The organism is Nitrococcus mobilis Nb-231 (genome assembly GCF_000153205.1).
GTDB classification, from domain to species: Bacteria; Pseudomonadota; Gammaproteobacteria; order Nitrococcales; family Nitrococcaceae; genus Nitrococcus; species Nitrococcus mobilis.
On the sequence record NZ_CH672427.1, the window covers coordinates 1,434,600 to 1,477,361 of the forward strand.

40 protein-coding genes, 1 tRNA gene and 2 pseudogenes are annotated in these 42,762 nt (G+C 60.1%); 20 read left to right on the plus strand and 23 right to left on the minus strand.

Going from position 1 to position 42,762, the window contains the following annotated elements; genetic code table 11:
* Positions 1-25 precede the first annotated feature (25 nt).
* The 7 genes from NB231_RS06610 to NB231_RS06640 all read right to left on the minus strand — a co-directional run bounded on the left by NB231_RS06610 (position 26) and on the right by NB231_RS06640 (position 7,921).
* Positions 26-250, minus strand: a complete 225-nt coding sequence (locus NB231_RS06610) for a CsbD family protein (RefSeq protein WP_005000796.1) — start codon at positions 248-250, stop codon at positions 26-28.
* 658 nt (positions 251-908) lie between these two features.
* On the minus strand, positions 909-1,586 hold the full coding sequence (locus tag NB231_RS06615) for an alpha/beta fold hydrolase (RefSeq protein ID WP_005000797.1): 678 nt from the start codon (positions 1,584-1,586) through the stop codon (positions 909-911).
* Positions 1,570-2,739, minus strand: coding sequence for an aminotransferase class I/II-fold pyridoxal phosphate-dependent enzyme (locus NB231_RS06620; RefSeq protein ID WP_198007252.1), 1,170 nt, complete (start codon positions 2,737-2,739; stop codon positions 1,570-1,572). Before NB231_RS06620 ends, NB231_RS06615 begins: the two co-directional genes overlap by 17 nt.
* Before the next feature lie 172 nt (positions 2,740-2,911).
* Positions 2,912-4,231, minus strand: a complete 1,320-nt coding sequence (locus NB231_RS06625) for an IS4 family transposase (RefSeq protein WP_005000804.1) — start codon at positions 4,229-4,231, stop codon at positions 2,912-2,914.
* Positions 4,232-4,274: 43 nt separating this feature from the next.
* The gene (gene pabC / locus NB231_RS06630; protein ID WP_005000807.1) at positions 4,275-5,117 is read right to left on the minus strand and encodes an aminodeoxychorismate lyase; all 843 of its coding nucleotides are present in this window, start codon (positions 5,115-5,117) and stop codon (positions 4,275-4,277) included.
* Complete coding sequence (locus NB231_RS06635; protein ID WP_084766259.1) at positions 5,110-6,516, minus strand: aminodeoxychorismate synthase component I; 1,407 nt, start codon at positions 6,514-6,516, stop codon at positions 5,110-5,112. Before NB231_RS06635 ends, pabC begins: the two co-directional genes overlap by 8 nt.
* A 124-nt stretch (positions 6,517-6,640) precedes the next feature.
* Positions 6,641-7,921, minus strand: a complete 1,281-nt coding sequence (locus NB231_RS06640; RefSeq protein ID WP_005000809.1) for a cation:proton antiporter — start codon at positions 7,919-7,921, stop codon at positions 6,641-6,643.
* Positions 7,922-8,116: 195 nt separating this feature from the next.
* Between NB231_RS06640 and NB231_RS06645 the strand changes: the two genes are divergently transcribed.
* Positions 8,117-8,734 (plus strand): DsbA family oxidoreductase, encoded by a 618-nt coding sequence (locus NB231_RS06645; RefSeq protein ID WP_005000811.1) that lies wholly within the window; start codon positions 8,117-8,119, stop codon positions 8,732-8,734.
* Positions 8,735-8,813: 79 nt separating this feature from the next.
* Here the strand turns inward: NB231_RS06645 and NB231_RS06650 are convergent, their stop codons facing one another.
* On the minus strand, positions 8,814-9,107 hold the full coding sequence (locus tag NB231_RS06650) for a type II toxin-antitoxin system RelE/ParE family toxin (protein WP_005000813.1): 294 nt from the start codon (positions 9,105-9,107) through the stop codon (positions 8,814-8,816).
* On the minus strand, positions 9,095-9,367 hold the full coding sequence (locus NB231_RS06655; protein WP_005000814.1) for a CopG family ribbon-helix-helix protein: 273 nt from the start codon (positions 9,365-9,367) through the stop codon (positions 9,095-9,097). The genes NB231_RS06650 and NB231_RS06655 overlap by 13 nt, the downstream gene beginning before the upstream one ends.
* 263 nt (positions 9,368-9,630) lie before the next feature.
* On the opposite strand from NB231_RS06655, the gene NB231_RS06660 reads away from it, so the two are divergent.
* The gene (locus tag NB231_RS06660; RefSeq protein ID WP_005000819.1) at positions 9,631-9,924 is read left to right on the plus strand and encodes a DUF4338 domain-containing protein; all 294 of its coding nucleotides are present in this window, start codon (positions 9,631-9,633) and stop codon (positions 9,922-9,924) included.
* 417 nt (positions 9,925-10,341) lie between these two features.
* On the opposite strand, the gene NB231_RS06665 is transcribed toward NB231_RS06660, so the two are convergent.
* From NB231_RS06665 to NB231_RS06675, 3 genes are all read right to left on the minus strand, one after another.
* On the minus strand, positions 10,342-11,001 hold the full coding sequence (locus NB231_RS06665) for a peroxiredoxin (RefSeq protein WP_005000822.1): 660 nt from the start codon (positions 10,999-11,001) through the stop codon (positions 10,342-10,344).
* 267 nt (positions 11,002-11,268) lie between these two features.
* Complete coding sequence (locus NB231_RS06670) at positions 11,269-12,033, minus strand: secretin N-terminal domain-containing protein (protein WP_040661989.1); 765 nt, start codon at positions 12,031-12,033, stop codon at positions 11,269-11,271.
* A gap of 8 nt (positions 12,034-12,041) precedes the next feature.
* On the minus strand, positions 12,042-12,524 hold the full coding sequence (locus tag NB231_RS06675; RefSeq protein WP_050756062.1) for a DUF7931 domain-containing protein: 483 nt from the start codon (positions 12,522-12,524) through the stop codon (positions 12,042-12,044).
* A gap of 393 nt (positions 12,525-12,917) precedes the next feature.
* Here NB231_RS06675 and NB231_RS06680 point away from each other — a divergent pair, with 393 nt between their 5' ends.
* Positions 12,918-14,360, plus strand: coding sequence for an APC family permease (locus tag NB231_RS06680; RefSeq protein WP_005000827.1), 1,443 nt, complete (start codon positions 12,918-12,920; stop codon positions 14,358-14,360).
* Here the strand turns inward: NB231_RS06680 and NB231_RS20250 are convergent.
* Entirely contained in the window at positions 14,320-14,643 is a 324-nt protein-coding gene (locus tag NB231_RS20250; protein WP_005000829.1) for an IS4/Tn5 family transposase DNA-binding protein, read from the minus strand. The two genes, NB231_RS06680 and NB231_RS20250, sit on opposite strands and share 41 nt — an antisense overlap.
* Before the next feature lie 166 nt (positions 14,644-14,809).
* On the opposite strand from NB231_RS20250, the gene NB231_RS06690 reads away from it, so the two are divergent.
* Positions 14,810-15,136, plus strand: a complete 327-nt coding sequence (locus NB231_RS06690) for an exosortase system-associated protein, TIGR04073 family (RefSeq protein WP_005000832.1) — start codon at positions 14,810-14,812, stop codon at positions 15,134-15,136.
* Between the two features lie 91 nt (positions 15,137-15,227).
* Here NB231_RS06690 and NB231_RS19015 read toward each other — a convergent pair whose 3' ends face one another.
* The 8 genes from NB231_RS19015 to ppsR all read right to left on the minus strand — a co-directional run bounded on the left by NB231_RS19015 (position 15,228) and on the right by ppsR (position 25,164).
* Positions 15,228-15,350, minus strand: coding sequence for a redoxin domain-containing protein (locus NB231_RS19015; RefSeq protein ID WP_005000834.1), 123 nt, complete (start codon positions 15,348-15,350; stop codon positions 15,228-15,230).
* Between the two features lie 337 nt (positions 15,351-15,687).
* Complete coding sequence (locus NB231_RS06695) at positions 15,688-16,887, minus strand: acetyl-CoA C-acyltransferase (protein WP_005000836.1); 1,200 nt, start codon at positions 16,885-16,887, stop codon at positions 15,688-15,690.
* 14 nt (positions 16,888-16,901) lie between these two features.
* On the minus strand, positions 16,902-19,268 hold the full coding sequence (locus tag NB231_RS06700) for a 3-hydroxyacyl-CoA dehydrogenase/enoyl-CoA hydratase family protein (protein WP_005000838.1): 2,367 nt from the start codon (positions 19,266-19,268) through the stop codon (positions 16,902-16,904).
* A 37-nt stretch (positions 19,269-19,305) separates the two neighbouring features.
* Entirely contained in the window at positions 19,306-21,798 is a 2,493-nt protein-coding gene (locus NB231_RS06705) for an acyl-CoA dehydrogenase (protein ID WP_005000840.1), read from the minus strand.
* Positions 21,799-21,974: 176 nt separating this feature from the next.
* Complete coding sequence (locus NB231_RS06710) at positions 21,975-22,586, minus strand: TetR/AcrR family transcriptional regulator (RefSeq protein ID WP_005000842.1); 612 nt, start codon at positions 22,584-22,586, stop codon at positions 21,975-21,977.
* 703 nt (positions 22,587-23,289) lie between these two features.
* Positions 23,290-23,757: an Rrf2 family transcriptional regulator gene (locus NB231_RS06715; protein WP_005000846.1), complete on the minus strand. Its 468-nt coding sequence runs from the start codon at positions 23,755-23,757 to the stop codon at positions 23,290-23,292.
* A gap of 40 nt (positions 23,758-23,797) precedes the next feature.
* Positions 23,798-24,301 (minus strand): DUF1249 domain-containing protein, encoded by a 504-nt coding sequence (locus NB231_RS06720; RefSeq protein WP_040661992.1) that lies wholly within the window; start codon positions 24,299-24,301, stop codon positions 23,798-23,800.
* 41 nt (positions 24,302-24,342) lie between these two features.
* The gene (gene ppsR, locus NB231_RS06725) at positions 24,343-25,164 is read right to left on the minus strand and encodes a posphoenolpyruvate synthetase regulatory kinase/phosphorylase PpsR (RefSeq protein WP_005000852.1); all 822 of its coding nucleotides are present in this window, start codon (positions 25,162-25,164) and stop codon (positions 24,343-24,345) included.
* A 164-nt stretch (positions 25,165-25,328) separates the two neighbouring features.
* Here ppsR and ppsA point away from each other — a divergent pair, with 164 nt between their 5' ends.
* The 13 genes and pseudogenes from ppsA to NB231_RS16750 all read left to right on the plus strand — a co-directional run bounded on the left by ppsA (position 25,329) and on the right by NB231_RS16750 (position 39,329).
* The gene (gene ppsA / locus NB231_RS06730; RefSeq protein WP_005000854.1) at positions 25,329-27,707 is read left to right on the plus strand and encodes a phosphoenolpyruvate synthase; all 2,379 of its coding nucleotides are present in this window, start codon (positions 25,329-25,331) and stop codon (positions 27,705-27,707) included.
* A 146-nt stretch (positions 27,708-27,853) separates the two neighbouring features.
* Complete coding sequence (locus NB231_RS06735; protein ID WP_005000859.1) at positions 27,854-28,963, plus strand: AI-2E family transporter; 1,110 nt, start codon at positions 27,854-27,856, stop codon at positions 28,961-28,963.
* A 101-nt stretch (positions 28,964-29,064) separates the two neighbouring features.
* Positions 29,065-29,232: a DUF1328 domain-containing protein gene (locus tag NB231_RS17550; protein ID WP_005000860.1), complete on the plus strand. Its 168-nt coding sequence runs from the start codon at positions 29,065-29,067 to the stop codon at positions 29,230-29,232.
* 170 nt (positions 29,233-29,402) lie between these two features.
* Positions 29,403-29,558: a hypothetical protein gene (locus tag NB231_RS19505; RefSeq protein ID WP_232210404.1), complete on the plus strand. Its 156-nt coding sequence runs from the start codon at positions 29,403-29,405 to the stop codon at positions 29,556-29,558.
* A 118-nt stretch (positions 29,559-29,676) separates the two neighbouring features.
* Positions 29,677-31,061: pseudogene (locus NB231_RS17555) on the plus strand (IS4-like element ISNmo2 family transposase).
* 224 nt (positions 31,062-31,285) lie between these two features.
* Positions 31,286-31,864, plus strand: a complete 579-nt coding sequence (locus NB231_RS06750; protein ID WP_005000865.1) for a PRC-barrel domain-containing protein — start codon at positions 31,286-31,288, stop codon at positions 31,862-31,864.
* Positions 31,865-32,342: 478 nt separating this feature from the next.
* Complete coding sequence (locus tag NB231_RS06755) at positions 32,343-33,578, plus strand: cation:proton antiporter (protein ID WP_005000869.1); 1,236 nt, start codon at positions 32,343-32,345, stop codon at positions 33,576-33,578.
* A gap of 593 nt (positions 33,579-34,171) precedes the next feature.
* Positions 34,172-34,354: a hypothetical protein gene (locus NB231_RS18435; RefSeq protein ID WP_156776929.1), complete on the plus strand. Its 183-nt coding sequence runs from the start codon at positions 34,172-34,174 to the stop codon at positions 34,352-34,354.
* Between the two features lie 278 nt (positions 34,355-34,632).
* A complete protein-coding gene (locus NB231_RS06760) occupies positions 34,633-34,830 on the plus strand; it encodes an integrase core domain-containing protein (protein ID WP_005000872.1) in 198 nt (65 codons plus the stop codon).
* 39 nt (positions 34,831-34,869) lie between these two features.
* Complete coding sequence (locus tag NB231_RS06765; protein WP_005000875.1) at positions 34,870-35,055, plus strand: hypothetical protein; 186 nt, start codon at positions 34,870-34,872, stop codon at positions 35,053-35,055.
* Positions 35,056-35,153: 98 nt separating this feature from the next.
* A pseudogene (gene tnpA / locus NB231_RS06770) lies at positions 35,154-35,536 on the plus strand (IS200/IS605 family transposase).
* A gap of 114 nt (positions 35,537-35,650) precedes the next feature.
* Complete coding sequence (locus tag NB231_RS06775) at positions 35,651-36,817, plus strand: FIST signal transduction protein (RefSeq protein WP_040661996.1); 1,167 nt, start codon at positions 35,651-35,653, stop codon at positions 36,815-36,817.
* Positions 36,818-36,833: 16 nt separating this feature from the next.
* Complete coding sequence (locus tag NB231_RS16750) at positions 36,834-39,329, plus strand: PAS domain-containing hybrid sensor histidine kinase/response regulator (protein ID WP_005000887.1); 2,496 nt, start codon at positions 36,834-36,836, stop codon at positions 39,327-39,329.
* A 68-nt stretch (positions 39,330-39,397) separates the two neighbouring features.
* On the opposite strand, the gene NB231_RS06785 is transcribed toward NB231_RS16750, so the two are convergent.
* Positions 39,398-39,485, minus strand: a tRNA-Ser gene (locus NB231_RS06785).
* A gap of 199 nt (positions 39,486-39,684) precedes the next feature.
* On the opposite strand from NB231_RS06785, the gene NB231_RS06790 reads away from it, so the two are divergent.
* Positions 39,685-39,879, plus strand: a complete 195-nt coding sequence (locus NB231_RS06790; RefSeq protein WP_005000890.1) for a hypothetical protein — start codon at positions 39,685-39,687, stop codon at positions 39,877-39,879.
* Positions 39,880-39,981: 102 nt separating this feature from the next.
* Here the strand turns inward: NB231_RS06790 and NB231_RS06795 are convergent, their stop codons facing one another.
* Positions 39,982-41,034, minus strand: a complete 1,053-nt coding sequence (locus NB231_RS06795) for a quinone-dependent dihydroorotate dehydrogenase (protein ID WP_040661999.1) — start codon at positions 41,032-41,034, stop codon at positions 39,982-39,984.
* A 141-nt stretch (positions 41,035-41,175) separates the two neighbouring features.
* On the opposite strand from NB231_RS06795, the gene NB231_RS18440 reads away from it, so the two are divergent.
* On the plus strand, positions 41,176-41,583 hold the full coding sequence (locus NB231_RS18440) for a hypothetical protein (protein WP_156776931.1): 408 nt from the start codon (positions 41,176-41,178) through the stop codon (positions 41,581-41,583).
* A gap of 304 nt (positions 41,584-41,887) precedes the next feature.
* Positions 41,888-42,762, plus strand: an 875-nt coding sequence (locus tag NB231_RS06800) for a pyridoxal-phosphate-dependent aminotransferase family protein (RefSeq protein ID WP_050756064.1), incomplete at its 3' end; no start/stop codon positions are given.

The following is a 42,762-nucleotide window of genomic DNA, read 5'->3' on the forward strand; positions in this document are numbered from 1 at the left end:
ACAGCCAAAAGCCCGTTGAGCTAATTTACTGTATCCAGTTTTTGATCTCCTGATCAGCCTCCTCCTTGCTGAAGCCGTGAAACCTTTGGAGTCTCCCGGCCAACTCTTGCTCGTATCCCTCAACGAGATCGTCGTTGTCGCTGATGAGTACACCCCATCCCTGCCGGAGTTTGCCCAACATGATATGCCAGTTGCCCGAGGTTAGGTTCCCATACGGTCTCGTCTCGTCCACGTTCATATTTAAGCGCATTTTGGCCTCCTTCAGATTCGCTCGATTTGAGCCACTAACCAACCTAAATATAATATAGCACTAAATAAGTACTATTTCAACTTTTTTGCTATTTTTTATACCCTTACATAGTTTTTCTGTAATTTATAATTAACCTATGGCAAGGAAGCACAGAATGGGGCAATGGTAACGGCCAGCGCTATCGTCGCCGTGGCTCGCAGCCCGCGTCTGAACCACTCCCGTTCCTTTCGGCGCATCCCGTGTGCGGTGGAACTCAGCGACTAAGCGTCGCTGCACCCTAGGTTAATGAGAAGTTACCTGACCCACCGAACACCGACTGGGCAGATTTAATCAGTTTTTTCAATCACCTGGATAACACCAGCGCGGCCTGAATCGACTCGAACAGACTTGTGTGTAATGGAATGGGTTAGAACCCAACATGGTTGATAGTGGCAGACGGGCGGTTTCTACTTCGTTGGGGGCAAGTACATGAGTTAATATTTTCCGCTCGTGCTTCGACCATTCGTCGAGCTCACGGCTCGGCACGAGCGGACATAAAAGTACCGTACATTAATGGATTAGCCGTTCGCCCTGAACCTGTCGAAGGGTGTTATTTAACCTGTTGCAATTGAGGTGAAAATGCCGTTCTGCTTCGACAAGCTCGGCACGAACGGTTTTTTTAAAGGTTCCTTAGCGCAGGCTCTAAAATGGCCCAGCATTGCTGTGCATGCGAGAATGGCAGCGCATGCCCAGCTCCTTCGATTTCGTGGTACAGAGCTTGCGGGCCTAGCGTGTCGAACAGTGCCCAGCCTTGTGAACTGGGCACGATCCGGTCCTCGCTGCCGTGCAATATAATCACGCGTCGTGCTCTCTCGAGCGTGGTCACCGCCATCTTGCTGTGGTCCAACAAACGCAAATCCTCGGCCAATCGGCTCCGGTCGAATTCCCTGTTTAGATGATCTTGGTAGGGGGCAGGCGCATAGCAGCGCCGCATGAAACGGCGCATAACAGCCCCTGGCTCGAGCGCAAATTGCTCCTGCATGCGTTGCAGGATGAGGCGCGATTTCCCTTGTAGCCGCGGCGCTTGCGGATGAAAGTGCAGAAAGCCGCTGAATATGACCAGCAGATCACAAAAATCCAACTGCCGCGGTGGACAAAGATGCAGTCCGTAGGAATGGGTGAAAATAATTTTTCGAGCGTTTGGATCGCTGAATACCGGATCGTAGGAATTGCCGTAATAACCTCGGTCGAACGCCTGCAGCTGCCAGAAAGATGCCAGATAAAGCGGCCATGCACTCCAAGCACTGCAGTCGAACCCCCAGCCGTGAAAGGCCAGTATTTCAGCCTTTAGCCCCATTCCAACCCTGCAAAATCCGCAAGAAATAGTCGATGTAGTCCGGCGTGTGGCCGCTGGATAGCGTAATACGGATCCGCGACCGGCCCGGTTCCACCGTGGGCGGGCGAATCGCCGCCGCCAATATCCCGTGTTGCTCGAGCCACCGGGACAAGCTCAAGGTCAGCCCTTCATCACCGAGCAAAATAGGGATGATCTGTGTGGTCGAACTCTGCGTGTCGAACCCCATCCCGCCTAGCCTGCTCCGCACCCGCTCGGAGAGCCGGTGCAGATAAGCTCTCTCTTGCTCTAATCCGGGCACGAGCTCGAGGGCGGCTTCGATCGATCCGATGACCGGTGGCGGCAAGGCGGTGGTGTAGATAAATCCGGGACAGAAGTTGATCAGATAGTCCTTGATAGGCTCGGCGCAGAGCACGAAGGCGCCGAAGCTGCCGTAAGCCTTGCCGAAGGTCCCGATCACCAGATCGATGCCCTCTTGCCGCGCCGTCAAGCCCAGGCCTTGCTCACCCCAGACCCCGACCGCATGGGCGTCGTCGATGATCAAAAACGCATTGTACTCGCCCGCCAGCTCCACGAGCCGGTCCATATCGCTGCGGTCGCCATCCATGCTGAAAATGGATTCCGTAACGATTAGAATCCGCTCGTAGCACCCGACCGTGGCTCGCAGCCGCCGCTCGAGATCCGTTAGGTCTCGGTGCCGGTAGCGCCTGAAGGTCGCCCGGCTGAGCAACGCGCCCTGGAGCAAGCTATTGTGGCTGAGCTTATCGGCCAGCAGGAGTGCGCCACGTCCGGCGAGCGCGGCAAGCAGCGTGCTGTTGGCCTGGAAACCCGAATTGAAGAGCACAGCGGCTTCACGTCCATACAGGCGCGCCAGCTTTTCCTCCACCCGGGCATGAATATCGAACGTTCCGCACACGAGCCGGGAGCCGGTCGCACCGGCGCCGTGACTGCGCGTATAGGCGGCCGCGCGCTCCCTCAACTTAGGATGGCGCGACAAACCGAGGTAATCGTTGGAGCAGAAGCTCAACATACGCCGGCCATTGCGGTAGACAATTACAGGATCGCTCGGATCGGGCACCAGGGTCTGTAGGGAACGGAATTGGTCGCTGCCTTTACGTTCCGCCAGCGCCCGCTCGATGAACGCGTACTTATCCACGCTGCGCCGCAACCTCTAGTTCAACGCGTGTTAGAACTCGCCACGCTCCAAGATATCACCATCACCCTGGACGACGATTAGGGTTGATTGATTCGCTTTGGCCGACATGCTGATAAGGTCCTTTGGGTCATTTCCCGCCCTTAAGCGCATCCCATTACACACATCGTCATACCTAGTTGAGCTGTCGGGCATAGCGGGCACCCTCGACGAAGACGGCGATCTCCTGCAGGCCGAGCCAGATGGTTTTGGCTCCCGGTTCGCCATCGTGCTTGCGGGCGAGAAAGCCCCCGCGCTGAGCAATCAGGCGTAACACAGTATTGAGAGGCGGCACTTGCCTGGGTATAGGCTTTTTGTTGAGGATGAACGCCGCTCGCCACTCGTCGGGCTCGAATACGAGATCGGCCGGCAAGTCGGGGAGAGTGCGCCCGAGTCGCATCAACCGATTGATCCGCCAGGCGATCACCATATACAGCGCCAGGGCGGTTTGCAGGCGCTCGGTGTCGGCCAGCTGTAGCTGCTCGACCCGACAGCCTTCCTTGAGCACGAGGAAAAACAGCTCGATTTCCCAACGCGCGCGGTACCAATCGATCAGCTCGACGGCCGCCTCCAGCGTGGGAGCCGCCCGGTTGGTCAAAAGCCGCCACACTACCGGTTTGGCACCGGCAGGTGGGTTGACCTCCGAGGCAATCAGGCAGGTCACTTCGAACGGATTGCCCTGCTTGTTTGGTACGGCCACGCGCTGCACGCGCACGGCTTGTTCGACTGAACGGGCCTTGCGCCCGCGCCCGGCGGGCAGCTCAAAGCGCACGTGCCCCAATGGCGCGCTCGCCATGACCCGATCCCAGAGCTTGCCGCCTTCGGGCAGTACCCGGTTGTGCTGGCAGCGCACCAGGTAGTCCGCCGGATAGCCTAGCTCATGCGCCCTGACCAGCAGCGCCAGAATGTCCGACTCGCGGTCGCCGACACAGACCTGCCGCGTCTTGGCCAACTCGTCGGCCTGTTCAGCGATCCGCTCATAGCTCTCTACCCAACGCACACTCTCTAGCAGCCCGCCGCGCGGTTCATCGCCCGCTTTGAAGGCACGCGCCCAGCTCCACGCGTTGATCACCCCCAGTGGTTCGCGCTGCGGTGTCACTACGTACGTCGGATGCAGATACATTCCGCGCTGGGCCTCGTAGCTCAGCGGCCCCAGCCCCTGCATCGTCCGGCCGTTGTAGTCCAGCTCTGTCGTGTCCTGCAGGCATAGCACCACCGCGTGCTCACGCATACGCGCCTGGCTCGCCCTGGCGTGCGCCGTCAGCACCTCCTCCCAGCCCACCTGCGCATTGTGCAAAAACCGATAGGCCGCCGCCGTCTCCGCCCAGCTCTCGCACGCTCCGGGAATGCTCGCCCCCGGCTTTTGCCCTAGCCGTTCAGCCAATAGCACGGCCCGTTGGTTCAACCGCTGATCACCCAGGTCAATCGTCTCGAACTCTGCGTTCGCCCAGCCCATCTTTCCGCACCTCCAGTGCTTCGCACACTCATATGGTACGGATTTATGTGTAATGGGATGCCTTAAGCGTACCCGCAGCACAGGCCTCGATTGCGGCGGCCAACTGCCTAGTTACCGGCCCGAGCGGGTATCGCCGCCGCTGCAAGGCGATAACCGGCCAAATCCCGACCACGGAATTGCAGACAAAGATCTCCTCGGCCTGCGCCAGATTCGGCAAGGAAAGCGTTGTCATTTGGCAGGAGAGCGACTTCCGCGCCGCCGTTTCCAGGATGATCTCTCGCATTACACCGGCTACACCGCTTGCGCTCAAATCCGGCGTCAGCAGGCATCCGGAGCGCACGATGAAGAGATTGGTCATCGTGCCTTCGATCACGCGGCCCTGGTAATCGAGCATCAAACCTTCTTGATAGCGGCTGTCGTCATCCCATTCCAGACGCGCCAACACCTGCTCGAGGCGGTTAAGGTGTTTGAGCCCGGCCAACGCCGGATTGCTCGCCAACCGCGTCCGACAAACCCGCAGCCGAATGCCCTCCTGAGCGTACCGCTGCGCATATGCCGGCCACGGGTGGCGCATGAGGATGCGGTGGCTAGGCACGTCCGGGTCGGGCCGATAACCGCGCCCCCCTACGCCGCGCGTCACGATCAGCTTGATGATTGCCCGCGACTGCCCGGCCGCCAGAGCCGCGATCTCCCGACGCAACTCCGCGACCTCGGGAGGTGTGATTTGCAGCCGAGCACAGCCGGCTTCCAGGCGGCGTAGATGATAGGCCAGCCAGGGAATGCGGCCGTCGCGCACCGCCATGGTCTCGAACAGACCGTCGCCGTATTGCAGCCCACGGTCGCGCGGATCGAGCAGACCCGAGCCATAGTATCCAGCCTCACTCATCGCTACCCAGGTCAGCGGCCGGTTCAAGCGCGAGAATGAGGCCGCGGGCCTTGGCCCGAGTCTCCGCCAACTCCCTATGCGGCACGGAATCGACGACGATCCCGCCGCCGGCCCGGAAACTCAGCGTTTCACCACACCGCTGCATCGTACGGATCAAAATATTGAGGTCCATGCTGCCATCACGGTTGAGATAGCCCATCGAACCGGTGTACGCACCGCGCGCGGCCTGCTCCAGCTCGGCAAGGATTTCCATGCAACGCACTTTCGGGCAACCCGTGATGGTTCCGCCGGGGAAAACGGCGCGAATGACCTCGCCAGGTGATACGGTTTCCACGAGACGTCCCCGCACATTGGAGACAATATGATGAACGTGCGCGTAGGACTCCAAGCTCATCAGCTCATCGACCACGATCGAGCCGGGTTCGCAGATACGGCCTAGGTCGTTGCGTTCGAGATCGATCAGCATGATATGTTCAGCGCGCTCCTTGGGATGGGCAAGCAGCACGCGCCTGCTATCCTGGTCCCGGTTGGGGTCGGAGTGCCGCGGCCGGGTACCGGCGATCGGCCGCGTTTCCACCGTTTGGTCGCGCACCCTCACCAACCGCTCCGGGGACGAGCTGATCACCGCCCGATCGCCCCAAGTGGCCAAACCCGAGAACGGCCCGGGATTGGCCCGCCGTAACCGCCGATACAACTCGCTCGATGTGGTATTCGGTTGCAACCGCCCGGACCAGCGCCGCGACAGATTCACCTGGAATACATCCCCGTCACGGATGTAACGCTCGATGCGATGCACGGCATCGAGATAACGGGACCCTGGTTCCTCTGCCAATGCGCCGGCCAGTACGCTGGAGTAACGCGGCGGCGGGCGGCGGGCCGCGAGCGCCCGGATATCGGCCTCGATGCGCTCGAGCCGATCGATGTATTCAGACTCGGCGACAAGCCAGGTCCGGTTTTGTTCATGGTCGCGAATGACGGCGGCGGGGATGCGGGTCGCCACGGCAATCGGCAACGCCGAGTCTTTCGGCAGCCGCAGCACCGGCTCGATCTCTGCCGCGAGCTCGTAGCCGAGGAATAGGAACCAGCCGCCGGTGAACGGCAGCGGGCAAGCCTCCGGCGAGCCGAGCGACCGGGTCGACTGCGCCCACCAGGCATCCAGGTTGGTCAGAAACCCGCCCGCAGATGCATTGACCGAACCGGATAGCTGCCCACTCGCGCCGAGCTCAAGCGTTTCGCCCGGGAACGCAAACAAAATATCGTAACGCCCCTGAGCGGTGCCGAAAGCGGCACTTTCCAACAGATGCGGATAGCGCTCGGGGCAGTAGGCATGCAGATCCAGCAGATCCACCACCTCATGACACGCGCGGGCGACAGCAAGCGGCGCAGCAACCTTCGTCAACGATCAATCCCCTTTACCGAAGCCGCGCGATAGCTTAACAGGCTCTAACGCCACGCCCTTAACAAGACGTGTATCAGGCACAAGATTTCAAACGGCTTGCCAAGTTTTGCGGGTAGCAGCCGCGTCACTTCTCCTTTACCGCCGCGGCCGGTCCACGGTAAGCCCGGCCATAACGGCCCATCAACGGCGTTACCGAAACACCGTGCACGACAATGGAGAGCGTCACCACGATCAAGGTAATGGAGAGAATTCTGAGGGCAAGAGACTCGGGCAGCCCATGCTGGATAGCGTACATCAGGTAATAGAGCGAGCCGATGCCGCGCACGCCGAACCACGCCGCATAGGCTTTCACTTGCGGCTTCACCGCGGCGCCCAGCAGTCCGAGGTAAACCGCCAAGGGGCGTGCGATCAGGAACACGAAAGCCGCGGTAATGACCGCCTCCCAGGTCCAGGAGTTGAGGAACAGGCTGCCGCCCAGCAGCAGAATCAGCGCGACCTCGGAAAGGCGTTCCAATTGCTCGTTGAATTGCAGCGAGCGGTGAGACATCAGTTCCTCGGCCGGCGCCTGGCCCTGCGGCGGGGTCTTCGGCCGGAGTGCTTGAGGCCGTTCCGTCTGGCGCATGGTCACGGCTGCGGCAAACACAGCCAAGAAAGCGTAGCCTGAGATGGCCAGGGCAATACCGGTGGCCAGCGCGATCAGACCGAGGCCGAGAAAATCATCCATGAACACCGTTTCACTGCGCCAGCGGCGCAACACGCGGACCGATCGCGCCAGTCCCCAACCCAATGCCACCCCCACCCCGATTCCGGCCACGCTCGCCCACAGAACGTCCAGCAGCAGCCAACGGCCACCGGAACCGATGTCGTGGAGGCCGAGTAACCCCAACCCCAGCATCACGAAGGGAAACGCGGTGCCGTCGTTCAACCCGGCCTCGCCCGTAAGACTGAAACGCAGTCGATCGCGATCGCCGGGGCGTTTGACCTGAACGTCGGTGGCCAACACCGGATCCGTGGGCGCCAGTATCGCCCCGATCAGCACCGCCGCTCCCCAAGAAAAACCCAGGTTATAGTGTGCGAACAGGGCTACCAAGCCGATTCCGATCACCATGGCGATGGTGGCGAGTCGCAAGGGTACGCGCCACAGGCTGGCGCGAATGGGAAGCTGCAGTTTCAGGCCGGAGGTGTACAGCGAGATGAGCACCGCAGCCTCTGTGATGACCTCCAACCACGCCGACTGTTTGAGCGGATTAAAATGGAACAGGTGGAAGACCGTCGGGCCGATAACCACGCCAACGATCAGATAGAACAACGCGGACGTCACCGGCATGTGCCTGATGCGCGAGGCGAGCAGGCCCATCGACAAGAGGATGGCGCCTACCAGCAGATACCAGCCGGTAGCAGTCATTCGAAATAATGCCTCAAGCGGATCGAGGCCCACCCGTTTAGCTCAGAATAAGAACACACGAGCTCACCGTGGCGGGCATTGAAGGTTACAGAGCCGAGCGGCGCTCACTTATTACCTTAATGAATCAGTCATCCGGTCGTGTAGAGTAGTTCCGTCGTCATACGGAATCTGACAACCAGACATCCGGAGGTCGGGATGAACGAGCCGCGCAGCTCTGTTCCCATCGAGGTCTATATCGATTATATCTGCCCCTTCTGCTACGTCGGCAACGCCCGCCTCCAGCGCATCGCCCAGCGCTATCCCGTCACTATCCAGTATCGCTTCGTGGAGATCCATCCGGACAACCCGCCCCAAGGCCGCCCGCTCTCTGAGCTCGGCTACCCGCCCGAGCAATGGCGGCGCATGATGGATAACCTCAACGCGATGGTGAGCCAGGAAGGCCTGCCCATGGGCGAGCGAACCTTCACCACCAACTCGCGCAAAGCCCTGCTGCTGGCGCAGGCGACCCTCGACGAGCGCCCGGTGGCCTTCCCGGCACTCAATGAGGCACTCTTCCAAGCCTATTTTACCGAGGGCCGAAACATCGGCGAGGAGGCCGTGTTGCGCGAGCTGGCGCAGCACCACGGGATCGAAGATTTACTCACGCCGGCCTGGGAGACCGCACTGTACCGGCAGCGCTTGCTCGAGCACGTCGAGGCGGCGCAGCAGATCGGGCTAACCGGGGTTCCTACCGTTGTGGTCGCCGATCAACCCTTTGCCGGGGCAGTGTCCATGGAAACCCTTGAAGAAGCTCTGCGCCGGCAAGGCCTGTGACCGAGCGAAGCGGCCCGTTTGCCCATAAACGGTTGTATCTCGCGAACACACACCGACACCGGGCGATTTATGCACTGGGCTAATGGTAGCCTGCTTCTTTTTGATGGTGGACCGCGAGGATAACCGCCGTGTCTCCGTCATAGTGGTATAAAGCGACATACCCGCTGTTGCCGAAGTCGATGAGCCATTCTCGGTATTCAAGCTCCATGTTGTCGACGGGCCGGCCGATGCCGGGACGCCGGGCGAGAATGCGCAGGCCGTCACGAATCGCCGTCACGGCTCGTCGGGCGGCGTCGGTATCCTTCTCGGCAAGGAACTGGTAAAGGCGGTGCACATCGCCCAGCGCCGCTGGCGACCAGATTACCCGTGGCATTCCGGTGGCTTTGCATCCTCTCCGGCAGCCAATTTCGTCAGCCAAGCATCCGCTTCTTCCTGTGTTACGTGGCGGCCGCTGGCCTGGTACTCATTCCAGGCATTGATCGCGTCCTGCCGCAACGCTTCCCGCCTTTCTTCGCGCTCCACATACTGCTCGATGGCCTCGCACATGATCGCATGCGCGGACCGATGCCGTAGGCCGGCCAGATGTCGAACGCGGCTCTTCAGAGCATCATCGAGATTGATGGACGTTGCCATAACCCACCTCTATATTTGTCGAGAATATTTTTAGATATTATTGGATATTAAAGCAGCGGTCTATGCCGTGCTGCACGAGCTGGCGCAGCGCTAATAAAGCCCATCACAAAAACGGTCGCGGCGATGGAATCAGAAAATACCCGCTACAAAGCCTTTCTGGCTCACATCAGTGCAGAAGAGCCGATTCTAATAACCTTCCTACCACCTGACATTGTCCCACATCCTGGCTGGATATTGCCGTCGCGCTCGGATAGTCTGCGGCCATGGTCGTGGACAGGTACAGCGTTGGGCGGGTGCACGGCGCGCGGTGGCGCACCCTCGGCGCTGGTCTGGGTGTTGGCGTCGTACCCGGCGAGCCGAGCGTCACGCTGGCCGATCTCGGGCGCATCGAGTGCGTACCGGTAGTGGATTCCGAGCCGGCGCGGCGCTGGCAGGCGCTGATGACCGCCGAGCATTTCCTCGGGGCCGGACCGTTGGTGGGCGCACGGCTGTGCTATTTGGTAGAGAGCGAGCACTTTGGCGCGATTGGTGCGTTGGCCTTCAGTGCCGCGGCCTAGCGACTCGCCGCGCGGGATCGGTTCATCAGCTTGGCCAGTGCCGCCGCCCTGCGCTCGTCAGGATACTTGGACATCGTTTCCCCTATCGCCCCCCATCTTTATTAGAAGGATAACTCGGTGAGACGACATCTATCCTGACAAGGGGGGCTCCAGCGGCTGCGGGAATCGGCAGAGGCTTTGGAAATCAGTGACCGCCAGAGAATCGTCCGCTTGCTGGTTAAGGCAGCAAACCGGAAATAAACGTCTCAAACCGTGGCAAACGACCGGTTCCGATCTAATGTGGGGCGTGGATTCTAGCATAGACTGCCTTGTTGCGCTGCCGCACAGTCGGCCACCACGGATTCAGGTACAAGGATTGATGAACGCGCGGCTTGGCGCCCGTTTGAATGGCGGGCGCCAAACCTTTGTTACCAACGCTCACTTGGGCTGCGGCACGATGCGGATATAGGGTTTCGGTGCCTTCCAGCCCTCGGGGTACCGCTTGTGGGCCTCCTCGTCGGACACCGCGGGCACGATGATGACATCTTCGCCTTGCTTCCAGTTGACGGGGGTCGCCACCTGATGCTTTGCGGTGAGCTGACAGGCGTCCAGCAAGCGCAGCACTTCATCGAAGTTGCGCCCCGTGCTCATGGGATAGGTGAGCGAGGCCTTGATTTTCTTGTCCGGACCGACGACGAACACCGAACGTACGGTAGCGTTGTCCGCGGGGGTACGGCCTTTCGAGGTATCGCCGACCGTGGCCGGCAGCATATCGTAGAGCTTGGCCACCTTCAGCTCGGGGTCGCCGATCAACGGGTAAGTGACCGCATGCCCCTGGGTTTCCTCGATGTCCTTCAACCACTCCCGGTGGTCGCTCACCGGGTCGACACTCAGACCGATGACCTTGCAATTGCGTTTTTCGAACTCCGACTTCAATCCCGCCATGTAACCGAGCTCGGTGGTGCACACGGGAGTGAAATCCTTGGGATGGGAGAACAGGATCGCCCAGCCGTTGCCGATCCATTCATGAAAGTTGAGCGTCCCTTGCGTCGTCTCGGCCGTGAAATTGGGGGCTTCGTCATTGATACGGAGTGACATGGAGCACCTCCCATTGCTCGCCAGATGACGCTGATCCGCCGGATATAGACTGAAATGGGGCGGCCGCCGGACAGCGACACTACCCCTTCGCACGAACCCATCTAAATAAGATGGACTTCTAGAAGGAGTGCATGAAGTATAGCGCTCGCATGCGGAGTTGCGTGGTGGAGCAGCTGCCTGCCGACAGCTGAGATGGCCGCATGCTGGTTGGCTCGTGGGGCAGAAGATTCGGTGGCGGGAGATCCCTGATCCGGCGAGTGAACCGCCTTACTGCGCAACCTCGACGCGCAGTTCGACCCGTTGCCGAGCCGAGTCGGTGCTGCGGGTACTGTAGACGATGCCGGAACCCTCGCGTGCCGCACCTTCCTGAACCACACCGATCGGAAGCCATGCGCCCAACTCGCCGGAGACGGTGCTGACGATGCGGCGGCTTGGAACCACGCCTTCGACAGCGCCAGCGCTGTCCGCCACGCTGATGTCGACGACGGTGCGGCCAGCGACGAGCCGCGCGGTAGCATAGAAGCCTTCCGGCCAATGGCGGTAGCGCCGACGCTCGGTATAGGCCGCGCCGCCTCTGCGATTCAGCGCCACGAAACGGTCCGTTGTCGGTATGATTTTCCCGGTGTCGATGAACGCAGCTCGGCCCGGCATGGCCGTCACCGTCTGGACCAGGCGAGCGTCTTCCGCCGACCGGCTCCTGTATACCTCGGCACCCTCCCGGCCGGCGCCAAGGCCTTCACTGCCCGCCGCGGCAACGCTGACCCGGCGCACGCTGATCTGCAACGATTGCATAGGGGTATCCAACTTTCGCACCAGCTCCCGCATCCGCTCAATGGCACTCGGGCTGCCACGCACGATCAGCCGCGCGCCGGCTGCCCGGACGACCACGTCCTCGTCCGCCACTGCGGAGAGTGTGGGTAACAGCGTTTCGGCGAGCTGGTGGCGTAACTCGATGACCTCGATCTGCGCCGCCGACGCCGAACTCGCCAGCAAGATCAGCAATAGACCAGCCGCAAGAAAACCGCACCGCACGACCCCTCTCAGAGATGCAACCGACGTAGCTCGGGATCGGAACTGGCTGTCTCCCATAACGCCTCGAACTCCTTGACCAGCGCGCGTGCCAGCACCGGATCGTCCGGGCTGGCCATTCCTTGATAGCTCATCCAATACAGACGATGAACCACGGCGCGGCGGTCCACCACGAGAAAGGCATCCAGGCGCTCGCGCGTATCCTCCGCCAGCCGGCGTATCTCGATGAACGATGTCAGTTGCCGGGCGAGCTCGATGAGGCGATGCCCCCGGCTCACCGCTGGGGTGCTGTCACGTACTAGGATATGAACTCGGGCCCGTCCCCCAGAGACGGCCAGCGCACGCAGCGCGCTCAAAAAGGGCGGATAATCATAGAGGTGCGGCTCCAGGTCGGGACTATAGAGGTGGAGCTCGCGCCGGGCGTTCATAGTCAGCTCGACGTTGGCCTGCTGCACCTCGCCCAGCGAATCCAGCGTGCTCGAAGCGATATTCATCGCGCCTCCTAATCCCTCGTCCATGCGCTTGGGCATACCAGACTGTCTGGATCTCGACTATAGGAAATGCAAACGCCGGCCTCTACCACCCGTGTCACACTCTACTACCTTGAAAGCCGCCCACGGCTCAGCCGAACAAGGACCCTTGCGACCGTGACTGCCGTCGGCCTGCCTCTATCCGATCTCGAAAATCCCCGCCGTCCTCATTATTCAAGCGCCAGGTCGTCGCCAGGCCGACCGATACCGGAACACTGGGTAAAAATATATGCACAGACCGTCGCGCATCATCACCACAGCATGCTGCACGGCGCTGTAAGTGATAGTAGCCTTCTACCAGGCAACGCCAATAACACAAGCAAGCGGCCCTATGGCGCCATGCCGAGGTTATAATTAATGGATTTGCTCCGTACCAAACCGATTGACACCAATCTCACCAAAGACACGGGCTTAAAGCGGGTGCTGGGTCCCGTACACCTCACCTTGATGGGTATCGGCGCCATTATCGGCACCGGCATTTTCGTGCTCACCGGCATCGGCGCGGCCAATTACGCCGGCCCGGCGCTGGTCTTGTCCTTTCTGCTGGCTGGCACGGTCTGCACCTGCGCCGCATTGGCCTACGCCGAGCTGGCCGCCTCCATCGGCGGCAGCGGCAGTGCGTATGCCTACGGCTATGCGGGCCTCGGCGAATTCCCCGCCTGGATCATCGGCTGGATGCTGATTCTGGAATACACCATCGCCATTTCCGCCGTCTCGCTCGGCTGGTCAGGCTATGTAAACAATGCCCTACAAGCCATGGACTGGGGCCTGCCGAGCAGGCTGCTGCATTCGCCGTTCGATGCGGATACCCCCGGCCTCATCAACCTGCCGGCGTCCCTGATCATTCTTGCGCTGGGCGGACTGCTGCTCTCCGGTGCCAAAATGAGCGCCCTGTTCAACGCCGTCGTGGTATGCATCAAGGTGAGCGTGGTGCTGTTGTTCATCGCCGTGGCGGCGTTTCATGTGGACCCGAACAACTGGGTGCCTTTCATCCCGGAACCGGCCCTGAACGTACGCGGTGAAGCAGCTTTCGGCTGGCACGGCATTGCCGCCGGCGCCGCGATCGTATTTTTCGCCTACATCGGTTTTGATGCGGTTTCCACCGCGGCCGAGGAAACCGCCAAGCCGCAGCGCGATCTGCCGATCGGCATTCTCGCCTCGCTCGGCATTTGCACCGTGTTGTACATCATGGTATCCGGCTTGCTGACCGGTATCATGAATTACACACTGCTCAACACGCCCTCGCCGATCTCTGATGCCCTGCTGCACGTAGGGGTGAACTGGGCCGCCGGTGTCATTGCGTTGGGCGCCATCGCTGGCTTGACCACCGTGATGTTGGTGCTCTACTACGCGCTTACCCGCATCCTGTTCGCTATTTCGCGTGACGGCCTGCTGCCGCGCTTTTTCGCCCACATCAGTCCACACACCAAAAGCCCGGTGCGTGCCATCATACTGATGGGCGTCATCATGGCGCTGATTAGCGGCCTGATTCCATTGGGCGACCTGGCTGAACTCACCAACATCGGCACCCTCGGCGCCTTCGCCGTAGTATGCGCCGGCGTGCTGGTGCTGCGCCGCGCCCGTCCCGAGTTGCCGCGCCCGTTCAAGGTACCGGGCGGCCCTGTGCTGCCGGTGCTCGGCATCCTCGGCTGTCTCTATCTGATGATCAATCTGCAGCACACGACTTGGCTTGCCTTCCTGATCTGGAACGGTATCGGTCTTTTGATTTACTTTGGATACTCGTATCGCGGCAGCCTGCTCAACGGTGGTTCGGTAGCGGAATCAAGCGGCTCCAACTGACCTGGTTTTTGCAAGAATTCTCACTGTGCTTGGATACAGGCAAAAATACATGCCGATTTTCCGTTGTCAGCAAGCGCCACTCAATGGGCTTGGCACCCGCCGGGGCGCCGATCTCCTGGGCGAAGAAGCGATAAGCGGCTTGGGTCTCTCCCCAGCCATTGCAGACGCCCGGGATGCTCGCGGCCGGCTTGTCGGCCAAGCGCTCGAGCAACAATACGACCCGGCTGTCGAGACGCCGGTCGCCCAAATCGATACCCTCGAACTCCGCGGCTACCCAGCCCATAACGCCTCCGCAACGTACCTGAGAGCAGCATGCTACAACGCTCCGCTAAAGTTTTACGTAAAGAGATGGGTCTATTGCCATCCCCTGAAAACGGGCGTTAAATGGCATTTTATAATGACTTTTTTTCTACCTGAATTTGTAGATGCCAGCGACGAGGGAGGTGAAAATGAACAAAATTCGATTTTCGATTTTGGCCGCTTGCTTGACGCTGCTGCTTCTGGGAACGTCCGAGGTTTACGCCCAAACGGCAATGGACAAATTCGGCCGTGGGCTCGCCGGAATGACCTGCGGCGTGATGGAATTGCCCGGAAACATTGTTCAGGAGACCCGGCTTCACGGGGCGGCCGGTCTGCCCAAAGGGATTGCCTTGGGGTTGGGGATGATCGTGGCGCGGGAACTGGTCGGGGTCTACGAATTCCTGACCGCGCCTTTCCCGATCCCGGCCGACTACCAGCCCGTCCTTACCCCCGCCTATCCGTGGGATTACTTTTAACAGAGCGGCCGGACGCATGTCGTAGAGCTTGGCCACCTTCAAGCTTGGGGCCGCCAATCAGCGGCTAGCTAACCGCATGTCCTTGAGTTTGCTAGATGTCCTTCAACCATTTTTGATGATCGCTCACCGAATCGACACTCAGGCCGACGATCTTGCAATTGCGTTTTTCGAGCTCCGGCTTCAACCCCGCCATGTAACCGAGTTGATGGTACACACGGGGTGGAATCCTTGGGATAGGAGAACACGATTGCCCAACCGTTACCGATCCATTCATGGAAGTGGAGCGCTTGAAGTATAGCGTTGGCGCGCGGAATTGCGTGGCGAAACGGATCGATCTACCGGGGCTTCCAGCCCTTGGCGGTTAGGGGCCCACCCTTCGCCGGCGCGGTGTCCACAGCTACCCCTGCAGGGCTTTGCACCGAGAAGACGTGCGACCGGCAAAAGCCCAGAGAGAGTTCACTGCACGCCCTGCCTGCATGCCGGCGCAGGCGCCCTCGCCCCGAACGGATGGCTTACAGCGGGGCAGAGTGTGGCTGCAAAAGAACCCGCCGCTATACCGCCTCGAAAATTCCCGCCGCCCCCATGCCGCTGCCGACGCACATGGTGACCATTCCGTAGCGCAGGCCGCGCCGGTGCAGGCCGTGCAACAGGGTGGCCGTGCGGATGGCGCCGGTGGCACCGAGCGGATGACCGAGCGCGATGGCCCCGCCCAGAGGGTTAACCCGCTCGGGGTCGAGCTCCAACTCGCGGATCACCGCCACGCTCTGGGCCGCGAACGCCTCGTTGAGCTCGATCCATTCGAGCTGCTCCTGACTCAGACCCGCTCGCTCGAGTGCCCTTGGGATCGCTAGCTTCGGACCGATGCCCATGATCTGCGGCGGCACGCCGATCACGCTGTAGGCCACCCAGCGAGCCAGCGGCTGGATGCCAAGGCGCTTAATCATCCGCTCGCTCATGACCACGACCGCCCCGGCCCCGTCGCTGGTTTGCGAACTATTGCCCGCCGTCACCGACCCCTGCGCCGCAAACACTGGGCGCAGTTTGGCGAGCGCCTCCTGGTTGGTGCCGCGTCTTGGTCCCTCGTCGATGTCCACGATTTGCTCGTGCACCGTGACGGTCTGGCCGTCCGCAGAAGGTGCCCGCTGCTGTACGGTATAGGGCAGAATCTCGGCTTTGAACTCGCCCGTCTCGATGGCGTGCAAAGCGCGCTGATGGCTTTGCACGGCGAAGGCATCCTGGTCCTCGCGCGCGACCCGCCAGCGCTCGGCCACCTTCTCGGCAGTCAAACCCATGCCGAAGGCGATACCGACCTCCTCGTCGTGCGCAAAGATCGCGGGGTTGAACGAGGGCTTGTTGCCCATCCAGGGGATGGCGCTCATGCTCTCGGTACCGCCGGCGATGATGCAATCGGCTTCGCCAAGCCGCACCCGATCCGCTGCCATAGCGATGGTCTGCAGCCCGGAAGCGCAGAATCGATTGACGGTGGCCCCCGGCACCGAATCCGGCAGGCCGGCGAGCAAGGCCCCCATACGGGCCACGTTGAGCCCCTGCGCCGCCTCGGGCATGGCGCAGCCGATGAGTACATCTTCGATCGCCGCCGGCTCCAAACCGGGAACCGCGTCGATTACCCCGCGCAATACATGGACCAGCAGATCATCCGGGCGGGTAGAGCGGAACACGCCGCGCGGCGCCTTGCCCACGGGCGTGCGCACGGCCGCTACGATGAAGGCATCCTGAATCTGTGCCGCCATGGCCTCCTCCTGGATCAATTACGCAACGGCTTACCGGTCTTGAGCGTGTGGACGATCCGATCCCGAGTCTTTGGATTGCGCAGCAGCGCCATAAAACCCTCGCGCTCGAGATGCAGCAGCCAATCCTCGGATACACTGAGCCCGGCGTCCACCTCACCACCGCATAGCGTAGTGGCTAATCGCGCGGCGACCTCATAGTCGTACGCTGATATGAAGCCGCCGGAGCGCAGGTTGACCAAAAAGGCCTTGAGCGTCGCAACGCCGTCTCGCCCTGCAACCCGAACAGGGCGCTTCAAAGGCGCGCGATAGCCGGCTTCGGCCAGCGCGATGGCCTGCTGCTGCGCCACGTGCAACACCTCGTCGGGATGCAAAATGACCGTGCTGTTGGAGCCCAACAGACCCAGCGCTTGCGCCTCACGCGCACTCTTCGCCACATTGGCCTTGGCGACCGTCTCGAAGTAGCCCCGCAGGAAGGGAAACGGATCACCGTCCGGGGCACGCTGCGCGGCTCGCAACGCAAGTTCCTTACAACCGCCACCGGCCGGAATGAGTCCGACCCCCGTTTCGACCAGGCCGATATAGCTCTCAAGCGCGGCCACCACATGATCGCAGTGCATAAGAAACTCGCAGCCGCCGCCCAGCGCCATTCCGCGCACACCGGCAACTACCGGAATCGGGGCCTCGCGCAGGCAAGCGGTGGCCTGTTGGAACCGTGCCAGCATCCGCTCTAGGCCGTCATAGTCTTCGCTCTCGAGGGCCTCGACCACCTGTTTGAGGTTGGCGCCGACCGAAAACGGCTCGGAGTCCTGCCACAGCACGAGGGCCCGGCAGCGGCGCTCGGCGATGCTCACGGCTTCGATGACCCCATCCAAAACGTCACCGCCGATCGCATGCTGCCGCGACTTGAAGCTCAGAATCGCGATGCCCGACTCGAGACTCCACAAACGCACCGCTTCGGTCTCGAACATCGTCCCGCCGCAGGCGGCCGGCCGCTCGCCCAGGACTTGGTCGGGGAAATATTGCCGCTGGTAGACCGGCAAATTGGAGCGTGCCCGATATACTTGATCCAGCGGCGCATAGGAACCCTCGGCCGTGTGCACCGCTTCGATCCGATGTATCCAATCGGGCAGCGCCACTTTCGCCAGCGCCTCCCCGGCGTCGATATCCGCCTGGATGGCCGCCGCCGTCTCGCGCCAGCCGGCTGCCTGCCAAAGCTCGAACGGCCCGCGTTGCCAGCCGAAACCCCACCGAATGGCCAGATCGACAGCACGCGCATTATCCGCGATGGAGGCAAGCAGATACGCCGCGTAATGGAACGTATCCCGGTGAATGCACCAGAGGAAGTGCGCCTGCGGATGATCGGACCGGCGCAGCCGTTCGAGCAAGGTAGCCGGATCGGCTTGGCTGAGAATCTCCTGGAGCTCCGGGGCGGCTTCCTGTCGAGCCGGTCGGTACTCGGCCCGCTCGGTGTCCAACACCTGGATCTCCTTACCCACCTTGCGGTAAACGCCGGCACCTGTTTTCTGCCCCAGCGCTCCGCTCTCGATGAGTTGGCCCATCCAGGCGGGCAGCTTCAGGCAGCCCACCCAGGGATCGTCCTTTAACCGCTCGGTCGAGCCCTCGACCACATGCTGCAAGGTATCCAAACCCACCACGTCGGCCGTTCGAAACGTGGCGCTTTTAGGCCGACCAACAGCCGGGCCGGTCAGCGCATCCACCACATCGAACGGCAGATCGAGCCGATCGGCGTGATGCATCGCCGCCATCAGTGCGAACACGCCGATGCGGTTACCAATGAAATTCGGCGTATCGCGCGCGCGGATGACGCCCTTGCCCAGAGTGGTAGTGAGAAAACTCTCCAGTTGATCGAGCACCCAGGGCGCAGTCCGCTCGCTTGGAGTCAGCTCCACCAGACGCATGTAGCGTGGCGGATTGAAGAAATGAATCCCGCAAAAGCGCTCTTGGATCGCCTCAGGGAGCACCTCGGCCAGTTGGTCGATCGACAGCCCCGAAGTGTTACTGCCGACTAGGGCCTGGGGCGTAAGGTAAGGGGCAATCCGAGCATATAGATCGCGCTTGATCTCGATCCGCTCGGCCACGGCCTCGATCACCAAATCGCAATCACGCAGCGCTTCCAGATTCTCCTCGTAATTGGCCGGCACAATCAGCTCGGCATGCTCCGGTGTGGCGAGCGGGTTTGGCTGCAATTTGCGCAACCGCTCGATTGCCTTTTGCACATGCGCATTCGGCTCGGCACCCTCGGCCGGCAGTTCGAACAACACCGCTCGTACGCCGGCATTCACTAGATGGGCCGCAATCTGCGCCCCCATCACACCGGCACCGAGGACGGCGGCACAGCGTACGTGAATGACTTCGCTCATCCTTATGCTCTCCTTCTCAGCGGCCTACTCACGGAACTCACTCGACGGCCTGGCGAGCCCATGCAACCTCCCGGCGTGCGCTCAGCGCTTTGCGCTCCTCCTCTGGCGCCAGCTCGGCCGGGTCGAAGGCGTCGGTCTGGATGACATCCCAGCGCAGCCGCTCGTATTCACGAACCAACTCCGCCTGCTCGCGGTCGAGCACCCCATGCTCCAAACAGGAGGCGAGCTGTTCCTCGAAGGTGTAGCCCTTGATCGCTTCCTTGCCAAGCGCTTTGATGAAACGTTGATACGGCCTCTCCGCCCGCAACAGCATATTAAACGCGGCCTCGATACGGCCGACCGGATCAGCGGCGGAACGGCCTAGATAGACATGCTGGGTGATGCGATCACGCACCCCGCCGGCCTCCATCATCTGCCGAGCAAGGCGAGCACTGATCCGATCGCTCGGCGCTTTGTAAGGTCGACCCAGTGGGAATACCACAAACCGCAGCACACGCCCCAAACCGATAGCCGGGAAATTGTCGAAAAACCCGTCAAAGGCTTCGTAAATTGCGCTCAGACAGAATTCGAGCGCCCACTGCACCGAAGCGAGCTCCTGCTCGGGCCGACCGGCATCGGCATGGTATTTGAGCACCGCCGAGGCGAGATAGAGGTTGCTCAGCACATCGCCCAGGCGCGCAGAGAGGCGTTCCTTGCGCTTGAGCTCACCGCCGAGCACGCCCAACGTCACATCGGCAACGAACGCCAAGGCAGCGCTCATCCGCGTGAGCTCACGATAATAACGCGCCGTGGGCCCAACAACAGGAGCTGCGGCAAGACGCGCGCGGGTCAGGGCATGGGTAAAGGCACGCACGCCGCGGCTGCTGGTATACGTGATATGGGCGGAGAGCAACCGATCGAATCGCTCCAGGCCCCGCTGCGAGTCGCTGTCGTGCACGGCGGCCATTTCATCGAGCACATACGGATGGCAGCGAATGGCACCCTGGCCGAAGATTATCAGGCTCCGCGTGAGAATATTCGCGCCCTCGACGGTGATGGCCACAGGGATGGACTGATACACGTAGCCCAGGTAATTACGCGGACCATAAATAATGGTTCGCCCGCCGTGAACATCCATGGCATCGTTGACGCTCCGGCGCATGTGCTCGGTCATGTGATATTTGGCTATGGCTGAGACCACCGCCGGCTTGACGCCTAGATCGCCGGCGCTGGCCGTCAGCACGCGGGTCGCTTCCAGCAAATAAGTGCGCCCGGCGATGCGGGCCATGGCTTCCTGCACGCCCTCGAACTCACCGATCGGCAGCTTGAACTGTTGGCGAATACGGGCATAAGCGCCGGTCATGCGGTAGCTGAGCTTGCTCGCCGCCGCGCCCAGCGCCGGCAGTGAGATGGCCCGTCCCACCGCAAGGCATTCCACCAACATCCGCCAACCCTTGCCGGCCATAGACTGACCGCCGATGATCCAGTCGAGGGGAATGAACACGTCCTCGCCCTCGATCGGTCCGTTCATGAATGCCAGCCCCATTGGGAAGTGGCGCCGGCCGATGCGCACCCCGGGGTGGTTTGCCGGAATCAACGCGCAGGTAATCCCAAGCTGCTCCTCATCGCCGAGCAAGCGTTGCGGATCGTAGAGTTTGAACGCCAACCCGAGCACGGTGGCAACCGGAGCCAGGGTGATATAGCGCTTGCGGAAACTCAAACGGATGCCGAGCACTTCTTGGCCGCGGCGCTCGCCTTTGCAGACGATCCCATAGTCGGGCATGGAACCGGCATCCGAGCCCACATCCGGGCCGGTCAAGGCGAAGCAGGGAATCTCGCGGCCATCAGCGAGTCTCGGCAGCCAATAATCCTTCTGCGGCTGGGTCCCGTACTTCATCAGCAATTCGCCCGGTCCGAGCGAATTCGGAACCATCACGGTCACCGCCGCATCGAGGCTGCGTGTTGAGATCTTGGTGACGACAGTGGACTGCGCCAGGCTGGAGAACGCACGGCCACCGTACTCTTTGGGGATGATCAGGCTGAAAAAACCTTCCCGCTTCAGATAGTCCCAGACTTGCGGCGGTAGATCGTGATCCTTGCGCACGATGCGATCCTGATCGAGCATCTCACAGAGCATTTCCACCTGGTGGTCGAGAAACGCCTGCTCCTCGGGCGTGAACTGCGTCACTTGAAAACCGAGCAGCTTGGACCAGTTGGGTTGGCCCCGAAACAGCTCCGCCTCCCACCAGATGTCGCCGGCCTCCAGCGCCTCTTGCTCGGTCGCGCTCAGGGCGGGCAGCGTCGCACGGAACAGATCGAATACGGGGCGTGCGATCAACTGACGGCGGATCTTTCCGACATTGAGCACCACCGCCGCTGGAATGAAAAGTACCGCCGCGATGAGCAATCCCAGCGCACCCAATCCCCCCGTGATAAACAAAGCCAGCAGGTAAGCCGTGATGGCCGCGGTCCAAATTGTCCGGGACACACCCGCGTAGGCCAGCACCCAAACACCGGCAATTCCGATCAAAGTCGCAATCAGAGCGTACATAACACTCCTCCCTTGGTGCCGGGCAAGCGGCACCCCGGCTCTCGCCGGCGGCTAACCCGACTGCTGAGGATCCCCAAAAACCGCGTTCCGCATCGTCATCCCAGAGCCGCCTGGAATCCATGTCCTGTCTAAATTAAGGAGACTTCCATAATTCGGAAATTATCCTACGCCGCCTGCTATGAGTTGGTGGATCCGTCCGCACGCATGAGCTCCCGAGTGTATCCTGGAATGAGCATCTCACCGATGAAATGCATGTATTCGTGGAACTCGTCTTCGGCGGGAATGACCTCCGGGGCATCGCGGCGCAGCTGTAGAGTCCCGAGAAACACCGAATAGGCCAATATCGCACGCTGCCAGGCTTCACCCGCCGAAAGCCCCATGGCCGCATAACACTCGCGCAGAAACTCGACTCGATGGTCCATCACGCGCCGCACCACGATCTGAATCGGATGGTTTTCTATTGCACCGGTAAGCGCTAGATAGAGCCGTCCCGCGCGCCGACTGCCGTCCGCCTCACGAAACAAACGCGCCAGTCGCTTGCGTGGATCCCGTTCCTGCGCGGCCCGAGCAAGCACCTCGTCGGTCTCGCGACGCTCCCATTGCTCGAGTGCCGCCTGAACCAACGCCTGTCGGTTGGCGAAATGCCAATAAAAACTTCCTTTGGTGACGCCGAGCCGGCGGGCCAGAGGCTCTACCGCAACCGTATCGAAACCGGACTCGGCAATAATCTCCAGCGCCGCTTCGGCCCAAGCATCGGCTGTTAATGGCTGCCTAGTGTTTCCCTGCATGTCAGCCAATCTAGACCATACGCAAGCGTATGGCAACCTTCCCAACCAGCGGTCTCAGCCACATCACGCCACGGCGCAGCCCTCGGCTGGGTCCCGCGATAGCCCTGTTACCGTAGCTCTTTTACCCCTTACTCCGCGCGGCGCCGGATGGACCGCGCGGACGACTCGGCACCTCGGACGGCCTGCGCCGGCAACCCTTCGCTGCGGTCAAGAGCCGACTCACCGCCACACCTTCGTCTTTTCACACATCGCCATTACCGCGGCTTGGAATGCGGCGCGAGCGATAACTGATACGTACGGCTTTATTCGCCGGAACGCTTTCAGCTTCGGGCACACCGGTATGGGCCACTTCAGGAGAGGGGTGGGAGGGAGTATTACGTGAACGCCTGCGCTTCACGCGTGGCGGCCAGCGCCGGAACTTCTTATTCGCGTCCTCTGTACGCATGACCTTACCTTCGATTGTAGTCGGATTTGCGAATAGATATATAGGAGCGTCTCGGTTCGACGTCCCTATACATTTAATAGGCTAATAGGGCTCCCCCTTCCAGCTTGCAAGGTCTATTGGGAACAGCTCGGCTGGCTGGAATTAACGACGCCCGGCGCGCGGCACCCCGCCGTTACGCGCCCCACGTAGGGACACGGCCGATGCTTTAAGCAGCGCAGCAGCGCTTGCTATGCGCAGTATGGAAAGAGGTGCGCTGGCTCAGCACTCCTGTGGATCAAACAGTACGTCGCTTGTCCGCTGTGCAGTTTCGGTACGAGCCAGAACGCGGATTGAGGATTCGCTGGCTAGGTCCGCCAACGTGATTCCATTCAGGAAGTCATAGATCTGAGCACTAAGCTCACTCCAAAGGTCGTGCGTGAGGCAGTGCGCGCCATTGAGCTTACCCTCATAGCCGCCGAGCGCATCGCCGTTATCGTCCACCGCCACGATGACATCCGCTACCGTAATGACCTGCGCCGGCCTCGCCAGACGGTAACCCCCACCGGGGCCACGAACGCCGGTCACCAACCGAGCGCGACGCAAGCGAGCGAAGAGCTGCTCCAGATAGGACAAAGAAATGCCTTGGCCTTGGGATATATCCGCCAAGATAACCGGCCCGCGATTCTCATGCAGTGCCAAATCCAGCATGGCCGTTACTGCATATCGCCCTTTGGTGGAGAGTTTCATGCTGCTTCTCGACCGAGCCTGAGCACTCAGCGAAAACCGATCAGCCGGCCCAGCGTCGGGCCTGTGGCCGCAGCGCGGGCTGCGCTGCCCAGTCAATTGCAAAGGCGTGCCCCTCACCCAAACAGTAACGCAGCCAGCGGTTGAGAAAACGGTTGACCTCCCAGCGCCAGGCCAAAGCGCCTACGGGCGGGAGCTCGCGGAACGACCAATAGCGAAAGCCGCGCAGCCATGACTCAGGCAAGACTTCGGCCACTCGCGCATCGTGATAGACACGCAGCATAAGATTCGGAGTCACCTCCGGCTCATCGGCGTGGCTGAAGCGATGCGTAAGCCGTAAGCTGGTCGTATAGGCGTGGCGGTCCAGAACTTCCATATGCAAATCCACCGCCCCGGTCACCTTGGAGGTAGCCGCATCCTGCGAGCGATCGAGATCAGGAACCAACCGGCGCAAGTAAATGTAGTTGTTCTCGTACAACTCCATCAACCCGGCGAAGCTACGGGTCGCGCCTAACTGTAACGTGCTTACATGGGTATCGGACATCATAACCGGATCATATCACAGCACCGCCGCTGCACAGGGGAACTCTAGTAGAGCCGCCGCTGCAGCTTGCGCTCGTGCACGAGGGTGCTCGCAATCTCCTCTATCGACATAGTGGTGGTATCGCTCATCGGCACTTTTACCCGCTCCATAAGGCCCTTGGCCCGGCTTACTTCATACTGGCACTGTCGCAACGAGGCATAACGGGTGTTGGGGCGCCGCTCGGAGCGGATTCGAGCCAGTCTTTCAGCTTGAATGGTCAACGCATAGAGCTTACGCCGATGCGCACGCAACGGCGCGGGAAGGCGTCCGCCGAGCAAATCCTCCTCCGTGAGTGGATAGTTTGCTGCGTAAATACCGTACTGCAGTGCCAGGTAGATGCAAGTCGGCGTCTTACCGCAACGCGACACACCAACCAATATGATGTCGGCTTGATCGTAGCGATGGGTGTTGCCGCCGTCGTCATGGTGTAGCGCGTAATTCATGGCATCGATCCGCACGTCGTACAATTTGCTGTTGATCATCCCATGAGAGCGGCCGATGGCATGGCTGGAGCGCACCATAAGTTCCTGCTCCAGTGGACCGATGAACGTTGCGAAAAAATCGAACACCACGGCATCGGCCGTATGCAGCACCGCACGGATCTCGTCGTCGATAATTGTGCTGAAAACGATCGAGCGCGCGCTATTGGCCCGGTTAGTGTCGTTGATTTGCTGGACTACAGCGCAGGCGCGCGCGATGCTGTCGGTAAACGGTAACGTGCGCTGCTCGAAGTCGAGATCAAATTGAGTCAAAAGGCTATGCCCTAAAGTCTCAACCGTGATGCCGGTACGATCGGAGATAAAGAAGACAGCTCGTTTTCCTACCATGCAAGCACATACCATGTCGGCTGAAATTGAAGCGTGGACTGCGGCAAGGGCGAGTTGCATCGTAGCAGACTCGGAACTGGCCATGCGCAAGGTACGGTACGGATTCAGGCGCGAATACTCTGGTGCCAAGTGATCACTCGGCCCTGGCTAGGGAGGCAAGGACATTGCGAGACTACGTGGTTTGGTTTAAGTCCCTGTGTAAAGAAGATATCCCCCAGGTAGGCGGTAAAAATGCCTCTCTCGGTGAGATGATCCGCAAGCTCGACCGGGCTGGCGTGCAGGTACCGGGTGGTTTTGCAACGACAGCCACCGCTTACTGGGACTTTCTGGACGCGACTGGCCTGCGCGAACGGATCAGCGCCGAGCTCTCCGACCTCGATGTCGATGACGTGGTGGCACTCCGGCACAGCGGCGCGGCAATTCGCCGAATGATCATCGAGGCGCCTTTTACGCAAGCCCTCACCGAGGCGATCACCAAGGCGTACCACGCGCTCGAACAGCAAGCTGGCGCCGAGCCTTCTTTCGCCGTTCGATCGTCCGCTACCGCCGAGGACTTGCCCGATGCCTCCTTCGCGGGACAGCAGGAAACCATTCTCAATGTCCGCGGACTGGACAATGTGCTGCGATCGATCAAAGCCGTTTTCGCCTCACTGTACAACGACCGAGCGATTGCCTACCGCGTCCATCACGGTTTCGAGCATGCCCAAGTGGCGTTGTCGGCGGGTGTGCAGCAGATGGTGCGCAGCGATCGGGGTGCATCGGGTGTGATGTTCACGATGGATACAGAGTCAGGCTTCCGCGACGTGGTATTCATCACCTCCGCTTATGGCCTGGGTGAGACAGTCGTCCAGGGCGCAGTCAATCCGGACGAGTTCTACGTATACAAACCGGCGCTGGAAGCCGGGCGAACAGCGATCCTACGGCGCAGCCTGGGCGAGAAAGCAATCAAGATGATCTATAACCCCGCCGGTGAATCCGACAAAACGGTGCAGACCGTCGAGGTGGCACCGGCCGAGCGGCTGCAGTTCTCCCTCACCGATGCCGAGATCGAGCGCTTGGCGCAACAGGCGCTCATCATCGAGCGCCACTATGGCCAGCCAATGGACATCGAGTGGGGCAAGGATGGCGAATCGGGAGAGCTCTACATCCTCCAGGCCCGCCCTGAGACGGTGAAGAGCCGGGATAACGCGCAGGTGCTGGAGCGCTACTATCTCAAGCAACGCGGCCGAATCCTGAACTCCGGGCGCGCCATCGGCCAACGTATTGGCGCGGGTCGCTCCCGAGTCATCGACGACATCAAAAACATGCATCGGGTCCAACCGGGCGATGTACTCATAACCGATATGACCGATCCTGACTGGGAACCCATCATGAAGCGGGCCGCCGCCATCGTCACCAACCGCGGTGGTCGTACCTGCCATGCAGCGATCATCGCCCGCGAGCTCGGCATTCCGGCGGTGGTAGGCACCGGCGATGCGACCGAGACCATTGGTGACGGCCTTGAGGTTACCGTCTCCTGCGCCGAGGGCGACATCGGCAACATCTATGAAGGGCGGCAGGATTTCGAGGTGCGCAAAATCAGCCTCGAGCACATGCCCGAACTGCCCTTCAAAATCATGCTCAACGTAGGTAATCCGGACCGTGCGTTCGATTTCGCTCAGCTACCGAATGCCGGTGTTGGATTGGCTCGGCTGGAGTTCATCATCAACCGAATGATCGGCATCCACCCGCGGGCCCTACTCGAGTTCGACCGTCAGCCCGACGATCTGAAGACTACCATTCGCGGCCAGATCGCCGGTTACTCCGACCCGCTCGCCTTCTATGTGGACAGACTGGCCGAAGGCATTTCGATGCTCGCGGCCGCCTTTGCACCCAAACCGGTAATCGTTCGCACTTCGGATTTCAAAAGCAATGAGTATGCGAATCTGATCGGCGGCACACAATACGAGCCCGACGAGGAGAACCCCATGCTCGGGCTGCGCGGGGCCGCACGCTACATCTCAGCCGAGTTCGCCGAGTGCTTCAAACTCGAATGCCGCGCACTTAGCAAAGTGCGCGACGCGATGGGGCTGACCAACGTCTGGATCATGATCCCTTTCGTACGCACCTTGGATGAAGCCCGCACGGTCATCGAGCTGCTCGCCGCAAACGGCCTCAAGCAAGGCGAACGAGGGCTCAAGCTCATCATGATGTGCGAACTGCCATCCAACGCGCTATTAGCCGAGGAGTTTCTGCAGCTTTTCGACGGCTTTTCCATCGGCTCCAACGACCTCACCCAGCTCACCCTGGGGCTTGACCGCGACTCCGGCCTGGTGGCACATATTTTCGACGAGCGCGACCCGGCGGTCAAAGCCCTGCTGCACCTGGCCATCCAGGCCGCGCGAGACGCCGGCAAATACATCGGCATTTGCGGCCAAGGACCCTCGGACCACCCGGATTTGGCGCGTTGGCTCATGGAGGAAGGCATCGAGAGCGTCTCGCTCAACCCGGACTCCGTGGTGGAAACGTGGTTGTATCTAGCGGGCATGGACTCGCCTGGGTAAAACAACTACGGCTGTCCGCCCTTGCCAGGCAACAGTGAGACTTCGTTTGCCGTCGACAACGGGTCCGGCTGAACAGTCGCCCCACTCTGACTGTCTCACAAGAGTCACACAACTATTGTTGTCACGGCTAAAGGAGTTTGCTGACTATGGCATCGACACCTCAGACCGATCCAGCAAAGCCGGCGGACTCAGTCGAGCAGCCGTGGATCAGCGGGCCCATCAACATCCGTTCGGTGGCACTGACCGGCATTTTCGTGCTGATGGTCATGTATACGCTGTATCTGGCCGCACCGCTGTTCATGCCGCTCACGGTGGCTTTTTTGATCAGCATGATGTTCGCACCGCTTATCCGTGGGCTAAAGAAAATCAAAATCCCGCCACCGATCAGCGCCGCCCTCGTGCTGGCGAGCCTTCTCGCACTTGGCTTCGGGGCTGTATACGGGCTGTCCGTGCCGGCCTCCCAGTGGATCCAGAAGGCGCCGCAGGCGCTGCGTGAGATCGACCACAAATTGTATGGTTTGATGGGGCCAATGGATAAGCTCAAGCGAGCCAAACAAGAGATCGAAGAGGCGGTACCGGGGAACAATGACGATAAAGTCGATAGCATGACATCGATTCGATGGAACCCCATCCAGTGGCTGCTAACCGGCACGTGGGCCGTCGTCTACGGCTTAGGCGTGAGCGTCATCTTGCTGTACTTCCTGCTAGCCTCCGGGGACAGCTTCCTTAGAAAGCTCGTACGCATCTTGCCGCGGTTCGAGGACAAACGCAACGCTGTGGAGACCATTCAGCACATCCAGCGCAGCATCGCCATTTTCCTGGGCACGATCACGCTGATCAACATCTGCCTCGGTGCGGTTGCCGCCGCGGCACTTTACGCGCTCGGTATGCCCAACCCTTTGCTATTCGGCGTCATGGTCGGATTGCTCAATTTCGCACCTTATATCGGGCCGCTCATCAGCAGCATGATATTGCTCGTCGTCGCTCTGCTCAGTCTCGATGATGTTTCTCAAATGCTGCTGGCTCCAGCGTTGGTGCTTGCACTCAACGCTCTGGAAGGGCAGCTGATAACGCCCATTTTGGCTGGGCACCGCTTGAATCTAAGCCCCGTGGTGATATTTTTATCTATCACTCTTTGGGGTTGGATGTGGGGCATCATCGGCATCTTGATCGCGGTGCCTCTAGCCGCAAGCGTAAAAATCGTATGCGACCGGATCGAGCGGCTGCAACCGATAGGGGAGCTCTTGGGGCGCTGACCTCACACCCTCGAAACTCTCGAAAAAAGCTTGCTTTTTTCCACAGCAACGCCTTAAATCAAAACTAAGGGGGGTGGCAATGCATTAACGCAGGAGGTTATATGCTGCGCTGGGCCCTCATATTTCTCGTCGTAGCAATTATCGCCGGTGTACTCGGCTTTAGCGGCATAGCTGGCGCCGCCACCGGAATCGCCCAAATACTTTTCTTCGTTTTCCTCATCCTGCTAGTGATCAGTTTAATTATGGGCGCGATGCGCGGCCGAGGATAACTGCTGTCAGCTACCCGATCGTCACCGTCACTTACCACCCCCTAATATCGCATTGGCGAAGAATTACGCTGCGCCCGGCTTTCAGGCGCAGCTTCAACCCATCGGGCTCCGCTGGTGCAGCCGAGCTTCGCGGTGCGCTCGAGCAGCAGCGCCAGCACCGTCTGCGCCGCATGAGTGTGGATGCGGTGGACCGCCCACTGACGGATCAGGCGAATCAGCGGGCCGCTTTTAAGCGCCCGCCAGACCTCCTCGACCCGCTGGAGTTGCGTGAGTGTCGAGTCCTCGACGTGTTTTTGACGGGTCTCATACTAATACTGCTACCTTAACGACCACAATTGTATATTGATCATGAAGTTGTGTGATTATTAAAGGCTAGGCTCTCGGAGCATTTCGGATAGAATTGATTGTGAGAAAACCCTCCCATCCGATCCCGAGAGCCTAGCCATGAAAAACTCTATTCGCTGCGCCCGCTCATGGCAAATCCAGCGCTTGAAGAGGTCCTTCCTACAAGTGCGCGGACTGCCGTTTTTCGATGTTTTATCCACCCGTGTGTTGAGCCAGTTCGCCGAACGCGCGTGCGGCGGGCGTGATCGGATATTCACCCCCTTGGTGGTATTGAAAGCCTTCCTCTTCCAGGTGCTCAGTCAGGACGGTTCGTGCAAACACGCGGTGGCGCGGGTGCTGTCCGAGCGGCTGCAAAGCGGCCAAAGCGCCAATTCCATCAACACCGGGCCGTATTGCAAAGCCCGCCAACGCCTGCCCCGTGCGCCCTTGGAGAACGCGGTCCGGGAGAGCGGACAGACGCTGCACCAACGCGCGCCTTCAGCCTGGGGTTGGCGTGGCCATCGCGTGGTGCTCGCCGATGGCACTACCGCACTGATGCCCGATACGCTCGATAATCAGCGTGAGTTCCCCCAACAGGGCAACCAACAACCCGGCCTCGGGTTTCCCATCGTGCGCATCGTGGCCCTGATTTCGCTCGGCGCGGGTGCTGTGCTCGATTATGCCCTCGGCCCTTATCAGGCAAGGGCAGCGGAGAGAGCTCTTTGTTCAGCACCCTCCTGCACACCCTGCAGCCGGGCGACCTGCTACTCGCCGACCGCTACTACTGCACCTACGCGATCATGGCGTTGCTGGTCCACCACGGGGTGCAGGGGCTCTTTCAAAAGCATGCCCAGCGAAAGCCGCATTGGCACCGCGGCGAGCGACTCGGCGCCAAGGATCATCTCATTAAATGGGCCAAGCCGCCCCGCAAGCCCGTGTGGATGAGCGCACAAGACTACCTCAAGCTGCCGCCGACGCTGACCATTCGCGAGCTGGCAGTCAACGGCATCGTCTACGTCACCACCCTATCGAACCCCAAACGCTACCCCCGCCGCGCCCTGGCCGAGCACTACCGCTCACGCTGGACGATCGAGTTGGATCTGCGCAGCATCAAAACCGATATGGCCATGGAGCGGCTGCGCTGCAAGAGCCCAGAGCGGGTCAGAAAAGAGATCGCGGCTCATTTGTTGGCCTACAATCTCGTGCGCGCCAACTTGAACCGAGCCGCGCAGTGCTTCGAGAAAATCCCGCGCCAACTCAGCTTCAAATCGGCGCTACAATTGCTCAACAACGCCGCCTCCCAGCTGTTGCTACTGTCTGGAAAGGCACTGCAAGCTTTTGCCACCGCATTGCTGCAGGCGATGGCGTTGTCCCCAATAGGCCGGCAAAAACGCCTGCCACAACCCCGTGCAGTCAAACGACGCCCTAAGCCCTATCCCTTGCTCACCAGGCCCCGCCATGCGGCGTGCCAAGCCATCCGTCGGCCAACGAATTCGTTAAGGTAGCAGTATTAGGGTCTCATACCAGTACATGTAGGTGGCATTTCGCGTCTCGCAAGCCCTGGTGAGCCACCGAACGCCTTGAAATTTCTCGCGTCAGCGCGCAGCCCATGAAAATCCGTACGTGGGAGTGTCAAAATCGGGTTGAAGTCTTAATCGGGAGCCCTCAACACTAAAAATGCCGCATAGGCACATCCGCTTCGGAATGAAAAACTCATAAGGAGTGAAGCATGATTCAGCGCAAATCGCTCAACAAAACTCTGCTCGCCGCATTCATTGCCAGTGGGTTCGTTATCAACAGTAACGCTATGGCTGAGCCCCAGGGACTCTATTCTGCTGATGAGCTCAGTGACGCCGACGTCTTTAGCAAAAGCAATCCGGACAAAAAAATTGGTGAAGTCGAAGACATCCTGCTCGACGATGCAATGCATGTTCGCGCACTAGTAGTCGAAACGGGCGGTCTGCTCGACATGAGTGGCAAGGAATACGTAATCGACGCGGGCAAATTCACCCTCGAAACCCGCAATGGCGATAACCTCGAAGAGTTAGAGTATATCGTCCACGTTGACATGACCAAAGAAGAGATCGAACAACAGCCGGAGTACACCAACGACTGGTGGGTTCAAACCAAAGGCGCGGTCCTCGAAGCTTGGGAGAGTACCAAAAAAGGTGCTGCGAGCGCTTGGGAAAGCACTAAACGAGCCACTTCCAACACTCTAGACAACGTCGGTGATACATTGGATAACACTGGGGATGAAATCGAGCAAACCACCGATCAGGCAAAAGACAAAATGGACGTTGACCAATGAGTGCTGAGCCTGTTCTAAGTTTGGAAAGTGGTTATCTATTATTGCAGGTAATTTTTTGACGAGGTATCCAGCTAAACGTAGCTGCACACATGTAACGCGATGACCTCGGGTGCTAGGGGGATGACGAAGACCTCCCTAGCACCCTCACAGCAAGCTATGGAGCTGGCAGCCCATTACAATCGGGCAAATAAGTTCTATTCTATAAATCGGGCGAGCCATTCAAAGCCGCGGGCATGCGCGATGCTCAGATCGAAGGCCCATTTGCGACGACTTCCTGGCTGATAGCTCCACTGAACTATCATTTGGATACCAGATGATCAGCGCGGCACCACCGGGCTATCCCCCTAAAGCGTTCAACCCCAGTTCTCTTGCCCGTAGCGAAAGCGCGTACTCAGCCAAAGTTGTGTCAGCTTGGCGTGCCGCATAGGCTAACGGCAAAGCGCGTTCAGATGCCAAAGCCACTGCCCGAGAAAACAGCATGAACTTATTCGAGTTGATCGCTCTACTGCTCGGTCTGTCTGCAGCCTTCGCCTACTTCAACGCACGGCTTCTGCACTTACCCACGACCATTGGCGTAATGGCCACCGCACTAGTCTTCTCGCTGGCACTTGTGGTGGCACAGTCACTGGGACTGCCCGGGCTGACCGAATGGGCCGAACAAGCCGTGGCGGCCGTGGATTTCGATCGCACGCTGCTCGATGCCATGCTCGCAATGCTGCTTTTCGCCGGCGCGTTGCACGTGCCGCTGGATGAGCTCGGACGACAGTGGCGCATAATCGGCCTGCTCGCCACCGTGGGCGTATTGGTATGCACCGCGCTGATCGGCACGGCGATTTACATGGTACAAAGGCTGCTCGATCTGGAGCTCTCGTTCATCTACTGTCTGCTCTTCGGAGCGGTGATTGCACCGACCGATCCGGTCGCCGTGCTCGGTATTGTCCAGAAGCTTGGGCTGCCAGGTGCGCTCCAGGCTAAAATCGCCGGGGAGTCTCTCTTCAACGATGGCTTCGCCATAGTAGTCTTCCTCGGTATCGCCGGGATCGCTTCCGGGGAAGCCGACGGGGCTACGGACGTGGCGATTCTCTTCATCGAGGAAGTCTTCGGCGGTGTTGCCCTCGGGTTTGTACTCGGTGCGATAGGATATTGGCTGCTGCGTTCACTCGACGAGTATATTGTCGAGATCCTGATTACCTTGGCCTTGGTGACCGGCGGTTATGCACTCGCATTACGGTTGCACTTCTCCGGACCGCTCGCGATGGTGGTTGCCGGCTTATTGCTCGGCAACCACGGTCGGCGATTTGCCATGTCGGAGACGACCCGCATTCACCTGGATACATTCTGGGAATTAGTCGATAAACTGCTCAACATCATACTTTTTTTACTCATCGGTCTGGAGGTGCTGGTCATCTCGTTCAATCGGCAGTCGGTGATGCTGGGCTTGCTGGCCATTCCGCTGGTATTGCTCGCGCGCTTTCTGGCCGTCGGCGGTGTCGTACATGCGCTCGCTCCTATACGGGATTTCAAGCGCGGTGTCGTCCGGCTCCTTACTTGGGGCGGGCTGCGTGGTGGTATCTCCGTCGCGCTCGCGCTGTCACTCCCGAGCAGCTCCGAACGCGAGGTGATCGTGACCATGACCTACGTCATCGTCGTGTTCTCGGTGCTGATCCAAGGGCTTACCGTGGCGCCACTGATACAGTGGTTGCGGTATAAATGAGGAAGAGGGCTGAAACATCCAACCCGATCGCTCCAACATCTGCTCCGCACGCTCGTGGCTCAAAACCCGGCATCCTCGATGGCCACGCATAGCCCGCCCAGTTCACAGAGATTAGGCATCTTGCCGCACCGCCAAGGAACTGGGTTATAACAACGAATGGCGGGCCAAAAACGACGAAACGGAGAAGCACGGCTGAGCGACGCAAGGGCGCGGCAGCAGAGCCTTTGCGCCGCCTGCCTCTCCCTGACCTCGTGGTAGCCACTAGCTCGCGACCAAACCGAGCCCGTGGGGGCTGCTGTCGACGCTCGCCTATCGCCGTTCTCGGCAGCTGTGGCGCGCAATGGTCCCGCTGGGGGCATTACCGGCTAACGAGGCAATAGCCTGGCAGGCGCTCCCCACGGTGAGCGTGAACGGCATCGCTGCAGTAGGCAGACCGTTGATCTGATCGAGCAGCATGCTGGGCTGCTGGTGTAAAACGTGACAGTCACCAATAGAGGCGCACCATGACCATGACAAGCGCGGAAAAACAGCGGTGATTCCGTCAACGCCACCTGAATGACGGCAAACGCGAGTGGCTGGCGAGGCACCACGGCGTGAGTCAGGGCAACATGGTGGGGTGGCTGATCATGAAGGCCGAGCGGAATACGGTGGCCGAACTCGAGGGTAAGGCCAAGTATTATGGCGGCGCCGCGTACGGCCGAGGTCCAGGTTACCGAGTAACCGCAGCCGGGCTTGGCGGCATCTTACCGTCGAGCACTACGGCCGCGGCTTGTTAACGCTGCGGAGGAAGCACGGGGCGCTACCTGCCGCGCCGGCTGCATAGTGGTGCGGCTGGCAGAGAACGAGACGGCAGCAGCGGTTACACCCGCACCATCGCAGCGCTGCGGCAAGCCGCAAGTGCAAGAGACGGTCAAGCAGAAATTGGTCCGTCTGCTCCCCTAATTTCTCCACCTGTAGACAACCTACCATCGCCAGAGCGGCCTAACCGCGGGGAGAAAGACCAGCATCACCACAGAGCAACATCCGTAGGTGGGGCAGGAATATTGTCCGCAGGGTGGGTCAATTCTTCCTGTCCGTTGACACTGGCCGCTCTTTCCGCCGCCACATCGACGGCGAATACGCGCATGTGCGGATCCAGTACCGGACGCCGACGCAGCTCGGGCTGCTCGAGCGCTTCCATCAGACGCTGAAGACGGCGGAAGTGTACTGGAAGCTGTATGCCTCGCCGGCGGAGGCGAGGAAATCGTTGTAAGTATATCGGCACCGATATAACGAGGTCCGGCCGCACTGGGTGCTGATTTCGCCGGAGGGCGGCGATCCTGCCACGCTGGCCGACGTCTACGTTAATGGCAAAGCCGTGCAGGTGCCGAAGTGGCAAGGCTGGGCGAAGGCGGCACGAAAGAAGCTCGCAGAGTTGACGGAGAACCTGCACTTCCCGTTGCCAAACGAGCCTCTGGAGCCGACGCTTTTATGCTAATGAGCACTCACACAAAACGCCTTTGGGCCTGTCTTGTTGAAATCGGGGCCAAGACATGGACGAGCCAGTCCCACGTGAGATGCTAGTGCAAATACCATGTGGTGTTTGTGCCGGAATACCGTAGGAAGGCGCTCTACGGGAGTCTGCACCGGGAGATTGGACGGGTGTTCCGGGAGCTCTGCGAGCGGCAAGGAGTGGAGCTGATCGAGGGCCGTGCGATGGTGGATCACATTCATCCGTCTCTGAGCATTTCGCTGGAGTACAATGTGGCGAACACGGTGGGATTTTTGAAGGGCAAATCCGCGATTCGGATCCACCGCATGTATCTGGGGCGGCGAAAGGGTTCACGGAAATGCACTTTTAGGCGCGCGGCTATTGTGTAAGCACGGTGGGACTGGACGAGCAGGTGATCAGGGGATACACCCGCAACCATGAAGCCGAGGAGAAGCGGCAAGAGGAGCTGCGGCTGGAGGGCCTTTAGGCCCTTTCATTGGAGCACACGCCCCCTCTGGGGGCCTTCATCAAACCACCTGCTTTGCGGGTGGTATCTGATTCGATCAAGCGGAACGCGCAACGCCGAAAGGATCGGATGAACATGACTTATTCCTATGTTGCCCATACGGAATTACACCACGCCGAAGACGCGGGGGCGTTTCTCGGCTCCCAGATTTCAACGGCCTTCAACGGGGAGCCGCCCGACGCCCTCCTCCTGTTCGCTTCCTCGAAATACGAATACCCGAAGTTGCTGCAAACCATCGAGTCGGCCTGTCGCCCGAAGATCCTGATCGGGTGCTCGTCGGCGGGCGAGTTCGCCACCGGCACTCACTGCGAAGGATCGGCGTCCGCAGTGGCGGTGAGGTCCTCCGAGACGCGGTTCGCAGCCGGTCTGGGCCGGGGGCTGCGTGCCAACCCCATCGCCGCGGCGAAGGCCGTGGTATCCTCCTTTCATGGTCCGTCGTCGCCTGAGTATCGGTACCGTTCCGCGCTGGTTTTGATTGACGCGCTGGCAGGCTACGCCGAGGATCTGGTCTGGCAGCTGATCTTGGCAACGGGTGGAACGTACCGGTTTTTCGGAGGCGGCGCTGGGGATGACGGGCAATTCCGGCAGACCCATGTTTTTTATGGTACCGAAGCGGTTTCGGATGCGGTGGTCGCCTTAGAGATTTTGTCAAACAAGCCCTTGGGCATCGGTCTTGGCCACGGGTGGCAACCAGCCGGGCCTCCCCTGCGGGTTACCGAGGCCGCGGGCCTGCGGCTGGTTGGTCTGAATGCCATGCGGGCCGTGGAGGTGTTCCAGGAGCATGCGGTGGCCACAGGGCAGGTGTTCGATGCCGTCGACCCGCTGCCGTTCTTTCTGCACAACGTCCTCGGCATCGACACCGGGAAGGGCTACAAGCTCCGCGTCCCGTTGGCGGTAAACCCGGATGGTTCGATTTCCTGCGCGGCGGAGATTCCGACCGGAGCTATAGTGTGCATTATGGGCACGGGGAGCGCATCCGCGGCACAGGCGGCGGCCGCGGCGACCGAGGACGCGCTCAGGCAGCTCCAAGGCGAACGGCCGGGGATGGCCCTCTTTTTCGATTGTGCCGCCACGCGGCTCAGGATGGGAAAAGAGTTCGGTATCGAGCTCCACGCCGTGCAGACGGCGCTGGGAGAGGCTGGCTACGCCGGCTGCAATACCTACGGCCAGATTGCTCGTACAGAGACCCAGTTTAGCGGTTTCCACAATTGTACCGCCGTCGTGTGCGTCATTCCGGAATGAGGAACACAGTGCCCTGATGTTGTCCTTGTTAGCGGAGATGGCAAACGTCGCCCGCCGACCGAGTTCGGCGAAGAGTCTGGCGAAATGTCTCGGCGTGCATGATCTCGTTGTGTTTATCAAAGATCCGGAAATCGGCGTTCTGCTTCCGGCTCCGGGTTTCCCGCAAACACTTCCGGAGGGCCGTGTCTGGCGGGAGTTTCTTACAGAGTCTGTTGCGGCCGGCGTTCACGCCGCGGAGCTTCCGTTTCCCGACCCACAGACCAGACAAGAGGCCGTGGGCGTCGCCACGGACGAAGAAACGGTGTTGGTGCTCATCGGTGGGAAGCCTTGTCCGGAGGCCGTTGTCGAAGTGCGCCTGCTCCTTCCGCTACTGGGTGCGGCCCTTCAGGGTCAGGGGGCTGTCTTAGTAGCGGCGGGACACTCGAGAGCGGCACGCAGAGCGGCCGCCGAAGCCGAAGCGCTGGCCGGGGCGCTCGACGCCACTCGGCGTGAACTCCAGCAGGCGCTCCACGCTGTCGATCAAGAGCTCACCCAGCGTAAGCTAGCGGAGCAGGCGCTTCAGGAAGAGCGGGATTTGCTCACTGTGACGCTCACCAGCATCGGCGATGCCGTCATCACGACGGACACCGAAGGCCGCATCACCAGCCTGAACGCCATGGCCGAGTCCCTGACGGGCTGGGCGAGCGCTGAGGCAGCGGGCCGGCCCCTCGACGCTGTATTTCGCATCGTGAACGAGCAGACACGCCGGACGGTCGATAACCCGGCGACGAGGACGCTGCGGGAGGGCGTCATCGTCGGGCTGGCGAACCATACCGTCCTCGTCAGAAAGGACGGCACAGAGCGGCCTATTGACGACAGCGCCGCCCCGATCAGGGATGACCAAGGCCAAGTTCTTGGCTGCGTGCTGGTGTTCCGAGATATCACCGAGCGCCGGAAAGCGGAAGCGGCCCTGCAGGAGAACGAACGGCGATTCCGAACGCTGGTCGAGCAGGTCAAAGACTACGCCATCTTCATGACCGACGCCGAGGGCCGGGCGACGAGTTGGAACGAGGGCGTCAGACGGGTGCTGGGCTTTGAGGAAGCCGATTTTCTCGGCCAAGACATCGTGCCGACCATCTTCACGCCCGAAGACGTTGAGAGCGGCGTGCCGCTGCGGGAACTGGAACAGGCCGCGGCGACCGGCAAGGCCGGCAGTGACCGATGGATGCGGCGAAAGGACGGCAGCCGGTTCTTCGCCACGGGGACCACCGCGGCCCTGCACGATAAGGCGGGAAAGCTGGTCAATTTTATGAAGGTCATGCGGGACCAGACGGAGCAGAAACGGCTGGAGGACGAACTGCGAAAGACCGCTGCCGACTTGTCCGAGGCCAACCGCCGCAAGTCAGAGTTCCTGGCGACGTTGGGTCACGAACTCCGCAACCCGCTCGCCCCCATCCGAATGGGTCTGGAGCTCATGAAGATGGCGGCGGATAGTCCGGCGAAGATGGAAGAAATCCGTGGCATGATGGAGCGGCAGGTCCTGCAGATGGTGCGGCTCATTGATGACCTTTTGGACGTATCCCGCATTACGCGGGGCAAGCTGCAACTGCGGATCTGCCGGGTGGCGGTGGCCAACGTGGTGCAGAATGCCGTGGAAATGGCCCGCCCATTCATTGACGAGGCAGACCACCAACTGACGGTTGCGGTGCCTCCGCAGCCGATCCATTTGGACGCCGACCCGAACCGCCTGGCTCAGGTGTTCTCGAACCTGCTCAATAACTCCGCCAAGTACACACCCGAAGGAGGGCATATCTGGCTCTCCGCCGAGCGGCAGGGAAGCGACGTCGTGGTGACGATTAGGGACAATGGCATCGGCATCCCCGCCGACATGCAGACCAGCATCTTCGAGATGTTTACTCAGGTCGACCGTCCGTTGGAACAGGGCTACACGGGTCTCGGCATCGGCCTGACGCTGGTGAAGCAACTGGTCGAGATGCACGGCGGCCGGATTGACGCCCGCAGCGAGGGCTCGGGTCGGGGAAGCGCGTTCGAGGTGCGGCTGCCGCTGAAGGGTCGAGAGCTAAGAGTCCAGAGTCCAGAAACGGAAGCGCTTCTGGCTCTGGACTCTGGACTTTGGACTTCTTCCAAGCTCCGCGTTCTGGTGGTAGACGACAACAAGGATGCGGCGGAAATGCTGGGCATGGTCGTCAAGGCGCTCGGCAACGAGGTCCGCACCGCCTACGGCGGCCCGCAGGGCGTTGAAGCAGCGGAAGTGTTCCGCCCCGACGTGGTGCTGATGGACCTTAGAATGCCGGAAATGAGCGGCTATGAGGCCGCACGACATATCCGAGAACAGGCTTGGGGCAAGGATATGACGCTCGTGGCCCTGACGGGCTGGGGGCAGGACGAGGACAAGCAGCAGACGAAAGAAGCCGGATTCAATCACCACTTCGTCAAGCCCGCCGAGCCCGCGGCCTTGCAGAAGTTGTTCGCTGAGCTTCAATTGAACTCCTCGACCCGTGGTATCTGGTAATCCATTGTTCCATCTTTAAGCGAGACTCGGCGTCTATGCTGGGGCATATGTCGACTGTCCTGTCGAATTGGCGGAGAGGAAGGGATTCGAACCCTTGGAGCCCGTGGGCTCGCCCGATTTCAAGTCGGGTGCTTTCGTCCACTCAGCCACCTCTCCGAAGCAACCCGCTGCAAACCGCAGATCTGATGCCGGGGTAACGGACGTTTATCATCTAGCAGTCGTTCATTGTCTTTAGCTACCCAAGGAATTACAAGGCACTGATTGAAACGCGGGCGGGCCCTCAACCGTGCTCAGTTGACCAAAACACCCTAAGCGCGCTGCGCGGAGGCGCTTTTAAAACGATAAAGGAGCCGAGATGGAGAATAATATCCCACGGGCCGATTGGCAGCAGCATGACGCCGATGATCGCTATTGCAGACGTTGCACCAGCGGATTTCCGCAACCCTGCCCGTGCGGAAGCCAGATTCACGGTGAGCTACTGAACATTCCCGGCAACGGTTTCATCCAGCTCTCTCGCTGCGAGCGCTGCGAGGCGCTGAAGGACACCTGAAAAGCCGAGCGAACAGCGGATTGCGTCAACTAAATGAGGCATTCGAGATGGCTTGTCTTACCCACTCGCTGGCTCAAGGACGCCCAGCCTATTGGTTTACCGCTAGATCTCTTCTGCCAGTGATGCTTGATCGGCGCATTGTTCGGCCAGCGCTTGCACAATCTCCCAAATGAGCTCCGGGCCGCGGTAAACAAGCCCTGTGTAGATCTGCACCAGATCGGCCCCGGCTTTCATCTTCTGCACCGCATCCGCACCATAAACGATGCCGCCCACCCCGATCAGGGGTATGCGATCCTCGAGCACGGCATGCAAGCGCTGCAAAACCCGGGTTGAGCGCTCGAGCAAAGGCGCCCCGCTCAAGCCGCCACCCTCGGTCATATAACGCAGCCCCTCGACACCCTCACGCGACAAAGTCGAGTTGGTGGCCGCAACACCATCCACTGCGTGCTCTTGCAGCTGTTGTGCAAGGACATCGATCGCCTCATTATCGAGATCCGGCGCTACCTTGATTACTAAGGGAACGTAACGGCCATTGAGCACCGACAAATGGCGCTGCTCCGCTTTCAGGGTAGAAAGCAACTCGTCAAGCAATAGACCGTGTTGCAGCGTCCGCAGTCGGGGTGTATTCGGCGAGGAGATGTTGACAACCACGTAGCTCGCGTAAGCATAGACCTTGCGCAACGCAATGACATAGTCATCGACAGCTCGCTCCACAGGAGTGTCGGTGTTCTTACCGATGTTGATCCCCAACACGCCACGATAGCCGGATCGCCGCACCTGGCGGACAAGGTGATCGACGCCTTTGTTATTGAAACCTAACCGGTTGATAAGTGCTTGGCGCTGCGGGATGCGGAATACCCGAGGCGGAGTGTTACCCGGCTGCGGCCGAGGAGTCACCGTGCCGACCTCGATAAATCCAAATCCTAACCGGCTCAGCGCCGTGATGTAGTCGGCGTTCTTGTCCATACCGGCGGCAAGGCCGACCGGATTAGGAAACTCAATCCCCATGACCTTGCAGGGCAGCGCCGGCGTCCCACGCGCACCTACCAAACAACCCAATCCGAGTGGCGCGGTTGCCGAAAGCAACCGCAGGGTGGTGCTGTGAGCCCGCTCCGGCTCCATAAGAAACAATAAATCGCGAATAATCCCGTACACCGAATCTCCGCATCTGTCTACTTGATCACAATTGATCATCGCCCAAGGTGCGGACCCTGTCCAGACCGCATGTCTAAAATATGATCGAATGTCCAAACCTTGTCTGTGCGCGAGTTCTAAGTCTATGGATGAAATAACCTATTGAACAACCGTGCACCGACAGCATGTATTGAACTGAAAATGGCTGCACAACCCTTCTGTAAAGTGACGCACTGCATCGAGCTTGGCACAGCCCAGCCGAGACAAGCGGTTACTGTTATAGACCAGTCATTCTGGAAACAAAACCTTATAAATTATGATATTATCGAAAATAATGGTAAGTTCTCAATAACCCCGGGCAAAGAAGCGCAGAATGGGGCGATGGTAACGGCTGGCGCTATCGTCACTGTGGCCCGCAGCCCGCGCCTGAACCCACCCCCGCTCCTTTCGGCGCAGCCTGTGTGCGGTGGAACTCAGCGACTGAGCGTCGCTGTGCCCGGGGTTATTGAGAACTTACAAATAATGGCGCTGAGGGGGGCTGCGCATTTAATTAATAATACTGATAAATGAATAAGGCACGGACCATCATCTGCCCAACGGTAATATCACCATTGTATTTAATGACGTGGTGCAACCCGAGCAAATCCATGCTTCCTATCGCCCTCGTTTAGGCATGCTCGAACCACGTCCGCAGCAGATTGTATGCTGCCGACACTGACCCGGCGCATCGCACAACCTACCCCAAAGCAGAGCTAACCCAAGCTACAAATTCTCGGTGCTGACTGCTTGAGAACTTCAGTATGCTAGAGCCCAATCATACTGGCAGCCACTAACGGCAATCTAAGTCACATTACCCCATTGAAAAGAGGAACCCATGGCCTATTCAATCCCTGCTCCAATCAATACCCCCCAGCGGATCCTGCTGGGTCCGGGCCCGAGCGACACGCCCCCACGTGTGTTGGCGGCGCTCGCAAAACCCACGATTGGGCACCTAGATCCTTATTTCCTACAGGTAATGGACGAGCTGCAATCGATGCTCCGCGAGCTCTTTCAAACCACCAACGAGCTGACGCTCGCGGTAAGCGGTACGGGGAGTTCGGGCATGGAAGCATGCGTCGTCAATCTGATCGAACCCGGCGACCGGATGCTCGTTTGTGTCAACGGCGTGTTCGGTGGCCGCATGAGCGATGTTGCCACCCGCGCCGGCGCGCAGGTGACTACCCTCGAACGGGGTTTTGGCGAAATCTTCTCGCCCGAGGAAATCGCCGAGGCGCTGCAACGCGTACAACCAAAAGTCGTAGGCATCGTACACGCCGAAACGTCAACCGGAGCCTGGCAGCCCTTAGAGGAGATAGCCAAAGTCGTCCACGCCAGCGATGCACTCTTGTTGGTGGATTGCGTCACCTCGCTCGCTGGTGCGCCGGTTGAGGTCGATCGCTGGGGGCTGGATGCTGTGTACAGCGGAACACAGAAATGCTTGAGTTGTCCTCCAGGGCTGGCGCCGGTCACATTCAGCCCACGGGCGATCGAAATCATCGAGCGACGCCAGTCGAAAATTGCCAGCTGGTATCTGGACATGTCGATGGTCCGCGACTATTGGGGCGACTCGCGCGCCTATCATCATACGGCTCCGATCAACCAGAACTACGGCTTGCACGAGGCGCTGCGCCTGGTGTTGGAAGAGGGCCTAGAAAATCGGTTCGCTCGCCACATGCGTAACCACCGGGCGCTCAAAGCTGGCTACAGGCA

Coding starts and splice junctions, on each gene's coding strand:
- NB231_RS06655 (WP_005000814.1), bottom strand. CDS start 9,367: ATGGCAACGTCCATCAATCTCGATGATGCTCTGAAGAGCCGCGTTCGA.
- NB231_RS06715 (WP_005000846.1), bottom strand. CDS start 23,757: ATGAAACTCTCCACCAAAGGGCGATATGCAGTAACGGCCATGCTGGAT.
- NB231_RS06700 (WP_005000838.1), bottom strand. CDS start 19,268: ATGAGCGAAGTCATTCACGTACGCTGTGCCGCCGTCCTCGGTGCCGGT.
- NB231_RS20250 (WP_005000829.1), bottom strand. CDS start 14,643: ATGGGCTGGGTAGCCGCGGAGTTCGAGGGTATCGATTTGGGCGACCGG.
- NB231_RS06665 (WP_005000822.1), bottom strand. CDS start 11,001: ATGTCACTCCGTATCAATGACGAAGCCCCCAATTTCACGGCCGAGACG.
- NB231_RS06650 (WP_005000813.1), bottom strand. CDS start 9,107: ATGCCACGGGTAATCTGGTCGCCAGCGGCGCTGGGCGATGTGCACCGC.
- NB231_RS06775 (WP_040661996.1), top strand. CDS start 35,651: ATGACTTATTCCTATGTTGCCCATACGGAATTACACCACGCCGAAGAC.
- NB231_RS06645 (WP_005000811.1), top strand. CDS start 8,117: ATGAACGAGCCGCGCAGCTCTGTTCCCATCGAGGTCTATATCGATTAT.
- NB231_RS06790 (WP_005000890.1), top strand. CDS start 39,685: ATGGAGAATAATATCCCACGGGCCGATTGGCAGCAGCATGACGCCGAT.
- pabC (WP_005000807.1), bottom strand. CDS start 5,117: ATGAGTGAGGCTGGATACTATGGCTCGGGTCTGCTCGATCCGCGCGAC.
- NB231_RS06705 (WP_005000840.1), bottom strand. CDS start 21,798: ATGTACGCTCTGATTGCGACTTTGATCGGAATTGCCGGTGTTTGGGTG.
- NB231_RS06610 (WP_005000796.1), bottom strand. CDS start 250: ATGCGCTTAAATATGAACGTGGACGAGACGAGACCGTATGGGAACCTA.
- NB231_RS06750 (WP_005000865.1), top strand. CDS start 31,286: ATGATTCAGCGCAAATCGCTCAACAAAACTCTGCTCGCCGCATTCATT.
- NB231_RS06660 (WP_005000819.1), top strand. CDS start 9,631: ATGGTCGTGGACAGGTACAGCGTTGGGCGGGTGCACGGCGCGCGGTGG.
- NB231_RS06640 (WP_005000809.1), bottom strand. CDS start 7,921: ATGACTGCTACCGGCTGGTATCTGCTGGTAGGCGCCATCCTCTTGTCG.
- NB231_RS06680 (WP_005000827.1), top strand. CDS start 12,918: ATGGATTTGCTCCGTACCAAACCGATTGACACCAATCTCACCAAAGAC.
- NB231_RS06695 (WP_005000836.1), bottom strand. CDS start 16,887: ATGGCGGCACAGATTCAGGATGCCTTCATCGTAGCGGCCGTGCGCACG.
- NB231_RS19505 (WP_232210404.1), top strand. CDS start 29,403: ATGAGTGTGGATGCGGTGGACCGCCCACTGACGGATCAGGCGAATCAG.
- NB231_RS06625 (WP_005000804.1), bottom strand. CDS start 4,231: ATGGGCTGGGCGAACGCAGAGTTCGAGACGATTGACCTGGGTGATCAG.
- NB231_RS06710 (WP_005000842.1), bottom strand. CDS start 22,586: ATGCAGGGAAACACTAGGCAGCCATTAACAGCCGATGCTTGGGCCGAA.
- NB231_RS06735 (WP_005000859.1), top strand. CDS start 27,854: ATGGCATCGACACCTCAGACCGATCCAGCAAAGCCGGCGGACTCAGTC.
- NB231_RS17550 (WP_005000860.1), top strand. CDS start 29,065: ATGCTGCGCTGGGCCCTCATATTTCTCGTCGTAGCAATTATCGCCGGT.
- NB231_RS06675 (WP_050756062.1), bottom strand. CDS start 12,524: ATGAATATCGCTTCGAGCACGCTGGATTCGCTGGGCGAGGTGCAGCAG.
- NB231_RS06755 (WP_005000869.1), top strand. CDS start 32,343: ATGAACTTATTCGAGTTGATCGCTCTACTGCTCGGTCTGTCTGCAGCC.
- NB231_RS06615 (WP_005000797.1), bottom strand. CDS start 1,586: ATGGGGCTAAAGGCTGAAATACTGGCCTTTCACGGCTGGGGGTTCGAC.
- NB231_RS06720 (WP_040661992.1), bottom strand. CDS start 24,301: ATGATGTCCGATACCCATGTAAGCACGTTACAGTTAGGCGCGACCCGT.
- NB231_RS06690 (WP_005000832.1), top strand. CDS start 14,810: ATGAACAAAATTCGATTTTCGATTTTGGCCGCTTGCTTGACGCTGCTG.
- NB231_RS16750 (WP_005000887.1), top strand. CDS start 36,834: ATGTTGTCCTTGTTAGCGGAGATGGCAAACGTCGCCCGCCGACCGAGT.
- ppsR (WP_005000852.1), bottom strand. CDS start 25,164: ATGGTAGGAAAACGAGCTGTCTTCTTTATCTCCGATCGTACCGGCATC.